This window comes from Streptomyces sp. NPDC056169, assembly GCF_042268445.1.
GTDB lineage: Bacteria > Actinomycetota > Actinomycetes > Streptomycetales > Streptomycetaceae > Streptomyces.
Genome location: NZ_JBHJUO010000020.1, coordinates 1 through 57671 on the forward strand (window position 1 = coordinate 1; position 57671 = coordinate 57671).

Below are 57671 nucleotides of genomic sequence, written 5' to 3' on the forward strand. Positions count from 1 at the left end.
TCGCCCACCCCCCCACCGTGACCCCCTGGCCACCCCTCCCCCCCCCCATGCCGGTCCCCCCGGGGGCCCCCCCCCCAATCCGGGGGGGGGCTACACCACCAGAGGTGGTGACGCCGCGTCAGGCGAGTCAGGTCAGCGGGTCGGCATCACTTGCCGAGCCACGCGTTGTGGATCGTCAGCTTCGACGTGTTGCCCTGCTTGTCCGCGACCTCGGCGCGGAGGGAGATCCCCGCGTCCTTCGCCGGGTTCTTCACGGAGACCTTGCCGTTCGTGACCTTCACGAGCTGCCAGGTCGTCCCGCCGTCGTAACTCACGGACACGGCGAGCGACTTGAGGTTGGTGCCGGCCGCCGAACCCTGCACGGTGACCGGGACCAGGACCGACGCGCCGGCCGGGGCGCGCGAGGCGAGGTCGACGGGGGCCGCGAAGCGGACCGTGGACACGGGCAGCGCCGTGGTGGCCGTCACCTGCTGCGAGCGGAACGTGAAGTCGGCGTCGACGCGAGTGGAGACCGCGGCGACGTTCGCCGCGCGCTCCACGGAGGTCGTCAGCCGGTACTGGGCATCGGAGGCGCCGACCGTGAAGGGCATCTCGCCCGTCAGCGGGTCGTCGTTCTCGGCGACCTTGACGCCGTCGCGGTACAGCGTCGTCGTGGCCGAGGTGTGCTTCGTACGGCCCGCGTGGCCCTCGCCGTCGGCGAACAGCGGAAGGGAACCGACGATCTGCTGCTCGCCCGTGGCCAGGTCGGGCGTCGTGCGGAAGACACCCATGTTCTCGCCCAGGAGCGGGCCGAAGACGCCCGTGTTGAACGTCTCCCGGTACGTCTTGCCGGCCGCGTACTTCTTCGGCCGGACCATCTCGTACCCGCCCTCGAAGGCCGGGTAGCCCCACTCGTTGGGCTCGCCGAACTGGTTGAACCTGGTCAGCCAGGAGACGCCGTCACCGGTGGAGACGAGGAAGGTACGGATCCCCGGCGCCGCCTGGTAAGGGGAGAACGAGTTGCCCTCCGGAGCACCGGGCACCACGGGGTGGGGGAAGACGAGCGTGGTCTTCCCGGGAGCGGAAGCGCCGAGACCGACCTTCAGGGTGGCCAGCTCGTTCGCCTTCACGTGCTTGGTGTAGCCCGTCGCGACCTTGCTCGTCTTGCCGCCGAACCCCACCGCGTACTGGGTGGTGGCGTCCTTGGCGAAGTGGGCGTCCCACGTCTGCAGGAGCGAGCCGTCGGTGACGGCCGGACCCAGGTGGGCGGTGCGGAAGCCCGTGAAGTTGTCGAGGACCCAGCCGTTGCCGACGCTGCCGCGGTCGGTGGCGACCTCGTAGTACGTGCCCGCGTTGTCGGCCTTGGTCAGGCCGGGCACGGTCAGCTCCACCGGCTTGGTAATGCGTGCGTCGGCGACCAGCGCGGTCTCTCCGGTGATCTCCAGCTTCGGCTGCGCGATCCAGTCGGTGCCCTTGGCGTAGTCCGACGGGTCCTGGTAGACGGCCGTGTTGAAGGTGTACGTGCCCTTGGGCACCCGGATCGTGTGCGTACCCGGCTCGTTGTCGACGCGGGTCGTGAACCCCTCGGCGCCGCCGTCGATGCCGGTGAGGCTGCTGGAGAAGTTCGTGGCGTCCGCGCCGTCGCGGCCGATGGTCCTGAGGGTGATGTCGTAGGACTCCGCCTCACGGACGACGACCGCGGCCGTGCGGACGGACTGGCCCGCCCCGGTGGCGGTGACGTAGCCGGAGAAGGTGCCGTCGACGCCACCGACCCGGGTGTCGGCGATCAGGTCGACCTCGACCCGGCCGCCGGCGGGCACGGTCACCTGGTTCGCGCCGAGCGTGAAGAATCCGGCCGGGGCCGGCTTGCCCGTCGGGTCAAGGGTGGTCACCGACAGGTCGAGGGTGACGTCGCTGGTCCCGAGGTTGCGGTAACCGACCTTCTGCGTCTGGGGCTTGTCGTCGGCGTGCGGCCACTGCGCCTTCTCGTAGGTCAGCGAGACCGGGTCGGCGATGACGCTCTGGGCCAGTGCCCTGTCGACCTGGACGCGGCCCGAACCCTGCTGGAAGGCGGTGTAGTCGCCCCCCTTGGTGGACGCGACCAGCGCGCCCTTGAGCTCGGTCGACTTCCAGTCCGGATGCCGCTGCTTCAGGATCGCCGCCGCGCCCGCCACGTGCGGGGTGGCCATCGAGGTGCCGTCGATCGACAGGTAGCCCGGGGCCGGGTGCGGTGTGCCGGGGCGCGTGTCGATCAGGCTGCCCGGAGCGGCGGCCGCGGTGATGGCGACGCCGGGCGCGGTCACGTCCGGCTTGACGGCACCGTCGCCGGCGCGCGGGCCGATGCTGGAGAAGGGCGCCAGCTTGTCGTCCTTGTCGACCGCGCCGACGGTCAGCGCGGCGTCCGCGCTGCCCGGGGAGCCGACGGTCTCGTCGCCGTACTCGCCGTCGTTGCCCGCCGCGACGGCGAACAGGATCCCCTTCTCGGCGGTCAGCCTGTTCACCGTGGCTTCCACCGGGTCGACGCCGGGGCTGTCACCACTGCCGAGGCTGAGGTTGACGACGTCCGCGCCTTCGGTGGCGGCCCACTCCATGCCCGCGATGACGGCCGAGTCGTCCCCGTAGCCCTCGTCGTCGAGGACCTTCCCGCTGATCACCTTGGCGCCGGGAGCGACGCCCTTGTACGCTCCACCGGACTTCGCGCCGGTGCCGGCGGCGATCGACGCGACGTGGGTGCCGTGTCCGACGCGGTCCACGGCGTCGGGCGAGGCGGAGAAGTTCTTCTCGCCGACGACCTGGGTCTTGAGGTCGTCGTGGGTCTTGTCGACACCGGTGTCGAGGACGGCGATCTTGACGCCCGTCCCGTCGTAACCGGACTCCCACGCCTTGTCGGCGCCGATCTGCCGGACGCTGCGGTCCAGGCTCGCCTTGCGCACCCCGTCCAGCCACACCTTGCCGATGCCGGCCGCCGCGGTGGTGGCGCGCGCGCCGCTCTTCTGCTGGCTGGTCAGGGCGTCCCACACCTTGGCCACGTCGTCCTGCGACGTACGGATGGCATCGGCGTTGAGGGACGGGAACGTGCGTCGAAGCTGGGTTTCACCGGCGGAACGCACCTCGGCCCGTGCGGCGCCGGCGCCCCCGTCGTACTGGACGATCAGCTTGAGCCCGTCGCGGTGGCTCTTGCGCAGCCGCGGGTCGCTGAGCTCGTTGATGTCGAACAGCCGCTGGTCCAGCGTGCCGTCGGCTATCAGGCGCTGCGCGTCGCTGGGCACCAGCAGGTACTGGTCCTTGATGCGCTGCACCTGTACGGGTATGTGCTCACGGCCCTTGGCGGCCTCGAAGCCCAGGACCTGGCCCTTGGCACCGACCACGACATGGTCGCCCGTGACGAGCTGGATCCGCTGGCTGCCGTCGAAGCGGGTGGTGTTCGGTGCGGGCGTCGTGTTCGCCGCGATCGCCGTCGTGGGGCCGGTCATGCCTGCCACGAGAGCCACCGATGTGGCCGCTGCGATGCTGAAGGCGCGTGCTCTCTGCACGTGTGCGCGCAAGTCTCCCCCAGGAGCTTGGAAGGAAATGGAGGGGTCATGTCCAGCGGTGGGCACGAGGCCACTCGCCGCTGGTCAGCGCAGTATGTGAGGCGAGAGAGACGTGAGGGATCGAGCCGCGCGAGTTCAAGCCATCCTGGCGACCGCGAGTTCGATGGGGCGACGATGGGAGTGTGACGAGTGTGTGACACCGGCGCGATGCTTGTGCGACACCGGCGCCCTGCGGCCCCGCCGGATCGCGGTCCAGGGCAGGCCCCGCCCGGGCTTCGGGGACCGACACCCCTGCGGCCGGAGCGCGTTCCTCCCATTGGCCCGTATCCGCACCTTGAGGAGACCCTCCCGCGCGGTGTCGCGTGGGAGGGCCCTTCGTGGTCGTCCGGTGTCAGCGGTGTCAGCGGTGGCTGTCGGGCGTGGGCGCCGCAGCTCGGCCGCGGTCGGCGTGCGGTACGCGTAAGACGCGGAACTGCCGTCCGGTGGGCAGCGGGAGGGGGGCCGCCACGGCATGCGTCACGGTGGTACGAGGGGGCGGAGGACTGGCGAACTGATAAACGGACGGATCGTTCATGGGAGTACTACTGCCTGTAGGAGGTGCCGGATACTCCCCGCTCCGGCGACCGTCACCCGTTCGCCACACCTAGCGAGGACTGGCCCTGGACGTCCGGGGAAGCGGGGAGAGCCGGCCGCGCAGCCTCGCCAGCTCGACCGCCGTGGCCGGCGACCCGTTCGTGTGGTGCCGTTCCACGTACCTCGCGTAGGCGTGGCGCGCGGCGTGGACGTTCCCGGTGTCCAGTTCGAGATGGGCGGGTTGAAGCAGGCTGACGCCGATCGTGCGGTGCTCCGTCACGGGTCGGGCGCGCAGTGAGGCCCGCAGGTGAGAGAGCGCCAGCTCGGGTCGGCCGAGTACGCGGTGCACCTGCGCGCTCTGGTAGAGCAGCGCCGGCTCGGGGTAGCGGTCGGGCCTGTCCTCGGCCGCCGCAAGGGCGAACTGCTCCTGTGCACCGTCCAGTTCGCGCCGCGCCTTGGTCGCGTCGTTGAGCCGCGCGGTGGAGACCGCCTGCTGGGCGAGCGCGAAGGCGCGCACCGCGGGGCCGGCGGAGGCCGGGAGGCAGAGTGTCGCCGCCTCCGCCAGCTGCGCGGCGTACCGGTGGTGCCCGAGGGCCCCGGCCTGGGTGCTCTGGTCGCGCAGTGCCATCGCCTGGGCGGTGGAATCGGATGCCTCGGTGGCCAGCAGATAGGCGAGCCGGTAGTGGTGCTGGGCGTGGCCGTGGGCGTTGTCGTCGGTGTGGGTGCGGCCGACGAGACGGAGCAGTTGGGAGGTTGCGGAGAGCAGGGCCCGGTGGTGCTCGTTCGTCGAGGGCTGCCGGAGCCAGGGCATGACCTGATGGCGCAGGTAGACGGTGAGCAGGCTGCGGGCCGCCGCGCCGCCGAAGGCGTCGTAGTGCTGGGCTCCGTACCGGGTGACCGCGTCGACCGCCTCGATGTGCCGTGATCCGACCCGCTCGGTGCGGCCGGGGAGGGGCGTCGGGGCGGGCCCGCTGGGGTGGCCGGGGAGCCGGCCGAGCTCGTACAGCCGGGGCGGAATCGATTCTTCACCCTTCGTGTACGGAAGGGTCTCGAGGTGCAGCAGGGCGACGGCGTCGTAGGGAGAGCCGTCGTCCAGTGCCTCCCGGTCCTCGGCGTCGGCCCCGTCGCCGGCCGGGAGGCCGAGCTCGTGCGGGAGGACGGCGCGGCCGAGCCGGCGCGAGAAAGCCGCCTCCAGGAGTTGCGGTCCCGGCGGCCGGGGCTGGGTTCCCGTCAGCCAGTGGGCCACGGTGGTCCGGTCGTAGCCGACGCTCAGTCCGCTCTCACCGGCGATGCCGCGCAGAGCCGCGGCCAGAGCGGGACCGTTCCAGCCGGCCTGGCCCATCATGCGGCGCAGTGCGAGGTTCGGTCTGCGGCTTCTTCCCATGGGGTGCTCCCGGCTCCGTGTGGTGCGAGGGCGCTTTCGCGCGGTGGGGATGTCCTACACGAGGTCCGGGATGCCGAGAATTCCTTTCAACGCTTTCAACGCATTCCACCCTTTCAACGGTTCGACCCGTCACCATCCGGGGCCTCTCAACATCTGCGGCCTTTCAACCGATGCGACGAGGAATTCGCCGATCTCTCCGATCGTGGACTGCTGCAATGGCCTGACGCAGCAGACCACCAGGGCCGCCATCAGGCCCGGAACGGGGGAGCGGAGTGAAGTTCGCATTCGAGGAAACCGTGGGCATCAGCGCGATGGGCTGCTACCTGCCCCGATTGCGGGTGGACTTGCGCCAGTGGTGCGAGTGGACCTCCGGCGACTGGGGAAAGGTCGCCGCCGTCACCGGCCGGGCCTTCCGGATGGCCGGTCCGGACGAGGACGTCTACACCATGGCGGCCACCGCCGTCCTCCGGCTGATCCTGGACAACGGCATCGACCCGCGGCGCGTCGGCTTCCTGGCGCTGGGCACCGAGTCGAGCACCGACAACGCCTTCGGGGCCGTCACCGTGCGCGGGATGATCGACCGGGAACTGCGCAGACGGCGGATGCCCGCCCTGCCCCGGGACGTGGAGGTCCCCGAGTACAAGCACGCCTGCCTGAGCGGGATGTACGCGCTTCAGGGCGCGGCCCGCTTCGCGTCGCTCGACCGCGAGGGCCGGCAGGCCGTCGTCGTGGCCTCCGACATCGCCGAGTACGAGCGCGGGAGCTCGGGCGAACAGACCCAGGGCGCGGGCGCCGTGGCGATGCTGGTGGAACGGTCCCCCGCGCTGCTGGCGATCGACCTCGGCGGGGCGGCCGGAGCGTCCGCCTACCGGGGTCCGGACTTCCGCAAGCCGGCCGCCCGCCACCGTATCGACGGCTACGCCGCCGGGACGCGGCGGCTCAGCGACTTCCCCGTCTTCAGCGGCCGGTACTCCGCCACCGCCTACCTGGACGCGGTCACCAGCGCCGTCGAGACGCTCTGGGCCGCCGACGCGGCGGCCCCCGCCGATCAACTCGAACGCGTCCAAGGCCTGTTCATGCACCGCCCGTACCGAAGGATGCCTGTCCAGGCGCTCTCCTTCCTCCAGGTCCGCGCCATGGCCGCCTCCCCGGCGCGACACCCCGAACTGGAACGCCTCTGCCGGGGCTGCGACACCGCCCTCGACGACGTCCTGGCGGAACTGCGCGTCGAACCGGACCTCTACGGCTCCGTCCTCGCCGGGCAGCGGGCCCCCGCGCCGTGGCCCGCCACCGTCGCCGTCAGCGCCCACCTGCGCGCGCAGCAGGCCTTCCGCGCGTTCGCGCAGCGCGTCCTCGGGTCCGGCGCCGACCTCCTGGAGGAGGTCGGCAACCTCTACTCGGCCTCACTGCCCGCCTGGCTGGCCGCCGGAGTCGAGGACGCCGCCCGGCAGGGCGTCGAACTCGCCGGCGCGCCCCTCCTCGCGGTCGGCTACGGCAGCGGCGACGCCGCGCTCGCCCTGCCCCTCACCGCTGTCGACGGATGGCAGGCCGCAGCGGCACGCATCGGCTTCCGGCGCTCCCTGGACAACCCCGTCGACCTCGACCGCGAGCAGTACGAGGCGCTGCACGACCGGCGGGAGGTCCCCGGCCTCGCCCTGCATCCGTGCGAGCAGTTCACGGTGGACCGGACCGGCACCGAGTACGGGCGGGACTTCCAGGACCTCGCCGTGGACTACTACGCCTACGAGTACTGAGACGGCCATGAACACACCGAACGGAATCGTCACCGAAGAGACGCCGTCATGCGACGCCCGCGCAGACGCCGGCGCTGACCCCCGCGCCGACACCCCTGCCGAGGCCCGTGCCGACCCTCGCGCCGACACCCTCGCCGACGAGATCGTCCGGGGCGCCCGGAGCCTGCACGCCCTGCCGGCCGACCTGAGCGCGGACGAGACCGCGCTCGTGCGGCGTACCGCCCTGGCCCGCCGACACGGCGTGGCGCTGCCGGCGATCGGCGACTACAGCATGGGCCTGGCCCGGGCCCGCTGCGAGAACGTCATCGGCGCCGTCCAGGTGCCGCTGGGCGTCGCGGGACCCCTGCTCGTCCACGGCGAGCGGGTACGGGGCGAGGAGGTGTACGTGCCGCTGGCCACCACCGAGGGCGCCCTGATTGCCTCGGTGGCGCGCGGCTGCAGGGCGCTGGGAGCAGCGGGCGGGGTCACCGTCCGGGCGGAGGACGTCGGCATCACCCGGGCACCGGTGTTCGCGACCTCCGGCATCGAGGAGAGCCACCGCCTCGTCGCCTGGGTGGGACGTCACCTGGAGGAGATACGGGCCCTGGCCGCCACGTGCAGCCCCCGTCTGCACCTGGAGGAGGTCCGGCCGCAGGCCGTCGGAACCTCCGTCTATCTGCGGTTCAGGTTCACCACCGGTGACGCCATGGGGATGAACATGGCGACCATCGCCTGCGAGCGAATCGTCCGCGAGCTGATCGAACCGGCCACCGGGGCACGCTGCGTCGCCCTGTCGGGCAACTACTGCACGGACAAGAAACCCGCCGCCGTGAATCTCCTGGAGGGCCGCGGCAAGCGCGTCTTCGCCGAGGCCCGACTGGACGCGGAGGTGCTCGCACGCGTCCTCCACACCGACCAGGAGCGCTTGTGCGAGGTGCAGTACCGCAAGAACCTGCTGGGCTCGGCCGTGGCCGGCGCGCTCGGCGGCTTCAACGCCCACTACGCCAACATGGTCGCGGCGTTCTTCCTCGCCACCGGCCAGGACATCGCCCAGGTCGCCGAGGCCTGCCAGGGCATCACCTGCGTCGAACCCCACGGCGACGGCGTCTACGTCTCCGTCTTCCTGCCCGACGCACCGCTCGCCGCGGTCGGCGGCGGCACCGGCCTCGACACCCAGCGGGAGGCCCTGGCGCTGCTCGGCATCCACCCCGGCACCGACACGGTCGCGAGGACCGACGCGAGCACCGAGGCGGTCGCGAGCACCGAGGACGGCCACGACGCCCTGCGCCTCGCAGAGATCCTCGGCGCCGTGGTCCTCGCGGGCGAACTGAACCTCCTCGCCGCCCTGTCGAGCGGCGCGCTCGCCTCCGCGCACCAGCGGCTCGGCCGACCGGTGGCACGGTGACCACCGCGCCGGCCGTGCTCGCCCGGGCACCCGGCAAGCTCATCCTCGCCGGTGAACACGCAGCCGTGAGGGGCGGCCCGGTACTGGCCGCCGCCCTCGGACTGCACTGCACCGCCGTCGTCCGCCCCCGCGGGGACGGAGCCGTGGAACTGCTGCTGCCCGACGTCGGCGTACGCCGCACCACCGACTGGCAGACCCTCGGTGCCTACACCGCCCAGGCACGGCGGCGTTGGTCGGCCTTCGCCGCCGCACCGGGAGGTCCGGCCTTCGCGGTCGTACGGGGCGACGACCCGGCACACGTCGTGGCCGCGACCCTCGGCGAGACACTCCCGCACCTGCGCCGAGCACCTTCCGGCATCACCCTCACCGTGAGGTCCCGCATCCCGGTCGGGGCGGGCTTCGGCAGCTCGGCCGCCACCGCCGTCGCCACCTGCGCGGCCGTACTCGCCCACCACCACGGGGCACCCGATCCGGAGACGGTCGCCGCGGTGGCCGCCCGTACCGAGCGCCTGCAACACGGCACCCCCTCCGGCATCGACACCGCGACCGTGCAGCACGGCGGCACCCGTTGGCTGCCCCCCGGCACCCACAGGACCGGCCGGGCGGCCCGGCCGCCCATCGACGAGACGGCGCTGGGCATGTTCGAACTGCATCACACAGGACCGGCCGGAGAACCCACCGGCCAGGTCGTCGTCGCCGTCCACGACCGCCTGACCCCCCAGGCGCTGGCCCAGGCCGAGCAGGCCACCACGGCCCTGCGCACCGCACTGGCCTGCCCACGGCCCGCCCGGTCGGAGGTCATCGCCGCGATCCGCGACAGCGCGCGCTTCCTCACCCGGCTCACGGTCGTCCCGGAACCCGTCGCGACGGTCATCCGGACCGTGGAGGAGCACGGGGGAGCCGCCAAGATCTGCGGCGCCGGATCACTCACAGGACCCGGAGCCGGCGCCCTGCTCGTCGTCCGCCCCGACGGCGGCCGGGCGACCGACCTGGGTCTTGACCGCTTCACACCCGTGGCCGCGCCGCTGGGCGTCGCCGGACTGCATTGGGAAGAGCTATGAACAATCCCGTCACCGCCGTGGCGCCGGCCAACATCGCCCTCATCAAGTACTGGGGCATGACCGACCCGGCCGACGTGCTGCCCGCCAACCCCTCCCTCTCCATGACCCTGAGCCGGTGCGTGTCCCACTGCACCGCCGAGGAACTGGACGCGGAGGGAGAGGACGAACTGTGGTGGCGCACCGCGGACGGCAGCACCGTACCCGCCCCCGCGCCGGTCGCCGACGGCATCCGCCGCCACCTGCGACGGCTGCGCGACGGCGATCGTCCGGCCCTGCGCATCATCACCGGCAACACCTTTCCCACGGCCGCCGGCATCGCCTCGTCCGCCTCGGGATTCACCGCGCTCACCCTGGCCGTCACCACCCTGCTCGGCCAGCGGCCCGACCCCGCCGACCTGTCCGTACTCTCACGGCTCTCCGGCTCCGGCTCCGCCGCCCGCTCCGCCTTCGGCGGCTATGTCCGATGGCCCGGCACACCCGAGGACCCGAGCAGCGCCGCCGCCCAGGTCCTCGACGCCGACACGTTCCCCCTGTGCGACGTGATCGCCGTCGTCGACAACCAGCCCAAGGAGGTCAGCTCCCGCGAGGGCCACCGACGGGCCGTCACCAGCCCGTACTTCGCCCGCCGCCTGGAGACTCTCCCCGCGCGCACCGCCACCGTCGAACACGCCCTGCGGACTGGGGACTTCACCGCCCTCGCCGCGGCGGTGGAGGAGGAGGCGGTCGATCTTCACCTGATCGCGATGTCCGCCGCCCCTCCGGTCTTCTACTGGCAGCCCCCCACCGTCGCCCTCCTCGCCCTGGCGCGAGAACTGCGTGCCGACGGCCTCGACGTCTGCGCGACCGTCGACGCCGGCCCGAACGTGCATCTGCTGACCACCCCCGCCCACCGCGACCAGGTCCTGGACGCCGTCACCGCGACGCCGGGCGTCCTCACCACGATCCCCGACGAAACCGGCACCGGTCCCTACCTCACCGACGACCACCTCACCCACTGACCGGAGGGGCGGCCGTCCCGGTCCGTCCCGCCGCGGCGGTGACCGGCCTCAGTGCTCGCAGAGGGAGAACTCCCGTTCGTAGAGCTGCTCGTTGTGTTCGTCGACGAAGAACTTGCGTTCCTGCATGAGCTGTTCGCGAAACGTCTCGGCCTGATCGAGCGTCATGGTCGAGGTCTCGGACCATGGTTGCTGCGGCGGGACGTCGGACGTGGAGACGATCCTTTCCGACGGGTCGACGAGGAAGAACGCGAGAATCTTGCGATGTCCCGGGCGGGTGGGGTTCGTGAGGCGGAACGAGCCGACGCGGTGCTGCAGGATGTTCGGGAACGCCAGGCAGCGGCCCGCCGGGGTCGATGCCGATCCCAGCACCTGGTTCAGTGCGTCTTCGTTCTCCAGGCCGTAGACCTCGCGCATACCGTTGTCGTCGTTCTGTTCATAGTTCGGGTCGTCGACGGCCGCCCGGAAACTCAGCCGGCTTTCGGTGATGTTCTCGCTGTCCCAGTAGTAGATGCCGGTCGAGACGATCCGCTCGTTCACCATCCCCTCGACATGCCAGGAACCGCCGGCGTACTCGGGCTTGTCGGGCGTGAGATGGATGGTGGCGAGCTTGACGATGACCTGGAGGCGGCGGCCGCGCAGGTCGACTCGGGCCGCTGCGGCGGGCAACTCGGGCGGGGTGAAGGCCGGGGCGTCCGGGATGACCGGGCGGCGGTTCTCCCACCAGTCTTCCTGGGCGTCCTCCCATGCTTGGTAGGCCTCGTCATAGGCCTCCGCGTCGCTGTAGGAGGACTTGTTCGGATACTCCGGTTCCGAGTCGTACCACCCGTAGGGATCGGCCTCGATCCGCAGGGGCCGCGGATGGCGCAGATCGGTGAGCACGTTGTCCAGCAGCGGGCGCATGCGCGCGAACAAGTCCGGCAGGACGGAGGCCAGTTCCTGATGAGCCTCGGGGTGGACGTTGTTGACGTACGAGCGGAAATCGACATCGCCGTCGTCACTGACGTCGACATCTGTGGGCAGCCACTGGAACTTCTCCGAGTATTCGTGCGCGGAGTAGCGGTCCGTCGGATTCCGCCAAGCCTCCTCGGGCGCGCCGCTCACCTCTCTCACCAGGCAGAACAGGGAGGGATGCACCAGATCCAGTACCTGACCGTGGGATCCGGGATGCCAGTCCTGCTCTGCTGCGGGGACCTGCTCCAGAACCCGCACCGCCTCGCGCAGCCGGGACCCGAGCTTGTCGTCGATCAGGGTGTCCGACTGCCACACCCCGTCGACGGCTGACACCTCGATTCCGGTGTCTCCGTCCCGCAGCGTGGCGTAATGCGCGAGTTCGGCCAGCACGTAACGAACCTGCGCCTCGGTGAGGCCCTGAGCGACCGCTTCCCGCGTCCACCTGGCGACGATGTCGGCATCGTTCACCTTGTCGAACCACTCCGGCTTCGCCCGGATGTGCGCGCTGCACTGCATCATCTGAAGTTCACGCAGCGTTCGGGGTGTCGCGAACGACAGGGAACGGGAAGCACGAAAGGGCAGCGGAAAAGCAGACAGGCCGGTCAATTCTCTTGGTCCTCCGAGTCGGTGTGCGGTGCCCGGAAGAATACGTCAGCGGACTGACACCGCAGCCGCGGTCCTCGGTGCCCGGTTCGCACCCCTCCGGGGCCGGGTCACCCGCAGGCAGCGGCCAGAGCCGCGGTGAACTCCTCGGCCAGTTCGATGATCACGGGGAGGTCGAAGGCCAGCGCGTTGTACTGCAGCCAGCACCGCAGGACGCCGTCCGGCTGCTCGACCACGGTCAGCTCGGGCACGCTCCGGTCACCGCCCGGCACCGTCCAGCGTACGGTGTTCCCGCGCGGCAGCTCCCAGGGCTCGCAGGCCAGGCCGGGCAGCTGCGCGGGCGCGGCCCACGCCTCGTAACGGAGCCAGGCCGCGAACGGTACGGACGGACTGAACTCGGCGAACGGGTACAGCTGGTGGTCCAGCGCCTCGCTGTAGACGACCCGCAGCCGGTCCACCAGCTCGGCGAAACCGGGTGTCCCGCTCGCGTCCACCCGCAGCAGCAGCGACTGGACGAAGCAGCCCACCGTCCGTTCGGCGTCCGGGCGAGGGCGGCCGGGCACCGGGGTCATCACCACCAGATCGGGACGGCCGCTGCGGCCCGCCAGCAACGCGGTCCAGGCCGCGGTGACGGCCAGGAAGGGTGTGGCACCGAGCTCGGCCGCCCGGGCCCGCAGAGCATGGGCCAACGGCGCCGGCACCTCGAACTCGTGCGACTCGGTGAGCACTTCGTCCACCGCCCGGAGGCCGGGGAACGGCTCGACGGCTTCCGGCGCTCCGGCCAGCGCGGTTCCGAAGTGGGCCCGGGAGGCCGGCCAGTGCGCGTTCGCCCAGTCCACCAACTCCCGGTATCCCGGGCCCGAACGGGCAGGCGGTGCCGACCGGCCCCGTCGCAGCGCGGAGTAGACGACGCCGAGGTCGGTCAGCAGCACACCGACCGACCAGCCGTCGGACACCATGTGGTGCGTCGCGACCAGCACCACGTGGTCGGTCTCCGACCGGCTGATCACCAGGAGGCGCGTCATCGGGTCACGGGCCAGGTCGGAGTGACGGTCGCGTTCGGCCAGCAGCAGGGCGTCCACCTCGGCGTCCGTGGCCCCCGGGGCCCGGGTCAGCGTGATACGCACCCGGGGCTCCTCGTCCAGCACCGCCCGCACGACCCCGTCCGCCACCGCTTCGAACCGGGTCCGCAGCGCCGGATGGCGCCGGACCACCTCGGTGAGTGCCAGGCCCAGGGTCTCTGGTTCGAGCCGGTCGACTACCCGGAACAGCGCCGTCACCACGCCGGCGTCCCGCCCGGGGGCTTCGGTCATCCAGCGGAAGAAGTTCTCCTGCTGCGAGGTGAGGGCGACGGCGTGCGGCTGCGCACGGAGCGCGGCCAGGTAGGGCGTCACGGTCTCCGTCCCGGCCGACGCTCCGGCAGGAGCATCGGCATCGGCATCGGCGGTGGTCAGCCGCCGGTCGGGGTGGTCCACCCACGCCGCCTGGGCCCGCAGCGAGGGCCGCTCGAAGACCACGGCGGTGCCCGCCCGGATGCCGAACTCGCCGCTGATGCCGGTGGCGAGCTGGACCGCCCGGAACGAGTCGCCGCCGAGCGCGAAGAACTCGGCGGCCACGTCGGTGACCGGTCGGCCGAGCAGACGCCGCCAGAGTCCGGCCAACCGCAGTTCCGTCGGCGTGGCCGGAGCTACCGCAGGACCGGTGGCGGTGGAATCCACGGACACGTCGAACAGCGGGCGGAGCCGGTGCTTGACCACCTTGCCGCTCGGGTTCCTGGGCAGGTCGCCCGCGAGCAGGATCCGGACCGGCAGCTCGGGCCGGCTCAACCGGGCGCTCAGGAACAGCCGCAGCTCGTCCAGGTCCAGACCGCCGGGCCGGGCCACCACGACCGCCACCGGGACGGCGCCCATCACGGGGTGCGGCAGGCCCAGCGCGGCGGCGTCGGCGACCGCGGGATGCCCGTGCAGCACCTCCTCGATCCGCAGCGTGGAGACCTTCAGCGCACCGCTCTTGATGACGTCGCTCTCCCGGTCGACCAGGTAGAGGTAGCCGTCCGGGTCGAGGCGTCCGACATCGCCCATCCGTACCCAGCCGTCCCGGAACACCTGGGCGCTCTGCCCGGCGGCGCCCAGGTAGCCACGGGGCGGTCCGGGCTGGCGCAGCCAGACCTCGCCGACCTGCCCGGCGGGCAGCGGCAGCCCGTCCGCGTCGAGGATCCGGATGTCACGGGGGTCCGCCGGTCGGCCCAGCGAGCCGGGGCGGCGCGTGTCGACGACGGTCGAGATCTGCGCGGGCGAGGCCTCGGCGGAGGTGTACGTGTTGACCAGCGTCGCCGCCGGCAGTGCCGCGGCCAGCGCGGCCGCCACCGGCACGGGCAGCGCGGCGGCGGAGGAGTTGACCAGGCGCAGACTGCTCAGGTCGTACCGCCCGGCAGTGCCCGCGTTGACCAGCTCGATCGCCATCGAGGGCACCAGGAAGGCGGTGCCGATGCCGAACTTCTCGACCGCGACGCCGAACTGGTCCGCGTCGAAGCGCGGCAGGCTGAGGGTGGTCGGCGCGGCGGTCAGTGCGGTGAGCAGCATCACCTGGGCCGCGTTGGTCCCGATCGGGAAGGCGTGCAGGGCGTGCCGCGAGTGCGCGTAGGCGCGGCGGCGGGGGTGCGGTGCCAGGCCGGCGGTCAGGTTTCCGTGCGCGGCGACCACGCCCTTCGGCGCGCCGGTGGTGCCGGAGGTGCCGATCACCTGGGCCGGGTCGGCCGGGACGACCCGGTGCGGCGGGCCGGCCGGCGGCTCGGGGTGCGCCGCCAGCAGGGCGTCCAGACGCAGCTCCACCAGTCCCGGGACTCCGGGCAGCCCACCGTCCGTCAGGACCGTGCCGGCTTCGGCCAGCGCGGCCAGGGCGGCGGCATCGGTCTCGGACAGGTCCTCGCGGACCGGGACGGGCACCCCGCCCGCGTACTGGACGGCGAGGAAACCGACGGCGTACCGCTCCCAGCGCGTGTTGGAGAACCGCAGCACCACCCTGTCGCGCGGTCCGATCCCGGCGGCGGCAAGACCGACGGCAGCGCGCAGCGCCTCCTCGCGCCAACGGCGGTAGCTGAGCTCCCCGCCGCCGACGACCTGGAGCGCCGTGTGGTCCGGGTGTTCGGTGGCCCGCGCGTCGAGGAGCTCCGGGACGGTCGTCGCGGCGGGCGGTGCGGTGGTGGCGATGGCGTTCTCCGGTGCGAGTAGGTGGGAGGTCGGCTGTCATGCCGTCGAGTACGGGAGCGTCTGCTGGTGGACCGGGGTGCGGGGGAGGCGGGAGCGGGCCGCGACGGACGGGCCGGGTCGGACGATCCGACGCGGCCCGTCTGCCGTCCGCCTGTCATGTCCTTCACTCCGCCGGAGCCGTACCGGGATCCGGACGCGGAGTCAGCCCAGCCGGTCGGCGGCCTCCTCCTCGCTGAGGGCCTCGATCTCGGCGATCAGCAGTGCCTCGACCCGGGCCGCCAGGGCGGCCGGCGTGGGGGACTCGAACACGTCGCGGATCGAGATGTCGAGGCCGACGTCGGCCCGGATGCGGGCGGCGACCCTCGTGACCAGGAGTGAGTCCCCGCCGAGGGCGAGGAAGTCGTCCAGTACGCCGACCTTCGGTACGCCGAGCACCTCCTGCCAGAGGTCGACGACCAGGGCCTCGGCCTCGGTGCGGGGCGCCAGATACGCCTCGGCCGTGCCCGCCGGCTCCGCGTCGGGCAGAGCCGCGGTGTCGAGCTTGCCGTTGGCGGTGAGCGGGAGGGTGTCGAGCAGCACCACGGCGTCCGGCACCATGAAGGCCGGCAGCCGCAGCGCCATGTGCTCGCGCAGTTCGCCCGCCCGCGGAGCGGCTGCGGACGGCTGCCCGGCGGTCGGCCGCAGGACGGCGTAGGCGATCAGCCTGCGGCCGTCGCGGACCAGCACGGCGGCACGGCCGACAGCCGGGTGGGCGGTGAGGGCGGCCTCGATCTCGGCGGGCTCGATCCGGTATCCGCGGATCTTCACCTGGTCGTCGGCGCGGCCGAGGAAGTCCAGCTGCCCGTCGGTGCGCCACCGGACGCGGTCGCCCGTACGGTACATCCGGCCGTCCGCGGCGTCGGCGAACGGATCCGGGAGGAAAGCCTCCGCCGTCAGCTCGGGCCGGGCCAGGTAGCCACGCGCGAGGCCGTCGCCGCCGATGTACAGCTCGCCCTCGGATCCGGCGGGCAGCAGACCGCCGCGTTCGTCCAGGACGTAGAGCCGCACTCCCGGCAGCGGACGGCCGAGCGGCGGGCGCTGCTCGGCCGCCGGCCCGCTGACGGGGCGGCCGCCGAGATCGCCCGCGGTGACGATGACGGTGGCCTCGGTCGGGCCGTACGTGTTGACCAGCCGGACGGTGTCGCCGTGCCGCTCCCGCCACTGGGCGAGGGTGCCGGCACGCGCCTCGGAACCGCCGAGGACCACCAGGCGCAGCGCCGGCGGCCACGGGGCCCGGTCGCCGAGCGAGACCAGTTCCTGCCAGTACGCGGTGGGCAGGTCGAGTACGGTGACGGACCGTCCGGCCTCGCTGTGCAGCAGGTCGGGGAGCGTCCGGCCGCCGCCGGGCAGCAGGACGACGCAGGCGCCCGCGGTGAGGGCGGGCCAGATCTCCTCGGCGTGGGTGTCGAAGCCGATGGAGGCGAACTGGACGATCCGGTCGCCCGGTTGGAGCCGGTAGCCGTCCGGTCCTGCCATCCACCGGACGCGCTCGGCGAGAGCGGCGTGCTCGACGGCGACGCCCTTGGGGGTGCCCGTGGAGCCCGAGGTGTAGAGGACGTACGCGAGGCCGCCGGGGTCGGTCCCGGGCAGCGCGGCCTGTGCGGGGCCTGTGCTCCCGGTCTCGACGCCAATGGCTTCCACCCGTCCGGCGGCGGCGTCCGGATCGCCGACGGCCGACACCGGGACCCCCAGCTCCGGGACCCCGAGCTCCGGGACCTCCAGCACCGGGACCCCCAGCACCGGGACCCCCAGCTCCGGACGCTCGCCTCCGGTGAGCAGCAGGGCGGCGTCCGCCTCGCCGAGCATCAGCCGCTGGCGCTCGGCCGGGTGGGCGGGGTCGAGCGGCAGGTAGCCGGCACCGGCCTTCCAGATCGCCAGGAGGGCGGTGACCAGTGCGAAGGAGGGCTCGATCCGGACGCCCACCGCACGGCCGGCCACCGGACCCAGCCGCCTGGCCAACTCGTCCGAAGCCCGGTCGAGTTCGGCGTACGTGCGGACGCTTCCCGCGCACTCGAGAGCGGGAGCGTCGGGGCGGGCTGCGACCTGGTCGGCGAAACCGCGCAGGATCGGGCGGGCGTCCTCGGCGACGGCGGGTCCGGCGCCGAGGGCGAGCAGCGCGGCGCGCTCCTCACCGGGCAGCAGCCAGTCACCGTGCAGCGGGACCTCCACGTCCACGACGGCCCGGGCGAGCAGATCGCGCACCCGGCGCGCCAGGGCCTCGACCGTGGCGCGCTCGAAGAGCTCCCGGTCGAAGCAGAACGAGAGCGTCATCCCGCCGTCCGGGGTGCGCCAACTGTCCAGCAGCAGATCGGTCTTGGACCGGTCGAAGCCGGAGTCCATGCTCGCTGTCCGGACCCCTGCGGGCAGCGCGGTCCGCTCGTCGGCACCGGCCAGCTGGTACTGGCTCTGGTGGACGAACACCGCCTGGTAGAGAGGGCCGACGCCCGGCAGCACGGGCAGCCCCAGTTCGGCGGCCACCCGCTCGACCGGGACGTCCTGATGGGTCAGCGCGGCCATCGTGGCGGAGCGCACCCGGCGCAGCACGGTGCGGAAGTTGGGCTCGCCGGTGAGGTCCGCGCGGATCACCCCGGTGCGCGAGAAGTAGCCGAGCAGCGCTTCGTGGGCGGTCTCGTTGCGGCCGGCCAGCGGGGTGCCGACGGCGAAGTCGTAGCTGCCGCTCCAGCGGGCCAGTACGCACTGGTAGGCGGCGAGCAGCACCATGAACGGGGTGCAGCGCTCCTCGCGGGCCAGGGCGTCGAGTCCGGCGACGAGGTCGGGACCGAGGGCGAGGTCGGCGAAGCCGGCCGGGTGGGCGGGCTCGGCGGGCCTGGGACGGTCCAGTGGCATCCGCAGCGCGCTGACGCCGGCCAGTCGTCCGCTCCAGTACCGGAACGCCTCCTCGGCCGCACCACCGTCCAGCCTGGTCCGCTCGGCGAGCGCGAAGTCGCCGAACTGAAGCGCTAGGTCGGGCAGTTCGACTGCTCCCTCGCCGATCTCCTCGCGGTACAGCGCGAGCAGTTCGCGCCAGAGCACGGTGAACGACCAGCCGTCGGACACGATGTGGTGGACCACCACGCTCAGGGCGTGCTCGTGCTCACCGGCGCTGACCAGGACGGCCCGTAGCGGCGGGCGCGCACCCAGGTCGAAGGGGGCGTTGACGAAGGGGGCGCAGGCCGCGGTGAAGGACTCCTCCGCGGCGTCCGCTATCGGGACCAGGGTGAGTTCGATGTCCCGTACGGGCTCCACGAGTTGGACGGGCTGCTCGCCGTCCATGGCGAACCGGGTGCGCAGCACCCCGTGCCGAGCGGTGAGCCGGGTGAGCGCCGTGCCGAGCGCCCGCGGGTCGATCGGGCCGCTCCAGCGCCGGTTGAGGTACATGTTGAACCCGGCGTCCTCCGGGTTCAGCTGCTGGAGCAGCCAGAGGCGGCGCTGCTCATCGGTCAGCGGATGACGGGCGATCGGGGTCGGGGAGGTCATGCGTTCCTCTCGCTCTTCGCGCGGGCCTTGAGGGTCTCCAGGCCGATCAGATCGTCGGGCTCGGCGTCCGGGACGTCCCTGTCGAACCCGGCCAGGACGGGAATGCAGAAGCTGATCAGGACCAGCGCGGCCATGGCGAGGCCGAACACCAGGTAGAGCAGGCCGATGCCGCGCCCCTCGCCGGTGCCGATCAGGGCGCCGACGCTGGAGGCCAGCGCGCCGCCCTCGTCCATCAGGGGCTGGAGCAGCTCGGGGCCCGCCGGGGCGACCAGGGCGAAGCCGATCGGGAGGGTGGACCAGGCGACCATGGTGTTCACCGCGATCACCCGGCCGTGGAAGCGCATCGGCACCTTGGTCTGGACGACCGTCGCGTAGATGCCGTTGAGCAGCGCCAGCCCGTACGTCATGCCGAACGCACCGGCGGCGACCACGGCAACCGAGGGCCGCAGGCCGGTGACGACGCACGCGGCGGCGAGGCCCAGGGTGGCGACCAGGACGCCACGCAGGCGCATCCGGCGCGGGCCTCCCCAGACCAGCAGGGTGAGGCCGCCGAGTACGGCGCCCAGGCCGGCCGCGGTGGAGACCCAGCCCGCCGCGGCGGTGGTGGAGAAGGAGAGCACCAGCGGGGTGACGAGCAGGAAGAGCGGGGAGAGGAAGACGTTCAGCGCCGCGAACCAGAACAGCATGGCCCTGAAGTGGCGGCTTCCGAGTGCCCGTTGGAAGCCCGCCCGGATCTCGGCGCCGACGCTCTCGCGGCGGACGGCGGCCATCGCGTCGGGGAAGCGCACCGCCAGGGTGACGCCGGTGGCGACCAGGTAGCTGACGACGTCGAAGACCAGGATGCCGCCGAGACCGATCACGTGCAGGATGCCGACCGCGATCAGCGGGACGAGGAACTGGGCCAGGCCGAAGGCCATCTGGACCACACCGTTGGCGCGGCCGAGGAAGCGCTTGGGCACCAGCTGCGGCACCGCCGAACCCCAGGCGACGCGCTGGAAGGCGAGCGCGGCGGAGAGCAGGGAGATCATCACGTAGCAGTGCCAGATCTCCAGCGAGTCGCTGAAGTACAGCACCAGAAGGGCCGCCTGAGTCAGGCCGGCCGCGACGTCGCCCCACAGCATCACGCGGCGGCGGTCGCCGCGGTCGACGACGGCGCCGGCCAGCGGGGCGACCACGATGCCGGGCACCAGGCCGAAGGCGGCGAGCAGGCCGAGCTGGAGCAGCGAGCCGGTCTGCAGATAGATCCAGATCGGCAGGGCGAACTCGGTGAGCGCCGAGCCGATCATCGAGAGCTGCTGGCCGGTGGCGACGGCCAGGAAGCGGCCCATCGTCGGGCGGACGGGGCGGCGCTTGCGGGCCGTGGGGGCCGTCTCCGGAGCCCCTGACTCCTCCGGTCCCGCCGGCTGCCCGGGTTCCGACCCGACGCCCGGCCCCGGTTCCGGCTCCGTCCCGGTGGCGTCGCGGGACACACCGGCCAGCCACCAGGTGGCATCGTCGGTGCGCTCGTGGCGCGCCTCCTCGCCGGCGGCGATCGAGCGGTGCACCCCGGTCACGATGCCGGCCAGCTCCTCGGCGCGGTACTTGAGGAAGAAGTGCCCGGCCTCGTCCAGGACGACCACCGCGGCGGTCCCGGTGATCCGGTGCCACTCGCGGAACCGCTCCTCGTAGAACTCGGTCGCCGGATCGCGGTCGCCGCAGACGGCGATCACCGGCGCCGTGAGGGTGCCGCCCTCGCTCTCGTACAGCTCGCCGAAGTAGCGCTCGGCGCCGATGGTGCCGACCCGGCGGTTGCGCACGATCAGCCGCAGCTGGTCCTCGTCGACCTCGTCCACGTCCAGGCCCGCCGCGGCCAGGGCGTTGATCATGCCCTGGTCGCTGCGGAGACGGGCGGTCAGCTCGGCGAAGCGCTCGGCGAGGGCCGCGCCGCGGCCCTTCGGGCGGGCGAACGGGAAGATGCCTCCGAGGTGGACGGCGTCGATCTCCCGGCCGGCCGCCTCCACCAGGCGGGCGATCTCCACGGTCAGCCGGACGCCGACGCCGCAGTGCCCGTACAGCACCAGGGGTCCGGCGACGTTCGCGACGATCTCCTCGGCGCAGAGCCGGGCGACCTCGTCGATGTTCATCGCCTCCTCGCCCAGCTCGTGGCCGGGGACGGCGATGGAGTGCAGGGCCCAGTCCGCCGGCAGGGCGTCGGCGAGCGGCTTGTAGATCAGTGCGCTGCCGCCGCCGTAGGGGGCGCAGACCACACTGGCCGCCACCTCGCGGCGCTCGGGGGTGAGCAGGTGCAGCAGCCGGCGCGGGCCGCGGTCGCCCTCGGGGGTGGCCACCAGTTCGGCGAGCCGGCGGACCGTCGGGTGCTTGAAGAGGTCCATCACGCCGACCGGGGTGGCCAGGTCGGGGAAGGCCCGACGCATCTGGGCGACCACCTGAGTGGCGAGCAGGGAGTGGCCCCCGAGTTCGAAGAAGTCGTCCAGCGCGCCGACGCGGGGGAGCTCCAGGAGGTCCGCCCACATGGCGGCGATCACCTGCTCGGTCTCGCCCTCGGGGTCGACGTGGGCGCCTGCGGCCGGGCCGTCCGCGGGCGCGGGCAGTGCCTTCCGGTCGACCTTGCCGTGGGCGAGCAGCGGCAGCCGCTCCAGGACCACGTAGCGGGCCGGGACCATGTAGTCGGGCAGGACCTCGCCCAGGGTGGCGCGCAGTTCTGCGGCGGTCGGCGGTTCGCCGCCGGCGGGGCGCTCCAGGTAGGCGACGAGGTTCTGCTTGACGCCCTCGCCCCGGGCGAGGACCACCGCCTGGGTGATGCCGGGCAGGGCGGTCAGCGCTGCCTCGATCTCACCGGGCTCGACCCGGTAGCCGCGGACCTTGATCTGGTCGTCGCCGCGGCCGAGGTAGTCCAGGGTCCCGTCGGTCCGCCAGCGCGCCAGGTCGCCGGTGCGGTACATCCGCGGGCCGCCGTTCCCCGGGACGTCCCGGTCGGTGTCGACCGGGACAGCCGGCACGGCTGAGGAAGGGCCCGCGCCGGCCGGGTCGACGAACGGGTCGACGAACGGGTCGACGAACGGGTCGACGAACGGGTCGGCGAACGGGTCGACGAACGGGTCGGCGGCCGGGTCGGCGTACGGGTCGGGCAGGAACCGCTCGCCGGTCAGGTCCGGGCGCCCGAGGTAGCCGCGGGCCAGCCGGTCCCCGCCCACGTACAACTCGCCGGTGACACCCGGCGGAACGGGGTTGCGGGCCTCGTCCAGCACGTAGCAGCGCCCGCCGGCCAGCGGGCTGCCGATCGGGGTGTTGCCCGGCACGTCCAGGCCGGCGTCGGCGGTGACCTCGTGGACGGTGATCCCCACCGTCGCCTCGGTCGGCCCGTAGTGGTTGAACACGGCGCACCGGCCGAGCGCGGCGATGCCCGCCGCCCAGGACCAGCTGCTGGCCTCGCCGCCGAGGACCAGAGTACGGCGCGGCAGCAGCTGCTCAAGCGGTGCGTCGGCGGTCAGCGCGGCCAGGTGGGAGGGCGTCATCTTCAGGTGGTCGATGCCGGCCCGCGCGATCTCCGCGGCCAGTTCCACCCCCGCGATCCGGCGCGGCAGGAGGTGGACCCGCCCGCCGGTCGTGAGCGCCAGGTAGAGCATCGTCATGCTGAAGTCGAAGGAGAGCGACTGCAGCAGCCCGAAGGAGGCCCCGGGCTCGATCCGCAGCCGCTCGCGCGCGCCCGCGAGGTAGTTGAGGATCTGGCGGTGCTGCACGGCGACGCCCTTGGGCGTGCCGGTGGAGCCCGACGTGTAGATCACGTACGCGAGGTGGTCGGCGCCGGAGACCTCCTCCAGGGGCGCCCCGTCCCCGTCCGCCGCGTCCCGCTCCGTCGCTTCCGTACCGTCGTCGGTCAGCAGGTCGACCGCCGGGTGGTCGCCGAACCGCTGCCGCAGCACGGTGTCGGTGATCAGGACCTTGGCTCCGGCGTCGGCGACCAGGTGGGCGAGCCGGGCGGGGGGCTGTTCCGGGTCGAGCGGCAGGTAGCCGCCGCCGGCCTTGAGTACGGCGACCAGGGCGACCGCCAGCTCGGCGGACTGCTCCAGGCAGACGGCCACCCGGTCGTCCGCACCCACGCCCAGCGCCCGGAGGCGCCGGGCCATGGCGTCGGCGCGGCGATCGAGGTCGCCGTAGGTCAGCGTGCGGTCCTCGAAGACCAGCGCCGGGGCCTCGGGCGTCCGGGCCGCCGCCTCGGCCAGCGCCCGGGTGAGCGTGGCGGGACCGCCGTCCGGCAGCGCGGGACCGGCGGCCCAGGTCTCCAGTACGGCCGTCCGCTCGGCCGCGCTCAGCAGCGGCAGCCGGTCGACCGGCAGTGCCGGGTCGGCGACGCCGGCCGCGGTGAGCAGCTCGAACCGCTCGGCGAAGCGCTCGACGGTCGCGGCGTCGAAGAGGTCGGTGCGGTACGTGAACAGACCGTAGAGGCCGCCGTCCGGCTCCTCGCGCATGTAGAGGGCGAGGTCGGCGTGGGTGGTGGTGGCTTCGTAGCCGAAGCCCTCGGTGTCCAGGCCCGCGGTGGGCGTGGTGGCGCGGTCGCCGTAGTTCTGGAAGGCGAAGGTGGTCTGGAAGACGGCGGCGCGGCTGACGTCGCGTTCCACCGCGAGATCGTTGACCATCTGCTCGAAGGGGACCTCCTGGTGCGCGTACGCGTCGAGCGTGGTCTCGCGGACCCGGCTGATCAGCCGGCCGAAGTCGAGGTCGGCGGAGAGCCGGGCGCGGATCGGCAGCATGTTGACGAACGCGCCGACGACGCCTTCGAGTTCCTGGTGGAGACGGCCGGCGACGGCGGAGCCGACGGCGAAGTCGCGCTGGCCGGCGTGCCGGCCCAGGAGGGCCTGGAACGCGGCCATCAGCACCATGTACGTGGAGGCGCCGTGGGCCCGTGCCACCTCGCCGATCCGGCCGGAGAGTTCGGAGCCCCAGCGGAACTCGGTCGCGGCCCCGTCGAAGGTGAACAGGGGCGGGCGGGGCCGGTCGGAGGGCAGCTCCAGGGCCGGGACTCCGTCGAGTTCGGTGCGCCAGTGTTCACGCGAGGCGGCGAGCTGCCCGTTCTCCAGACGGTCCCGCTGCCAGGCGGCGTAGTCTCCGAACTGGACGGCGAGGGCCGGCAGTTCGCCGGGGGCGCCGTGGGCGTGGTGGGCGTAGAGCAGGTCGAACTCGCGGTTGAGGAGGTCGATCGACCAGCCGTCGCAGATGATGTGGTGCATCACCAGGGCGAGGACGTGGTCGTCCTCGGCGATCCGGACCACCAGGGCGCGCAGCAGCGGGCCGGTCTCCAGGTCGAAGGGTTCGGCGATCAGCGCGCCGAGTTCGGCGGTGGCGCGCGCCTCCGGGTCCGGGTCCGTGCCGGCGTCCAGGTGCCGGGCCGCGAACAGCGCGGGCTCGGTGATCCGGACCTCGGCGGTGCCGGCCTCGGTGGTCCGGAAGGTCATCCGCAGGCTCTCGTGCCGGGCCACCAGGTCGGTCAGGGCGGCGTCCAGCGCGGCGCGGTCGAGGGGCCCTCGGAGCCGGCGGGCCGGAGCGAGCGTGTAGGCGGTGGAGCCGGGAGCGAACTGGTCCATGAACCAGAGCCGTTCCTGGCCGCTGGAGAGCGGCGGTGCGGTGTCCGCCGGGCGGGGGTCCACCACCCGGGCGGGGGCTGCGGCGCCCCGCAGCCGCTGGCTGAGCAGGGCACGCTTGGCTGCGGACCAGCCGGCGGGCAGGTCCTGGGTATCCGTCATCGGGTTCCTGTTCGGACGTTCGGCGGGGGAATCAGGGGGTGCGGACGCGACGGGGCCGGGCACGGCCGAAGGGCTACGGGGGGCGTCGGCGGCCGACGACGACGCGGCGAGGTGTCAAACCCCGCGAGTCCGGCCTCGAGGTGTCAGACCCCGCGAGTCCGGCCTGATCGGCGAGACACCCCGTGGCGGCTGTGCCCGGCAGAGCGGGCGAAGGGGCGGCCTACTGGCGGTCGCGGACGGCGGCGGCGATGCCGGCCGGGGTCGGGACGTCGAAGAAGATGTCGAAGTCCACTTCCACGCCGAGCGCGTCGCGGATCCGAGCGGCGATCTGAACCACCGTCAGTGAATGCCCGCCGAGGTCGAACAGGTCGTCCTCGGGGCCGACATCAGGCAGGTTCAGCACCTCGGCCCAGATCCGGCGGACCGTCGCGGTCGTCTCGTCGCCGGTATCGGCATCGGCATGGGTGCCGGGTTCGGCAGGGGTATCGGCGGCCTGTGGCGCCGGAGCCTCGCGTGGCGGTACCGGCAGGGCCCGCCGGTCCAGCTTGCCGTTCGGGGTGAGCGGCAGACGCTCCATGGTGAGCCAGCGTTGCGGCGCCATCGCGGCCGGCAGCGTGCGCATCAGGTGGTCGCGCAGCTCGGCGGGGGCGGGCGATGAGCCGCCGGCGGCCGGGACCAGATAGCCGGCCAGGAACGGCTCACCGTCCTCCTCGGTGCGGACGGCGACGGCGGCCTGGGCGAGGGCAGGGTGCTCAAGGAGGGCGGACTCGATCTCGCCGAGTTCGATCCGGTGGCCGCGGATCTTGACCTGGTCGTCGATCCGGCCGAGGAAGTCGAGTTCGCCGTCGGGCGTCCACACGGCCTGGTCTCCGGTGCGGTAGAGCCGGGTGTCGGGCGGGCCGAACGGGTTCGGTACGAAGCGCTCGGCGGTGAGTTCGGGGCGGTCGAGGTAGCCGTGGGCGACGCCGTCCCCGCCGATCAGCAGCTCTCCGGGGATGCCGAGAGGGGTGGGACGCAGCTGCTCGTCGACGACATAGACCTGGGTGTTGGCGATGGGGCGGCCGATCCGTACCCGCGCGGGCTCGGCGGGGAGCTCGGCGCAGGTGGACCAGATGGTGGTCTCCGTGGGCCCGTACACATTGAACAGCCGGGCGGTGCGCGCGCGCAGTTCGCGGGCGAGCGGGAGCGGAAGCGCCTCGCCGCCGGCCAGGCCCGTGACAGTGGTGAGCGCGTCGACGCCGGTCCCCGCCGTGAGCATGACCCGCCATCCGGACGGAGTGGCCTGGACGTGGGTGACGCCCTCGGTGCCGATCAGCGCGAGCAGTCCGGGGCCGTCGACGGCGAGGCCGTCCGGGGCCAGGACCAGACGGCCACCGGTGATCAGCGGCAGGTAGAGCTCCAGAGCGGAGATGTCGAACGAGAGCGAGGTCAGGCCGAGCCAGGCGTGCCGAGGGCCGGAGTCGAGCCGGTCGGCGAAGGAGGTGAGCAGGTTGACCAACGCCCGGTGGCCGACCTCGACGCCCTTGGGGCGGCCCGTGGAGCCGGAGGTGTAGAGGACGTACGCGACGTCGTCCGGACCGGGGGCGACGTCGGGCGCGGTGTCGGGGGCAGCCTCGGGCGCGGCCTCGGCCGGGTCCTGCGGCGCCGACGGCGCGGGGAGCCGCAGGACCGCGGGGGCGGCATCGGCGACCAGGGGGGAGGGCTCGCGGTCGGCGAGCACCAGAACGGCGCCGGAGTCGCGCAGGACGAGGGCGAGGCGCTCGGCCGGATAGCCGGGGTCCAGCGGCAGGTAGGCCGCGCCGGTGGCGAGGGTGGCGAGCAGCGCGGCGGGCAGGTCGGCGGTGCGATCCAGGTGGAGGGCGACGAGGTCGCCGGGCCGGACGCCGCCGGCCCGCAGTACTGCGGCCAACTGCTCGGCACGGACGAGCAGTTCGCGGTAGGTGAGGTGGCGACCGGTCGCGCTGACCGCGATCGCGTCGGGGGTGGCGGCGGCCTGGGCGCGCACCAGGTCGAGCACGGTCCGGTCGGCCGGATAGGGCCGGTCGGTGGCGTTCGGTGCGGTGGTGACGGCCCGGAGTTCGGCGGCGTCCAGGAGCGGCAGGTCCAGCAGCCGGGCGCCGGGTGTGGCGACCGCGCCGGCGAGCAGGGTGCTGTAGTGCCCGGCGATCCGGCGGGCGGCGTCCGGGTCGAGCACGGCCGGGTCGTATTGGAGGCTGAAGTCGATGCCGCCGCCCGGGTTGCCCGTGGTGCCGGGGGAGTCGGGGGCCTCGACGATCTGGAGGTGGAGGGTGTTGCGGGCGGTCCGGTTGTACACGGCCCAGGCGATCCGGGCGCCGGTGCCCGCGAAGTCCGGGTCGGGGCCGCGCCGGCGGTAGCCGAGCGAGACCGCGGTCAGGCCGACGCGGGGGCTCAGCCCGGTGACCGCGCTGCCGAAGGGCACGCTGCGGTACGGGTAGCCGGCCCGCAGCTCGGCCCGGACGGCGGCGGCGAAGTCGGTGAAGGTCTGCGACGCATCGGCCGCGGGCGCGTGGACGGGCAGCTCATTGACGAACAGCCCTATTTCCTCGCCCAGTTCGGGCGTCCGCGTGGAGAGCGGTACGGACACCGGCACCGCTTCGCCGCCGTAGCGGCGCAGCAGCCCGTGCATGGCCGCCAGCAGGAACTCGAAGACGGTGGTGCCTCCGAGGGCTGCCGCGGCGGCCAACTCGCCTGCCTCGACGCCGTCGAGGCGCCACTCGACCGACTCGCCTGCACCGGCGACGGTCGGCGTGCGCGGCGCGCCGGGCAGCACCGGTTCGGTGGCGGCGGCCCAGCGCGGCCCGTACCATTCGGCAGCCCGCCGTACGGTGTCCGGTTCGGCTCTCGGCGCGACCGGCGCGTCCGCCGCGTCCGCCGCGTCCTGCGGGGTGGTCACGGGCAGGGGCGCCGAGCCGTAGGCGGCCGCGAGCTGCCGTACCAGGACGTCCTTGGAGTTGCCGTCGAAGACCGAGTGGTGGGCGGTGACCAGCAGCTCGGCGCTCCCGTCCGCCCGCCGGTGCAGGGTGAAGCGGCTGAGCGGTCCGGTCTCCAGGGGGAACGGACGAGCGGCCTCCTCCTCCAGCCGCCGCTCCAGGTCGGCCTCGTCCACGGGCGCTTCGAGCTGCACCAGTTCGGGCCGCTGCGCCGCGGGTTCCTGCCAGACCTGGCCGTCACGCTCCACCAGGCGAGCGGCAAGGGCCGGATGGCGCCTGGTCACGGCGGCCACCGCGTGGCTCAGCGCCGCTGTGTCGACCCGGTCGAAGGAGATCCGCACCGGCATGTGGAACGCCTCGCGGGCCAGGCCGAGTCGATCGGTCAGCCAGACCCCTTGCTGAGCCGGGGTGGCCGGAACGCGGTCGGCCAGGGAGAGGACTTCGGACATCGGCGGCTCACTTAGGACGTCGGAGCGGAGTGGTGGAGCAGCACGGGTGAACGTGCGGAGGCGGCGCGGGGACCGGGCTGCCGCACGTCGGCGCTTCGGGCGCCAACAGCTGTCTGCGGTAGCCGGGTTCGACAACGGCACCGGCCGCCGTGTGACGTCGGTCCACCCCCCGGGGACCGGCCGACGGCCGTGTGCGGTCAGGACGGCCGGACTTTCAGGTTGCCCCGGGGCGTCTGGTGTTTCCGCCCCACCCGATGAAAGTCATTGGTCCAGACCTGTCGAGAGATTCGCACAACGCCAAAGCACCGTCAAGAGCCGTCCACTGCCCGGAATCGACCTCCATGTCCGCGCCGAGGTCTACCGACTTGCCCCCAAACATCCTGTGTATGATGCGCCCCTGACAGTGCGTCAATTCCCGGACGTCCACGGCTGAATCGGGCCGCCGCCGGGCCGGGAGTACTGGAGGGGAGAGCCCCGCTTTGCGGACGCAGAGCGCCTGGAGTTCGCACCGTGACCGGGGGCGGGCACCAGGAGGATCCGGGGGCCCGCACCCGTGCGCCGAACACCGCAACGCGTGAGGCTGAAGGGGTCGTCATCGACTCGCACTTGGGGTAACTCGTGGACATCTCCACCTCGACATCGTCGCGCAGCGGAACCCGGCACCTTCGCGGTCGCCGGGCGCAAGTGGCCGCCGTCTGCTGCGTCCTGCTGCTGGGCGCACCCGCCGTCGCCACCGCCGCCGCTCCGCCCGCCGCGGATGCCCGGGTCCAGCAGCATGAGCAGCGTGGCCGAGGCACGCTGGTGTCCGCCGAGAAGCTGTACACGCTCGCGACCCCGCAGGCCGTGTCCACCGAGCTGGGCGCCGCCGGCTTCGACGACGACACCGTCCGGCACGGCGTGGTCGCGTACCGGCTGATCTACCGGACCGTGGACGCGTATGGACAACCCACCACCGCGAGCGGGCTGTTCGTGCTGCCGCTCACGAGCGAGGGGCGGCTGCGGACGGTCTCCTTCGCGCACGGCACCGGCAGCCACAAGGACGATTCCCCGTCCATGCAGCGTGCCAGGTTCGTGTCCGCGCCGGTGATCGCGCACGCGGCGGCCGGTGCCGCGGCCGTCGCGCCCGACTACCTGGGGATGGGCAAGGGGCCGGGCTTGCACCCCTGGATGGACATCGACTCCGAGACCACGGCGTCCCTCGACATGCTGCGGGCGGCCCGCGCCTTCGCGCCCCGGACCGGACACGTGCTGGAGCGCGAGGTCATGGTCACCGGCTTCTCGCAGGGCGCCTCGGCGGCGTTGGGTCTCGGCCGTGCTCTGCAGGCAGGTGAGGACCGCTGGTTCGGATTGGGCGCGCTGGCACCGGTCAGCGGCGCGTACGACTTCGGCGGCGCGGAGTTGCCCGCGCTGCTCGCGGGCCGGCTGGAGCCCAAGTCCAGTGTGCTGTACGCGGCGTACACCCTCGTCGCGTTCAACCGGCTCCACCACCTCTACGACAGTCCCGGCGAGGTCTTCCGGGCCCCCTACGACAGCACCGTCGAGGCGCTCTTCGACGGCGCCCACACGGGGGAGCAGCTGATGCGGGGCACCCCGGGGGCGCTGGACGAGCTGCTGACCGAGCACGGCCGCACGTTGCTGGCGCAACCGACGGGGCCGCTGGCGGAGGCGCTGCGCGCGACCGACGCCGTATGCACCGACTGGACCCCTCGCGCCCCGGTGCGGCTCTACATGGCGAGGGGAGACGAGCAGGCCGTCACCGACAACACCGAGCACTGCCGGACGGCTCTGCTCAGGAACGGCGTGGACGTCCCGGTCGTCGATCTGGGCGACGTCGACTACCACGGATCCCGTCACCTGGGGTCCAACGTGGCAGCCACGTCGTCGATCGTGCGCTGGTTCGGTGAGCTCCGCCGGCGCTGACGGGAACGCCCCGGTTCCGCGTCCTCCGATCCCCCTGTCAGGGTCGGGGCGCCCGGGCGCCGGCGCCCCGTGGCTCATGGCGATACGGAGAGATCTCTGCCTCAGGTCGTACCGCATCGAGACTTCAGGCAGACGCGCGCAGGGTGCCGCGGCGGCCACGGTAGGCGCATGACGAGCGAGAGTAAGACGAGCGAGAGCATGACGAGCGAGGGCAAGACGACATCTGTGGCCGTGTCCAGGTCCTTACCGCCGGCCGTGAGTGCCGTAGGCGCCGCCGCCACTCTCGCGGCCTGCGCCGTCCAGCCGTACCTGCCCGGCGGACGGGACTACATCAGTTCCCTGGGCATCGTCCCGGACTGGGCGCCCTGGGCCGCCGGCGTACTGGGACTGGGCGCGGCGCTCGCCATCTCGCGTGGGGTGGGGCGGCGGTCGGTCATGGCCGTGGGCTGGATCGCGTCCGCGCTGCTGCTGTGGGCCGCGGTCGGAGTCGTCTTCGACGGCTTTCGCGCCTTCTTCTGGGTCACCGGCATCCCTGCCGGCGACTTCGCACAGGTCGACTGGCCCGGTTTCCTGACACGAGCGGTGGCGTTCGTCGCGGCCGTCGCGCTGGCGAGGACCGTACTGGCGTACCAACGAGCGACGGGGGCCGGCTGTGCCAGGTGCGGCCGCACGGCCGGCGGGGAGGTGTGGCAGCCGGCCTGGCCGGGATACGCGGCCTGCGCGCTGGCGTGCGTGTATCCGGCGGTGAAGTTCTCCTGGTGGCTGGGCGGTGGGTTCGGCCGCCCCGCGGACTTCGAGGAGACCGGCGCCCCGGTCATGTCGGCGCTGCTGCTGGCCGGGAGTGTGCTGCTCGCCCTGGCGTTGGTACGGCCGTGGGGCCGCGGGCTCCCGCGATGGATGCCGCTGCTCGCTGGATGGAGCCTGGCCTCCGTGCACATCTTGCAGGGTCTGATCCCGGTCTTCGCCGGCGTCAACCGTCTGCTCGGCGGACCCGAGCTACCGTTCGGGTCCGCCGATGACAACTTCCTTGTCATCACAGCGGTGTACGGCAGCTGGTCGTTGTTCGGTCTGTCGCTCGCCGGGGCCGTTCTCTCGTACGGGCGCCGCACCAGGAGGGAGTGCGCACAGTGCGGGTACTGATACCGCGTCCCGCGCCGAGGGACATCCTGCTCGCGGCCGTCGTCGCGGTGCCGGTCGGCGCGTGGTCTCTGACACTGCTGTGGCTGGCGGTACCGAGGAACCGACTGCTGCCGTTCGCGGTCGCGGTACTCGTCGGACATGCCGCCCTGGCCTGGCGGCGCGTCGCGCCGACGCTGTCGTTCGCCGTGGTCACCGCGGCGGGAACCGCGCAACTCGCCGGAGCCGGAGGGCTGCCACTACTGCCCTCGCTGCTGGTGTTCCCGATCGCGCTGTACGCGTACACGGCCCACGGCGGAGACCGGTCCCGGCTCGTCGCCCTGACCGTCGGCGCGACGGCAGCTGTCACGGCCGCGGTCTGGTCCGCCGCCGGAGGCCCCGGACGCATGCCCGTACCGGTGGCGTACTTGGCCGGCCTGCTCCTGGCCGTGGTAGCGGTCGCGGTCAGCCTCGGCGCGTACCGCCGTATGCAACTGGCCTATATGGGGGAACTGTTGGCCCGCGCCGCACGCGCCGAGGCCGACCGCGAGGAACGGGCCCGCAGCGCCGTGGCGAGTGAACGGGCGCGTGTTTCCAGGGAGATGCACGACGTCATCGCCCACTCCCTGTCGGTGATCGTCAGCCAGGCGCAGGGAGGCCGCTATGCGGCGCGCACCAGGCCCGAGCGCGCCGCCGAGGTGCTCGGCCGGATCGAGGAGACCGGGCGGCAGGCGCTGACCGACATGCGAGGACTGCTCGGGGTACTGCGCGCCGGTGCTCCCGAGGTCACCGAGGCCTGGGATCCGCAACCCGGGCCGGCGGAACTGCCGGTGCTGCTGGACCGGGTCAGGGCAGCGGGGCTGACCGTGGATCACCTGGTCGTCGGGGAGCCGTACCCGATGAGCGCGGCGGCCGGGCTGGTCGTGCACCGCCTGGTTCAGGAGGCTCTCACGAACACCCTGAAGCATGCGGGCCGCGGAGCCCGGGCCCGGATACGGTTCGACTGGTCGGGCGGGGCGCTCGTGGTCGAGGTGAGCGACGACGGGCGCGGGCCCGGTGTGAGCGACGGGGCGGGGCAGGGGCTGATCGGGATGCGCGAGCGGATGGCGGTGGTCGGTGGCACGGTGCACACCGGTCCGGCGGGCGAGGACGGCCGCGGCTATCTGGTCCGGGCACGGCTGCCACGGACAACGGGAGGAGAGACGCGATGACGATCCGGGTGGTCTTCGTGGACGACCAGGTGATGGTGCGGGACGGCTTCGTCATGGTCGTCGAGTCGCAGGAGGACATGGAAGTCGTCGGCGAGGCCGGTGACGGCGCCGAGGCGCTGGAACTGCTCGCCCGCCGCCGTGCTGATGGACGTACGCATGCCGCGACTCGACGGGGTGGAGGCGACCCGACGGCTGCTGGCCCGCCCCGACGCGCCGAAGGTGATCGTCCTGACCACCTTCGACCTCGACGAGCACGCCTTCGCCGCACTCCAGGCCGGGGCGAGCGGCTTTCTGGTGAAGGACGCGCCGGCGGAGGACCTGCTCGCGGCGATCCGTACCGTGCACCGCGGCGATGCGGTGATCGCCCCCTCCACCACGCGCCGCCTGCTCGACCACGTGGCCGCCGACCTCCCGGTGCGCCACGGCGCGGAGGGCCCGGTCGCGTCGCTCACGGACCGGGAGCGCGATGTCCTGCTGCTGATCGCGCGCGGCGACTCCAACGCTACGATCGCCCGACAACTGTTCCTCTCCGAAGGGACGGTGAAGACACACGTCGGACGCATCCTCGCCAAACTGGGGCTGCGGGATCGGGTACAGGCGGTGATCTACGCCTACGAGCACCGCTTGATCCGGATCGGATCCTGACGGCACGGCGGCCGGCACCCGCTCCCGCCTCCTCTCTACTCCTCGACGCTGATCGCCCGGACGGGGCAGGCGCGGGCGGCCTCGCGGACCAGTGGGCCGCCGCCTCCCTCCTGGCCGGGGACGACCGTCCCGAACCCGTCGTCGTCCTGGGTGAAGAAGTCCGGGGAGGTCAGGGCGCACTGCCCGGCGCCGATACAGACGTCCCCGTCGATGGAGATGCGCATCCGTGCGGGCCCTTTCACCATGTGACGGGGAGTTCGAGCATCCCCTGGATCGTGTCGCCCGGCTTGAACGGGATCTCCTCGGCGGGGACGGCGAGCCGCAGCCCCGGCAGCCGGCGGAGCAGCGTCCCGAGCGCGATCTCCATTTCCGCGCGCGCCAGGTTCTGCCCCAGGCACTGGTGGATGCCGAAGCCGAAGGCCAGGTGGTGCCGTGCCGAGCGCGACCAGTCCAGGCTGTCGGGATCGGCGTAGGCGGCGGCGTCCCGGTTGATGACGGAGGTCGAGAAGACCACCCCCTCGCCCGCGCGGATCACCGTGCCGCCGATCTCCACGTCCTCACGGGCGACCCGCAGAATCCCGTCCGCGATCGACAGGAACCGCAGCAGCTCCTCGACGGCCGTCGGCACGAGTCCGGGGTCGGCCCGGAGCTCAGCCATCCGCTCGGGGTGGCGCAGGAGCGTGTACGTACCGAGGGAGATCATGTTCGCGGTGGTCTCGTGCCCCGCGATCAGCAGGATCGTGGCGAGCTGCACCAGCTCCTCGCGGTCGGGCCCGCCTTCCTCGAACTGCCGTGCCACCAGGTCGTCGAGCACGCCCTCGCCGGGCTTCTTCCGCTTGCGTTCGATCAGGTCGCCCAGATAGCCCTCGAGCAGGGAGAGCGCGTCCTCGGTGTCCGCGCCCGTCGGGCCGCGCAGCAGCCGCGCGGACTGCTCCTCGAAGAAGTCGTGGTCCTCGTACGGGACGCCGAGCAGGTCGCAGATCACGATCGAGGGCACCGGCAGCGCGAACGCGCTCACCAGTTCGGCCGGCGGGCCCGCGGCCTCCATCGCGTCGAGCAGACCGTCCACGGTCTCCTGGATGCGCGGGCGCAGCCGCTCGGCGCGCTTGAGCGTGAAACTCGGGATCAGCATCCGGCGCTGGACGTTGTGCTCGGGATCGTCCCAGCCGAGCAGGGCGGGGCGCCGGCGCCGGCGCAGGGCCTGGGCCCGCTCGGTCGGGAGCGGGAAGTCGGTCCGGGTGGAGTCGGTGGACAGACGCGCGTCCGAGAGCAGCGTCCGGGCGGCCGAGTGCCCACTGACGAGCCACACGGAGCGCCCGTCCCACAGGGTCACTCGCGACAGAGGGCGCTCCTCTCGCAACGGGTCGTAGGCGGTGGGTGGGTGGTAGGGGCAGGTCCGGTTCTGGGGGAACGCCACGGCTTCCGTCATGGGGGCCTCGCAAGGGGCGAATCGGGTGGCTTGGACGTTGGTGCCGTCTCCACTACATGCCTCAGGCACCTATCTGGTCTACGCACAGTTCGGCCAATCCACCGGAACGGGCTCATCCATTCGGCCGCCACCCCGGAGGAAGCGTTTCCCGACAGGGAACGTCCCGCCGTCAGCGGGCTTCCTGGGCGACCGGCTCTTCGCCGCCCTGGTCGAGGCGGAAGGGCGGGTAGGCGTCCGTCATGAGGCTCGCGTAGGCGGCGACGCGGAACACCCAGCGGTTCAGCCCGATGATCAGGGCGAACAGATCGCGCGGATACCGCTCGGTGAAGGTCACGGCGAAGCCCGCGATCAGCGCCAGGAGCGTGATCAGGCCGCCGCTCCACCAGCCCGTGGCGCGCATCCCGCCGGTGAAGAAGGCGATCACGAGGTAGTGGGGGATGGCCAGCAGCCACCACTTGACCAGGACCATCGAGCGGGACAGCCGCTCCGGGTAGACGATGTCGAGCCGGGCCGGGTAGTCGGGCTCGGGCCCGAGGCTGAAGGGCGGGTAACGGTCGGTGCCGAGTGCGCCGTACGAGTAGTACGAGACGCGCCAGGACCAGCGGAGCACGCCGAGGTTGAAGTCGAACAGACCCCGGGGGAACCGCTCGGTGAAGAGGATGGCGAAGAACGCGATCACGCTGACGACGAGGAAGGCGATCCAGAGGAAGAACAACACGATCCAGTGCGGGATCGCCAGGAACCACTTGACCAGCCACAGCCAGCGGGAGAGCGGCTTGTCGAGTACGGCCGTCACCGTCACCGGAGGGTAGGAACCGCGCTGGGTTTCCATGATCGTCACTTCCTTGCCGGGTCGTGCCGCGCGGACGTGAGTCGGACGCCTCCCACTTCTCAGGATCGCCCGTTTTCGCCGCCTCGGCCCTCCGGGACCGGGACGGAGGGCCGCCGGCGCCGTTCCGCGCGTACGGGCGGCCACGTCATCCGGGCGCCGACCGCCCGGAGCCGGTCCACGCCTCGGTGCGATGGCGTACGACGGTCGTGAGGGCCGCGAGCCGGGTCGACACCGCGGGCGCCTGCGGCACCGGGCCTTCGATGCGCCGGGCAGCCTCCGGGAGCGCGGTGATGTCGGTCTCGCAGCGGGTACGGGAGGCCGTCAGGGTCGTGGGCGGTTCCGTGCGGAGCCCGCCGCGCATCACGGTCCGCAGCAGCGGTTCCGTGCCCTCGGGCGGCTCCTCGTTCCGCAGGCCGATGACGTCGTCGAGGCCGGGAGCACGGAAGACCTGCTTCGGGCCCGGAGCGGTCACCTTCGCCGCCGAGAGTTTCATGACGGGCCGGCCGTCGTACTCGACCAGCTTGTAGGCCGCGTCCAGGTACGGGGCGTCGGCGGCCGTGCCGACCTTCGTTCCCACGGCGTACGCGTCGATCGGTGCCCCTTCCCGTACGAGCCGGTCGACGCCGTACTCGTCCAGACCGCCGCTCGCGATGATCCGCACGTCCCGCAGCCCCGCCGCGTCGAGCGCGGCACGGGCCCGGTGGGCCTGGGCGCCCAGGTCGCCGCTGTCGAGACGGATCCCGCACTCCGGGCCGAGCCCGAGGTCCGCGAGCACGCGTGCGGCCGTCGCGACGCCGCGATCGGTGTCGTAGGTGTCGACGAGGAAGGTCACCGGGCCCGGATGGGTACGGGCGAAGGCGCGGAACGCCTGCTCCTCGGAGTCGAAGGCCTCGACGTACGAGTGGGCCATCGTGCCCGCCACCGGGATGCCGTACCGGCGCGCGGCGGCGACGTTGCTCGTACCGGCGAACCCCACCAGCGCGCACACGCGGGCCGCCTGGATGCCCGCCTCCGGACCGTGGGAGCGGCGCAGGGAGAAGTCCACCAGGGGCCGGCCGGCGCCGGCGAGCACGCACCGCGCCGCCTTCGACGCGACCGCCGTCTGATGACAGACGAGGGACAGCAGGTACGTCTCCACGAGCTGGGCCTGCGGCAGCGGTGCGGTGACCTCCAGGAGCGGCTCTCCGGCGAACACGAGCCGGCCCTCGGGCACGGCACGGACCTGGCCGTCGAAGGACAGACCGCGCAGCGGTGCGAGGTCCTCCACGGGCCGCCGCAGCACCTCCGCGAACTCCTCGACGTCGGAGCCGCTCACCCGGAAGCGGGAGAGGTAGTCCAGGGCAGGTTCGAGTCCCGCGGCGACGAGGAAGCCGCGCCCCGGCGGGAGGTCGCGCACGAAGAGACTGAAAGTCGCCGGTGCGCGCATGTCCTCCCGCAGGTACGAGAGCGCCATCGTGACCTCGTACAGGTCGGTGGTCGTCACCTGGGACATGCTTCGAGCATGCGCGGCGGATCCGCGACCCGCATCGGGAACGCCGACTCCACGACGGCCGGGAGCTTCACAGAGTCCCGGCCACGCCACCGGCACTCAGCCGGACGCGTCGTGGCCCGGGATGCCCGCCCTGCGCAGGGCCGACCGCCACGCCAAGGCGACCGCGGCTTCGGCCAGGCCCATGAGGACGAGCCACAGCCCGAGCAACCTGGTCAGGGCCCGGGCCGACTCCGCCGGAAGCGCCAGGACCACGATCCCCGCGACGATGCCGAGGGCCGCGAGGGCCATGACGATGCCGCGGTGCGGCATGTTCTTGGTGGCGATGGCGGAGTACAGGGTGACGACGCCGGACACCAGCCAGACGGAGCCGACGATCAGCGAGAGCGCGGCGATCGTCTGGAGCGGGTTCCTCAGGCACAGCACCCCGCCCAGGACACACAGGACGGCCACGATCAGGCCGGGCACGCGGTCGCCGCTGTCGCGGCCGAACACGGACACGAACCGGAACACGCCGATCACCAGCAGGTAGAGCCCGATGAGTACGGCCAGGATGTGCAGGGTCACGTCCGGCCAGACGAGCACGAGGATGCCCGGTACGAGTGTCGCCATCGCCGCGCCGAGGAGCCAGATCCAGGAACGGCCGAGTCGTGCGAGCTGGTCCGCCGGGTCGACCGCGGGACCGGTGAGCGCCTCGCCGGTCGTGTCCTCCGGTCCGGCACCGGGCGTGCTGCCCTGTGGCGTGGTCATGTGTCCTCCTCCTCCCGCTCGCCCGTCGTAAGAGGCGGGCCGCGCGAGGCTCCGATACAAGTCTGCACCCTTCGCGTGCCCGCCGCCTCACCTCGTGAGGAACGGGCAGGACGGGGCGCTGCCGCCGGGTTCGGCCGACGAGCACCGGGGGTCGACCGAACCTAGCGTGGAGGGTGGGAACCGATCGGACGGAGGATCGCGAGCATGAGCGACGCCATTGACAAGGCCAAGGGCAGGCTCAAAGAGATCGCCGGAAAGATCACCGGCCACGAGCGCCTTGAGGCCGAGGGCAGGACGGACCAGACGAAGGCCAAGCTCCGTCAGAAGGTGAACAGTGTTCGCCACCGGGCCGAAGGAATCATGGACTCGTTCAAGCGCGATCGCTCGTAGGACAGCACCGTTGTCGATCGGCATCGTCTTCCCCGCGAAGGCCCCGCCCGCAGGCCCGGTCGTCCCCGGCAGGAGAAGGGCCGGCCCCTGAGCGGGCACGAACGCACGCGCCAAGGGTGACAGTCACCCGTTTCCGCCGGTCAGGCCCTTTCACATAGTCAGACTCTCGGGAGGGAACGCGCCGGCGGAGCGCGGGCGAGGCGGGGGCGGCGAGACGGGGTGGGCGTGACCGAACGCGGGACGACTGGTCGTGCCGCTCCGGAGGGGACGGGGCCGGGCGTGACGGACCACGGCGTGTCGCGCGCACGCGGGGTGACGGAGGACCGGCCTGGCCGGCGACAGGGTGCCGAGGAGCCCGGCGGGCAGCAGCCGGACGACCGGCCGGGCCGGGAGCGGCGGATCGAAGGGCCCGGCGAGCAGCGCCGGGCCGACGGGCCGGCGACGCGTGTCGTGCCGCGGCACGTGGCCTGTGTGATGGACGGCAACGGCCGCTGGGCGCAGCAGCGTTCGCTGCCCCGCACGGCGGGCCACCGGGCCGCGGAGACCACCGTCATCGACATCATCGAGGCGGCCCGGGCGGCCGGCGTCGAGTGGCTCAGCCTGTATGCCTTCTCCACCGAGAACTGGAACCGCCCCGGCAGCGAGGTCGACTACCTGATGCGTCTGGTCCGCCGGGTCGTGCGCAAGCACGCGCCGCTGCTGCTCGCCCGCGGCATCCGCTGCCGCTTCCTCGGGGTCGCCGACTCGCGCATCCCCCGTGAGCTGGCCCGGGACTTCGACGACCTGACGACGCTGACGGCCGACAACCGGGGGATGACGCTCACGGTCGCCTTCGACCACGGCGGGCGCCGGGACATCGTCGAGGCCGCCAGGTCGCTGATCCGCAGCGGGACGCCCGCCGGCGAGGTGACCGAGCGGCTCTTCGCGGACCACCTGCCGTTCCCCGACACCCCCGACGTGGACCTCGTCATCCGTACCTCCGGCGAGCAGCGCATCTCCAACTTCATGCTCTGGCAGGTCGCCTACGCCGAGTGGATCTTCCCCGAGGCGCTCTGGCCGGACTTCCGGGCCCCCGACTTCCTCGCCTGCCTGCACACCTATCGGCGCCGCGACCGCCGCTTCGGCGGAGTGCCGCCCCGGACCAACGGAGACCCATCATGACGACCGCAACCACGGGAACGGGCGACGAAGCACCCCTGTTCGGCACGGAATCGCAGTTCCATGCCTTCTTCGACGACCCGCGCTGGGCGCTGGCGTTGATCCGGGCCACCGTACTGGAGGCCGCTCACCCGCAGATCGGTGCCGCACTCGTCGACAACTCCACCTTCGTCGCCCACCCCTGGCGCCGACTCCGCAACACCTTCCTCAGCATGCGGCGCATGTTCGACGCCGACCCGGAGGTACGCGAACGGGAGGCCGCCCGGCTCAACCGGCTGCACACCCGGATGAACGGCTCCGACTCCCGCGGCCGCGCCTACGACGCCATGGACCGCGCGACCCGCGCCTGGGTGATCGCCACCCTCTTCGAGAGCGCCGTCACCATGTGCCGGCTGAGCGGGCAGCCGCTCGACCAGGACACCATGGAACGCATGTACGCCGAGTACCGCGCGTTCCTCGCCGCGCTCGACGGCGACGCCGACGAACTCCCCGAGGACCTCCACGACTTCTGGCGGTACTTCGACAGGGTCGTCGAGAACGAACTGGAGAACACCGAGGCGGCCCGCGTCATCCTCTACCGGCTCTTCGACCACCTGCCCGCCCCGGCGCTGCTCGACGGCGCGCCGACGCTGTGGGCGGCCGGCCGGGCCGTCGCCGGTCCGCTCCTCGGCGCGATCACCGTCGCCTCGCTCCCCGAGCCGTACCGGCGCCGGGCCGGCCTGCCGGAGATGCCCGGAGCCCCGACCCTCATGCAGGGCGCCTACTTCGCCGCCGGGCTCGCCCGCTTCCTGCCCGCGGGCTGGATCAACGCCGAGAGCATCATCGACGTCCTCTCACTCCCGCCCGGCAGCGACGACCCCCGCGCCCGGACCGTGACCGCCCTGCGCGCCCGCATGAAGCGGGCATCGGCCCTGCTCCGCCTCCTCGCACCGCTGGGCGGCGACGCCGACCCGGCCCCGGGCCCGGCAGCATCGGAGGCCACGGGCGAGGGCCGACGCTCGGCGGAGGACTTCTTCCGCCGGGTGCTGGACCAGACCGGCGACGGCTACCTCGACTGGCCCGACCTCGCCGCCATGGCCCGCGAACTCTCCACCCGCCTCGACCTGGACGAACCCGAGGAGACCCGGCTCTACGACGCCTTCGCCGCATGGTGGCGCGAGCTCCAGGCCGCCCTCGACACGGACGGCGACGGCCGCATCAGCCCCGACGAGTACGCCGCCTCCGTCCCCTCCCTCGCCGGACCCGCGCTCATCCGCGTCGCCGAGGTCCTCTTCGACGCCACCGACAAGGACGGCAGCGGAACCATCGACGCGGACGAGTACCGGACCCTCTTCCGCACCGCCTTCCACCGCGACCTCACGGCCACCGACGGCGCCTACGGCCGGAGCGCCTTCGTGGGCGACTTCCTCTCCTTCATGTCGGGCCGCCGGACGAGCACCCCGTACGACCCCCTCCTGGCCGACGCCTGACCGATGTCTGACCGACGCCTGAGGCGCTTCGTAGGGATCGTCAGGAGTGCCTGGGGGTCAGAGCTGTCGAGGGCGGTCGGTCATCCAGCGGGCGGCGAGGAGGCCCGAGATCGCGGTGAGCACGGCGGCGGCGAGGACCGTGGCGTCCAGGCCCAGCGCGTCGGCGAGGACACCCGCCAGCAGGGCGCCGGCCGCGTAGCCGATGTCGCGCCAGAACCGGTACGTGCCCAGGGCGTGGGCCCGCCAGGAGGGGTGGGCGTGGTCGGAGACGGAGGCGATGAGCGCCGGATAGACCAGCGCGGTGCCGAGGCCCAGGCCGACGGCGGAGAGGACCCCGGCGAGGAGCGGGCGGTCGAGGAGCACGAGGGTGAGCAGGAGCGCCGCCGCCTGGACGAGCATGCCCGTCACGACGAGCGGCTTGCGGCCGATCCGGTCGGCGAGGTGGCCGGCCGGGATCTGGCCGATGCCCCACAGCAGCGGGTAGAGCCCCTTGATCAGGCCGATCGCAGCGACGCCGAGGCCGTGGTCGGCGAAGAGGAGCGGGAAGACGCCCCAGGTCAGGCCGTCGTTGAGATTGTTGACCAGGCCTGCCTGGCCGGCACCGCGCAGGGACCGGTCGCGCCATGACGTACGGGCGAAGGTCTCCGTGAAGGACGGCCTGCCGTCCTTGCCGCCCTCGGGCGCCGGGTGGCGGGCGAGTTCGAGGGCGAGGTGGGCGGCGGTGTCCTTGGCCAGGAGGGACAGGCCGAGACCGGCGGCGAGGAAGACGACGCCGATGAGCTCGGGGGCGGGGCGCAGCCCGTACCGGGTGGCGAGGTAGCCGGTGAGCAGGGCCGTGGCGCCGACCGCGACGTAGCCGGCGGCCTCGTTGAGGCCGGTGGCGAGTCCCCGGCGGGCGGGCCCCACCAGGTCGATCTTCATGTTGACGGTCATCGACCACGTCAGGCCCTGGTTGACGCCGAGCAGGACGTTCGCGGCGACGATCCACCACCACGAAGGCGCCCAGGCGAGGAGGAACGGCACGGGTGCGCCGATCAGCCAGCCGGCCAGCAGGAGCTGCCTGCGCCGGAAACGGGCGGTGAGCACACCGGCTGCGAGGTTCGTCAGGGCCTTGGCGAGGCCGAAGGCGACGATGAACGAGAAGACGGCCAGGTTCCCGGTGAGGCCGAAGACCTCGGTGCCGATCAGGGGGACCGTCGTCCGCTCCAGACCGACGAGCGCCCCGACCGCCGCCGTGACGACGACGAGCAGGCCGAACTGCGCCCTGTTCTCCCGAAGGCCCAGCCGCACGGTGTCCTGCGGGGGCTGCGCCGTCGTGGTCCCTTGTGTCATCCCGATGTTCCATCCGTTCTCATATCCACAGGTCACCATACCCCCATGGGTATTTTCATCTATGCCCCCGTGAAGGGTTCGGGCTGTGACGTGCGATACCCCAGGGGGTATTTGACTTCCCCTGGTGCCCCTGCCTACAGTCGGCGGCATAAGTACCCCGGGGGGTATCCGAAAGAGTGATCTTCCATGCGTGAAGTGGATCTGGACGTCTTCGCGACCGACCTGGCGGAGGGAGCCTTCGCCGTCGACGTACGCGAACCGGACGACTCCGGACGGGCCCGCACCGGCCGCCCGATCGTGTGCGGAACGGACGCCCGGGCCGCCTGAACGGCCGGCCGCCCACCCCCACCTCGCTTCATCCCGTCTCGCGGGGCTCCGCTCCGCGCCCTGCTCTCCGTCGAAAGGTTCGCCGTGTTCTTCGCCCAGTACTACCTCGACTGCCTGTCCCAGGCGTCGTACATGATCGCCGACGAGACGACCGGGCAGGCTGTCGTCGTCGACCCGCGCCGGGACGTCTCGGAGTACCTCGCCGATGCGCGGGCACACGGTTTCACCGTGGTCGGCGTGATCAACACCCACTTCCACGCGGACTTCGTCGCCGGACACCTGGAGATGGCCGACGAGACGGGCGCGTGGATCGGCTACGGCTCGCGGGCGGAGACCGAGTACCCGGTCCGGCACCTCGCCGAGGGCGAGCGGATCACGCTGGGCGAGGTGGTGCTGGAGGTCATGGAGACCCCCGGGCACACCCCGGAGTCGATCAGCGTCCTCGTCTACGAGCGCGCCGGCGACACCGTTCCGTACGGTGTCCTGACGGGTGACGCGCTGTTCATCGGCGACGTGGGCCGCCCCGACCTGCTCGCCTCGGTGGGCGTGACGGCCGAGGAACTGGGCGGCATGCTCCACGACAGTGTCCAGAACAAGCTGATGGGCCTCGCGGACGAGGTCCGGGTCTTCCCCGCGCACGGCGCCGGGTCGGCCTGCGGCAAGAACCTGTCCACCGAGAAGCACTCCACCATCGGTGAGCAGCGCGCGACCAACTACGCCTGCGCCCCGATGAGTCGGGAGGCCTTCGTCGCGCTGGTCACCGCGGGCCAGTCCGCGGCTCCGGGCTACTTCGCCTACGACGCCGACCTCAACCGCAAGGAGCGCCCGCTGTACGACGGGGCCTCGGCCTCCCGTCCGCTGTCCCTGGAGGAGTTCGCCGGGCTACGGGCCGGTGGCGCGGTGGTGGTCGACGCGCGTGACCCGCAGGAGTTCGCGGCCGGTCACCTGTCCGGCGCGGTGAACGTGCCGGCCGACGGCCGGTTCGCCGAGCAGGCCGGCACCGTCCTGGACCCGGCGGAGGAACTGGTGGTGATGGCGCCGCAGAACCGTGAGGTGGAGGTCGTCACCCGTCTCGCCCGCATCGGCTTCGACCGCGTCGTGGGCTACGTCCGCAACCCCGAGGACGCCCTGCGGGTGATGGAGGCCGAGGTCGCCCCGGCCGGCCGCCTCACCGCCGCGCACCTGAAGACCGCCCTCGCCGGGGCCAACCCGCCGCTCGTGGTGGACGTCCGTACCTGCGGCGAGCGCGAGGCCAACGGCTTCATCCCCGAGGCCCTGCACATCCCACTGAGCGAACTGCCCTCCCGGGTAGGCGAACTTCCCACCGACCGGCCCCTGGTCCTGCACTGCGCGGGCGGCCACCGCTCCTCCATCGCCGCCAGCCTCCTCCGTCACCGCGGCATCGAGGACGTCTCCGACATCCTGGGCGGTTACGCGGCCTGGGCCCTGGCGACCGGGTCCGTCAAGGTCTGAGCGCGCCCGCCCGTCCACGAACCGCCGGCCGTCACGACCGTCCACGAACCGCCGGCCGTCACGGCCCTTTGCATACCCCCACCCGTATACACCTTCCGGAGTCCCGCATGAGCGCCGAGCGCACCGTCCAGTCGATCACCCCCGCCGTCCTGCACCGTCTCGTCCAGGAGGGCCACGCCCCGCGCCTGCTCGATGTGCGCACCCCGGGCGAGTTCCGCACCTCCCACATCCCCGGCTCGTACAACGTGCCTCTGAGCACCTTGCGCGAGCACCGCGCGGAGCTGCGTTCGCACCTGGACGAGGAGGTCGTGCTCGTCTGCCGCTCCGGGCAGCGCGCGAAGGAGGCCGAGCAGGCCCTCGCTCAGGCCGGTCTGCCCAACCTCCGCGTCCTGGAGGGTGGCATCACCGCCTGGGAGGCGGCGAGCGCGCCCGTGAAGCGGGGACCCCAGCGGTGGGACATGGAGCGCCAGGTCCGCCTTGTCGCGGGCTCGGTCGTGCTGGCCACCGGCCTCATCGGCATCGCGGTCCCCGGCGTCCACCTCGTCGGGACGGCGATCGGCGCCGGCCTGACCTACGCCGCGCTGAGCAACTCCTGTGCCATGGGCGTGCTGCTCTCCAAGCTCCCCTACAACCGCGGCCCGCGCACCGACATCCGTACCGTCATCACGGAGCTGCGGAGCGCGTCGTGACCGCCCTGATCATCGCGGCCTCCCTCCTCATCGGCGTCAGCCTCGGCATCCTCGGCGGCGGAGGCTCCATCCTCACCGTCCCGATCCTGGTCTACCTCGCCGGGCAGGAGACCAAGGAGGCCATCGCCACCTCCCTGTTCGTCGTCGGCGTCACCAGCCTCGCCGCCCTGATCCCGCACGCCCGCGCCCACCGGGTCCGCTGGAAGACCGGACTGCTCTTCGGCGCCTTCAGCATGGCCGGCGCCTACGCCGGGGGCCGCCTCGCCGAGTACATCCCCGGCACCGTCCTGCTCGTCGCGTTCGCCCTGATGATGCTGGCCACGGCCTTCGCCATGCTCCGCAAGCCCCGCGACGGACGCGAACGCGCCCGACCCGCCCGGCCCGCCGGCAAGGATCTGCCGCTGAAGCACATCGCCGTCGAGGGCCTCGTCGTCGGTACGGTGACCGGCCTGGTCGGCTCCGGCGGCGGATTCCTCGTCGTCCCGGCCCTGGCCATCCTCGGCGGACTGCCGATGGGCATCGCGGTCGGCACCTCGCTCCTGGTCATCGCGATGAAGTCCTTCGCCGGCCTCGCCGGTCACCTCTCCGGCGTCTCCATCGACTGGGGCATCGCCGCGACCGTGACCGCGGCGGCCGTGATCGGCAGCCTGGTCGGCGCCCGCCTCGCGGGTCGCATCCCGCAGGACGCGCTGCGCAAGGCGTTCGGCTGGTTCGTCGTGGTCATGGGCGTCTTCGTCCTCGCCCAGCAGCTCGACACCGTGGTGTGGACCCACCCCGCCACCTGGGCCGTGCTCGGAGCCGTGGGGACCGTCGCGGTCGCCGCCCGGATGCGGCGGCGCTCACGGGCGCCGCACCGGGAACCGATAGCCGGTGCCCGTGCCCGTGCCCGTGCCGGTCAGGGCGCATCATCGAAGTGACGTAAGGACGCATGCCTCCAGGGGCGTGCAGGGTGGGGGTGAAGGAGGAGGAGTCCTGTGCAGGTGGACGAAGAAGCGATGAAGCCGGTCCTGAACCGTCTGCGACGGGCGCAGGGACAGCTGGCCGCCGTGATCGCGATGGTCGAGTCCGGCGGGGAGTGCGAGGACGTCGTCACTCAGCTCGCGGCCGTCTCCAAGGCCCTGGACCGGGCCGGGTTCAAGATCGTGGCGAGCGGAATGCGGCAGTGTCTCAGCGACGACTCCGGCACCCCGCCCATGACACAGGAGGAGCTGGAGAAGCTCTTCCTCACCCTCGCGTGACCCGTTCCGTCCCACCGGACGGAGCTTTCCCGCACACGGCACCGGCGACCTGGACCGAGGTGAACCCGTCGCCGGCGCCGGCGAGTTGTCGTCGTCAGTCGGCGAAACGGAGAACGTAGCGCCTCTGCCAGGGGGTTTCGACGGCGCGGGGGTCGTAGTTCCGGCGCACGAAGTCCACTGCCCGGTCGGCGGGTACGCCGTCCAGGACGGCGAGACAGGCCAGGGCCGTGCCGGTTCGGCCACGGCCACCGCCACAGGCGATCTCGACGCGCTCGGTGTCGGCACGAGCCCATGCCTCGCCAAGGACGGCTCGGGCCTGGACGTGGCTGCTGGGCAGCCAGAAGTCCGGCCAGCGCAGCCACCGGACGTCCCAGGGGGCCTCGGGAGGCTGCCTGCCGAGCAGATGGACGGCGTAGGCAGGCGCCGGACCCGCCGGAACCGGACGGCGCAACGCGCGGCCACGGACCAGGCGCCCAGAGGGAAGCCGTAGGACACCGGTGTCAGTAGCCTTCCAGGTCTCGGTCACCCCCTCACCGTAGTCGCCGTGAGCCCGACGCCGCTCCGCCCCGGGCTGCGCGCGGCATGCGCGATGCCGCGGACGGGATCAGACTGGACAGAGTGAGCAGCCGGACAGAACCTGGTCCGCAGCCGTTCCCCGCGCAGCAGAAGGGCGGGCGGCTCCCGAACCAGACAGTTGCACTCGCGGCGATGATGTTCGCGGTGGCGATGACCTTCATCGACCAGACCATCGTCTCCATCGCCGCCCCCGACATCGTGCGCGAGCTGGGACTCTCCAGCTCGGGCATGCAGTGGGTGGTCAACGCCTACCTCCTCGCCCTCGCCGCGTTCTTCGCCCTCGGCGGCCGCCTGGCCGACCTGTACGGGCCACGCCGCATCGTCGTCATCGGCACCCTCGTCTTCGTCGTCGCGTCGGTCCTCTGCGGTTGCGTCCCCTCCGGCGACTACGCCCAGCCCTGGCTCATCACCTTCCGGGCCGTGCAGGGTCTCGGCGCGGCGCTGCTCTTCCCGGCCGCGCTGGCCGTGGTCGTGGCGGTGTTCCCCGTCGAACGGCGGGGCAGGGCCCTCGCCCTGTTCTTCGGGATCTCCGGAGCGCTGACCGCCGTCGGGCCGCTGCTCGGCGGCTGGCTCACGGCCTCGTGGACCTGGCGCGCCGTCTTCTGGGTCAACGTGCCGGTCGCGATCATCGCCCTGATCCTCACCGCCCTCGCGCACATCGCGGACAGCCGGCGCCCCGGAACCCTCGACGTGCCCGGCGCGGCCCTCGTCGCCGCCGGCATGGGCCTGAGCGTCCTCGGCTTCCAACAGGCGTGGTCATGGGGATGGGCGAGCTGGGCGACCTGGCTGTGCGTCGTCGGCGGCATCGCGATCCTGTACGTGTTCGTACGGTACGAGCGCGGCCTCCGCCACCCACTGATCGACCTGCGGGTCTTCCAGGACAAGGCGTTCAGGGTGGACACGGCCGTACTGTTCTTCGCGATGCTCGCCTTCGTGCCGGTGTTCTTCTTCTCCTCCGTCTACGCTCAGGTGTCCCTCAGCGCCTCTCCCAACCAGGCGGCGCTCTTCCTCCTGTACTTCTTCGTCGGCTTCGCCCTCGCCTCCCAGTGGGGCGGCCGGATCCTCGACAAACGGGGTGCGCGCCCCGCGCTGAAAGCGGGATCGATCCTCGGCGCGGTCGGCTTCGCCCTGTGGGCCGGCAAACTGACGACCCTGTCCATGCACGACCAATGGCCCTACGTGGCCCTCGCCGGCGCGGGAATCGGCTTCATCCTGGCCCCGGCGTCGACGGACGCGGTCAACCGCGCCATCGGCACCTCCTACGGCGAGGTCACCGGCATCACCCAGACCGTCCGCAACTACGCGGCGAGCGTCGGCCTGGCGGTGTTCGGCACCCTGTTGTCCCGGGCCATGACGGAGAACGTGACGGACACGCTCCGGGCGCGGGGCATCTCACCCGCCATCGCGGACCAGGTCGCCCGCGGCATCACCGACTCCGTCTCCGGCCACGGCGACGCCACCCCGCCGACCGGCACCGGCCAGGTCGCCGAGGCCACCCGCGACGCCATGTCGTCGATTCAGATGGACTTCGCCCAGGCCAACCAATGGGTCTTCTACGGCATGGCCGTCGCCCTCGCTCTTGGCTTCCTGTGCGCCCTGCGCCACCCGGGCGACCGCGCCGTCCCGAAGGCCCCGGACCCGAAACCTCCGGAGTGATGGCTCCACCTGAATGTGGAGAAAGTAAGGAATCCGCGCGCGCGGTGTGAGAGATTCGAGAGGCCCTGCTTCATTTCTGTCGGGAATTTCCTCATGAGTCTGTGGCCAACGGCTCGCCGTATCGCTCGAACTCGTCGGTAACTCATCGCAGATCCCGAGTCTTCCGCCCGCGCACCGCCTTGACCTGCTCAAATGCCGTGTCGCCGTGGCGGCTTAGGGGTCCGTTCATGAGTGCGTGCGGGCGGGGTATGGTCGAACTCGTTCGGATGTTCGGGTGCCGTCGCCCATCAAGTGCGGTGCGTGCCATCGGCTTTGAAAGCAGCTGAGGTGAAACGCCGGGAATTCCGATACGGAGAGGAAGAATGGGGCACACTCGGACCCCACGTACACAGACGACCGAAAGATGCTCGATCGAGGCGAGGCAAACCGATGGATGCTCCGAACCCTACGTCCGCCGGTGGCGACACGTCCGGCGACAGTCGGAGCGCCGGCTGGTTCGGAACGGACCCGCAGCATCACCGGAACGGGCAGCACGGCGGCCGAAGGGACGGTCACCAGGACGCCGAGGACGGCATGTCCGCCCGCCCCTTCACCCGAATACGCCTCGTGGGCAGCGGCGCCGACCGGAGCCGCACGGCACCCGAGTCACCCGCACAGGTGCCGGCTCAACGGCAGGGGGCGCCCCAGGCCGCCACCCCGACTCCGGCCCCGTCTCCGGCCCCGGCTCCACCTCCGACCCCGGCCCCGGCCCCGTCCCCGGCCCCGGAGGACACCTCCGACGCAGGGCTCCTGCGGCGCACCATGGCCGAGATCGAGCCGATCGCCGACAAGGTCACCTCGCACTTCTACGCCCTGCTGTTCCTCCGCCATCCCGACCTGCGGGCGCTCTTCCCCGCTGCCATGGACACCCAGCGCGACCGCCTCTTCAAGGCGCTGCTCACTGCCGCGACCCACGCGGACGACGCCGCGACCCTGGCCGCGTACCTGTCCCACCTGGGCCGCGGACACCGCAAGTACGGCACCCTTCCCGAGCACTATCCAGCCGTCGGCGAATGCCTCATCGGCGCGCTCTCCCGCTACGCCCCGCGGAGCTGGGGGCCCAGGACCGAGTCCGCCTGGGTGGCCGCCTACACCACGATCTCCCAGATCATGATCGACGCGGCGGCCGAGGACGCGCTGCGCGCCCCCGCCTCGTGGGCGGCGGAGGTGGTCGCCCATGACATGCGTACGCCCGACGTCGCCGTCGTGACGGTCCGGCCCGACCAGCCGTACCCCTTCCTCGCCGGGCAGTACACCGCTCTGGAGACCCCCTGGTGGCCGCGCGTCTGGCGGCACTACTCCTTCGCCGGGGCACCCCGCTCCGACGGCCTGCTCTCCTTCCACGTGAAGGCCGTGCCGGCGGGTTGGGTCTCCAACGCCCTCGTGCACCGCGCCCGCCCGGGGCACGTCATCCGGCTCGGTCCCCCCGCCGGATCCATGACCGTGGACCACACCACCGACAACGGGCTCCTGTGCCTCGGCGGCGGCACCGGCATCGCGCCCATCAAGGCCCTGGTCGAGGACGTGGCCCAGCACGGCCGCCGGCGCTCCGTCCAGGTGTTCTACGGAGCCCGCCGGGACCTCGACCTGTACGACATCGAGACCATGCTCCGGATGCAGCAGTCGCACCCCTGGCTCTCCGTCCGTCCGGTCGTCGACGAGGGCCCCCGCGGCGGCCTGGGCGCCCGGCTCCCGGAAGCCGTGTACGAGTACGGCCCGTGGCACACCTACGACGCGTACCTGTCGGGACCGCCCGGCATGATTCGCCGCGGCGTCGACACACTGGTGGACATCGGGATACCCGCCCACCGCATACGGCACGACTCCATCGAAGAACTGGTCGGGGCAAGGAATTGAGTGCATTCGAACGCGAACAGGGCGCGCTCCGGCAGGCGCCGCCGGTACGCACCACGCGCCCGGGGAGCGACGGCGAACATCGGGTCCAACAGCGCATGGGCACCACCGAACGCGCCGACAGGTTCTACGCCGACCAGGTCCTCGACCGGCTCAACACCCGGATGCGGGAGTTCGCGGCACGGCAGGAGATGTTCTTCCTGGCGACCGCCGACCGGCACGGCGAATGCGACAACACCTTCCGGGCCGGGCCGCCCGGATTTCTCCACGTCCTCGACGACCGGACCCTCGCCTACCCCGAGTACCGGGGCAACGGCGTCCAGGCCAGCCTCGGCAACATCGAGGAGAACCCCCACGTCGGCATCCTGATGATGGACTTCCTCCAGGACCGCATCGGCCTCCACGTGAACGGCACGGCGCGGGTCGTGGCCGACGACGAGATGCGCGGTACGCACGTCGGTCTCGCGTACGACCCCGTACCGGGCCGCCGGGCGCAGGTCTGGGTGGAGGTCGCCGTCGAGGAGGCGTACATCCACTGCGCCAAGCACATTCCCCACCTGCGGAAGGCGCCCCCACGCGACGCGGGCCGCGCGTGGGGGACGGACGACGTCAAGCGCAAGGGCGGCGACTTCTTCGGAGCCGCCGCCGAAGCGGCCGGGCGTGGCCCGTTCCTGCCCCCGCCCCACGCGGACGCGGCCGGCTGGCGCGCGGAGGCCGAAAGGGTACTGGAACGGGCCGAGCGGCCTCAGGCCGCGGCGAAGGAACCGACGTTCAGCGGCTGGTTCAGCAGAAGCGTCTCCGCCTGACCGGGACCCGCCGGCCGCCGAGCGGCTCATGAGGCACCGGGTCGGAACGGTCCACGGTCAGCCGACGAGGGCGACCGGGGCGTCCCAGGCGTTGCGGTCGACGGTGATGGTGTGACCGCCGCGGGTCTCCTTGCTGTTGGCCTTGTACTGGTGGCCGCGGCTGTGGTCGGTGTACAGCTTCGGGTCCCAGGGCCAGTCCTTGGTGGTGGTTTCCTGGCCGTTCCACAGGGCGTACCAGAGGTTGCCCGGCAGGTCCGTGCGGTTCGTGGCGGTGGCGATCGCCTTGGCGCTGGAGCTGCTGAAGCCGTAGAGGCCGGCGCGGTAGGTCTTGGCCCGCAGCGTCTTGGTGAAGGACCGCACGTAAGTGAGGGTGGCGTCGTTGCACGCCTTGTCGGCGATGTCGTACGACTCCATGTTGAGGTAGATCGGGCTGCCGGCCTTCATGCCGAGGGCGGAGGCCTTGGCGATCGCGTCGTTGGCGTTGGCGGCCCCGACCGAGGCCGCGGTGGCCGCGGTGAACCTCTCCTTGTTCCGGCTCTGCTGGCAGGGCGGCTGGGCGCCGACGTAGAGGGGGATGACCCGCCAGCCGAGCGTGTCGACCGACTTCACCCAGGACTTGGTCAGGTTGGGCTGGGCGCAGCCGCGGTTCTTGCCGCCGACGTAGACGGCGACGCCGCCGTAGTAGGCGTCCTTCTTCCACGCCTTCATCGCGGTGAGCGAGGGCGCCGTGCAGGCGTCGAACGCCCGGCCGGTGTAGGTCTTCTGCGCCGGCCACGCGGAGGCGGCCATCGAGGTCTGCGCCGCGATCCCGGCGCCGGCCACGACGACGACGGCGGTCGTGGCCAGGGCTATGTAGCGGCCCTTCTTGGACAACCGGTGCTTCGGCATTTCCCCACCCCATACATATGACGCTCTACGGATTCCCGCTCCGTCCACCGAAGCGCGATCACGATACCCGGTGGCACGGGGACTCCCACGGCCGGCCGGGACGACCGGAGGGGCCCGGCCCCGGCTGCCCGGAGCCCCTCCGCCGTGCTCAGCCCCGCAGCAGGCCCAGGACCTTGGCCCCGAGCTCCAGGGCCTCGCCGGGGGAGTCGACCGACCGCTGGAGGTCGACGAAGCAGCCGTCGGCGCCGGTGTCCCGCACGCCCGCGAGCACGGCGGCGATCGCGTCCGCCGTGTCGCCGGGAGCGGGGTTGTGCCGGATCTGCCGGCGCAGCGTCCCCGGGTCGCGGCCCGCCTCCTCGGCGGCTCGCCGCGCCACGTCCCACAGGCCCTCGGCCGCCCCCGGCGGCAGGACGGCGCCGACCCAGCCGGCCGCCCGGCGGCCGACCCGGCGCAGGGCGGCCGGGCCGAAGCCGCCGAGATAGACGGGCGGTCCCGCGGGCTGGACGGGGCGGAGGCCGACGTACGAGACGGGGATCGTCCAGTGAGGCCCCTCGTGGCCGAACTCCTCCTGGGTCCAGAAGCCGTGGAGGACGTCGAGCAGCTCGTCGAGGAGGGCGCCCCGCCGGCCGAAGTCGGCGCCGACGGCGGTGTACTCGTCCCGCAGCCAGCCGATACCGAGTCCGACGTCGAGGCGCCCGCCGCTGACCTGGTCGAGCGAGGTGAGGGAGCGGGCGAGCAGGACCGGCGGGTACCAGGGGCCGTTGAGGGTGCTCATGCCGAGCCGGGCGCGGGAAGTTGCGCCGGCGGCGACGGTGAGCACGGTCAACGGGTCGAGGAAGGTCTTGTACTGGTGCGGGTACGGGTTCTCCGGGGTGTGCCCCGGATACAGGTTGCTGGGGGCGACCGGGGTCAGGGCGCGGTCGCCGACCCAGAACGAGTCGAACCCGGCGTCCTCGGCGTCCCGCGCGAAGGCCGCGATGCGGTCGGCGCGGGCGTGGGTGCCGTACTGGGGCAGTGCGATGCCTATCTCCATGACCTCATCCTGGACAGCGGGACGGCCCGCGACACGAAGGGGTCGAGGTGTGACCCGAGACACGTCCCTGTCTTGGGGCGGGTGGGGGAGGCGAGGTCCGTCTTCGGCGTTCTACGCGAGGGGCGTATTCGCTGCGGGCCAGTGCCGACGATCGGGAATCAACCTGCGCAGGATCCACAAGCAGGCGCGCAGCTTCCGGTCGCCGGGGGAGCGGATTTCGGAGATGAGCGCGGCGGTGCTCCTGCCGATCGACCGCGACGCTTCCTCGGTCGAATCCGGGTCCAGGAGTCTGTCGCAGTTGAACCAGGCCAAGCTCCGTGCGACCCGGATCCCGTAATTGGTCAACAGTTCGTCACTTCGGGTGAACAGCTTGTCCAATGAGCTGAGTCCATGGAAGTACCTGGCCGCGAGGTCGTCCTGGACCCCGTCGATACAGGACGCCAGCACGTCGTTCATGCGGTGGAAGTCCGCGATGCGGCCGCGGTCGCCCGTGGACGTCGCCATGCGCCGCAATGCCTCCGGCAAGTCGTACGACATGTGCGCCATCATGGAGAAGAGCACGTCTTCCAGCATGTAGGAGCGCCGGACACTCGAAGCGGCGAAGACGTCCCGCCATGGCTGAGGGACGGAGTCCGGCAGATCACCGGGCCGAACCTCGTCCGCGGAGCCACCAGATCGTGCTGCCAGCCATGCGTCGATGCTGTCCATCGCGCTGAAGTAGGCCGCTGCGAGCGTCTCGCACAGCTCGGCGACCCACGGCGGGTCGTGGAACTCGGGGGTGCCCTTCTCCAGGCCGGTGGCGAGCGCCGTCGTGAGGCGGTAGTAGGTGTAGGCGAACGCGGCCCGGCGATCGCGTGCGGTGTCGTACTGCCTGACCCGGTCGGCAAGCAGTCCGGCGACCAGGGTGACCCTTTCGGCGGGGAGTGTGAACTCGGCGTTCATCGGGAGGAGGTTCCTGCCGTCCGCTAAGCCGGCGCGCTGATTCGGCGGGTGTCCTCGGTCGCCCTGCCCCAGTCGCACAGCAGTTCAGCGAAGATGCTCTGGCGGTCGGGGGCGACCTGATAGTCCCCGGTCCAGAGGGCTCCGAGCAACGGCATGCGGTAGGTCGCGGCCATCCCTTCGTCGCGGATCACCGCGGAGTAGGTGAAGGTCCGCGTGAACAGGCGCGGCAGAGGGCCGAGCCTCTCGTGCCCGTTCACAGTGACTCCGGTTCCGTCGCGGTGCAGTACGTACTGCTCTTTGAGGAGGTACAGGGTCACGCCGAACTTGGAGATCCTGACCACGTTGTCGGCCTGACCGAACTCGCCCTCGTCCGGCTTCGCCACGATGTTCGAGTCCTGACGTGGCGCACCGGTGAGCAGCTCGATGACGTGCATGGCGGCCACGAGCAGCTTGTTCGTGAACCCGATGCGGCTGCGCGAGAGGCGACGCCAAGAGGTGACGCGGAAGGTGGCCGTTCCCTGCCAGGTACCGGTCCCGATGTCGAGGTAGTAGACGCGATTGGGCGCGTTCGTGAGGTGTCGAGGGATGCCCTCGGGCTCCATTGTCACACTGTGTAGCATATCATTACACTCTGTGAGTGCCAGTCCTGGATGGCTGGTCGAGACCGGGTTCGGGACTGCCTCGCTCGCGCGGTCATGGGGCCTTGAGGCTCCGACCGCTTGTCGGTCGGCCGGGAAAAACCCTTGGACGGTGCGCGTGTCCGCGCGGAACACTGCCAGCCCTGTCCAGTTCGACACGACAAAGCAGGGTTGGGATGGGAACGCCTGAATCGCGCAAGAGTTCGCCAGGCAGGGGCCCCGTGCTCCTCGCACTTCGTTACTACGGAAAGGAGTTGGTCCGGCTCAAGCGGCAGACGGTGCCCGCGATGCTGCTTCCGGCGCTGGGCAACATCGGCATCTTCTACATCGCGCCGCTCGTCGTCGCGAAGCTCGTCGGTCGCATCGCGGGGGGCGCCGACGGCGGCATCGCCCCGATGCTTCCCTACGTCCTCGTCTTCGCCGGCGTGCTGCTTCTCGCCGAGACGCTGTGGCGCCTCGGACTGCACTGCCTGAACCGCCTCGACGCCCTCGGCATCGAGCACCTGTACGTCATCGGCATGGACGAGCTGTTCGCCAAGGACGCCGCCTTCTTCCACGACAACTTCGCCGGCTCGCTGACCAAGCGGGTCCTCAGTTTCGCCTCCCGCTTCGAGGAGTTCGTCGACACCCTCACCTTCTCGGTCATGGGCAAGCTGGTCCCCCTCGTGTTCGCGTCGGTGGTGCTGTGGACGTACGAACCCCTGCTCGTCGTCGGGCTCCTGGTGATGATCGCCGTGACGGCCCTGTGCGTACGGCCCCTGATCCGTCGCCGGCAGGCGCTCGTCGACCAGCGCGAGGAGGCCATCGCCCGGGTATCAGGCCACGTCGCCGACTCCCTGATGAACAGGGACACCGTCCGGTCCTTCGCCGCCGAACACCGCGAGGCCGCCGAACACCGCTCCCGTGTCGCCGAATCGCGGCGGCTCAGCCTGCGTTCGTGGGACTACGGCAACCTGCGCATCGACACCATGGTCGCGCCGATGTCCGTACTGACCAACGTCCTCGGACTGCTGCTCGCCCTCTCGCTCGGGGCGGGGGAGCACGGCGTCGAGGCGGTCGTCGTCGCCTTCACCTACTACTCCAACGCCACCCGGATCATGTTCGAGTTCAACCAGATCTACCGCCGCCTGGAAAGCTCGATGACCGAGGCCGCGCAGTTCACCGAACTGCTGCTGACCCCGCCGACCGTCACGGACCCGGCCGTGCCGGAGCCGCTCCTCGTCAAGGGCGCCGACGTGCGCTTCGAGAAGGTCGACTTCGCCCACGCGGGCGCGAAGCCGCTCTTCGAGCGCCTCGACCTGGCCGTGCCCAGCGGGGCGAAGGTCGGCTTCGTCGGCAGGTCCGGCGGCGGCAAGACGACGCTGACCCGGCTGCTGCTGCGGATGACGGACATCGACGGCGGCCGGATCACGATCGGCGGACAGGACATCAGCAGGCTGCGGCAGGCCGAACTGCGCAGCCTGATCGCCTACGTGCCGCAGGACCCGGCGATGTTCCACCGCACCCTGCGGGAGAACATCGCGTTCGCCCGGCCGGACGCCACCGACGCCGAGATCCGTCGTGCGGCCGAGGCGGCCCACGTCACGGAGTTCGTCCATGCGCTTCCCGACGGCTTCGACACGATGGTGGGCGAGCGCGGGGTGAAGCTGTCCGGCGGCCAGCGCCAGAGGGTCGCCCTCGCGCGGGCGATTCTGCGTGACGCGCCGATCCTGCTGCTCGACGAGGCGACCAGCGCCCTGGACTCCGAGAGCGAGGTCCTGGTCCAGGACGCGCTCTGGCGCCTCATGGACGGGAGGACCGCGCTCGTGGTCGCCCACCGGCTGAGCACGGTCGCGACCATGGACCAGCTCGTCGTCCTCGACCGCGGACGGATCGCCGAGCAGGGCACGCATCACGAGCTGCTCGCCGCGGAGGGCGCGTACGCGAAGTTGTGGCAGCACCAGTCGGGCGGCTTCCTCGACGACGACCCTGCGGGGGTCGGCCTGGCGTAGGAGGCGCCCGGAGTAGGACAGGGCGGATAGTCTCCCGGGCCTGCGAGGGGCCTGACCCGGCGTCCGCGCGGGGCCGGGGTGAGCCGCGTCTCAGCGGGCCCTGCCGGTCTTGCTATGCAACTCGTTGCATAGCAAGATCGGGCGCATGGCGCTCGACCACGCGATCCTCGTGTCCCTGCTCGAGAAGCCCGGATCCGGCTACGAGCTGGCCCGGCGCTTCGAGCGGTCCATCGGATACTTCTGGACCGCCACCCACCAGCAGATCTACCGCGTGCTCAAGCGCATGGAGAGCGACGGCTGGGTGGACGTCCGGGACGTGCCGCAGCAGGGGCGCCCGGACAAGAAGGAGTACTCCGTCGCCGGGCCCGGACGGGACGCGCTCTCCACGTGGCTGCACGAACCCATCGAGCCCGAGAGCGTGCGGCACGACCTCGCGGTGAAGATCCGGGGTGCCGCCTTCGACGATCCGGCCGCGCTGATCAGCGAGGTCCAGCGGCACCGACAGGCCCACACGGAGCGGCTCGCCCACTATCTCGCGGGCGAGGCACGGGACTTCGGGGAGCCGCCGGAGAGCGGCCCGCTCGACGCCGAGCGGGAGCTCCAGCACGTCGTGCTGCGCGGCGGCGTCGCGTACGAGCGGATGATGATCGGCTGGCTCGACGACGTCCTCGCCACGCTGGGCCGGTTCCGCACAGGGCAGTGAACCGAGCCGCACGACCAGGTCTGTGTGACCTCCTTTGTGTGACCTCCCTCGTACGACCACACCCAGCACCACCACACCCCGCACCACCACCCTCATCCCGAGCCGGAAAGGCGGACCTCATGGCCGACCCGCTGCTGTTCAACCCGCACACCTACGACCCCGCGCACTTCGACCCGGAGACCCGCCGGCTCCTGCGCGCCACCGTCGACTGGTTCGAGGCGCGGGGCAAGCGCCGGATCATCGAGGACTACCGGACCCGGGCCTGGCTCGGCGACTTCCTCGCCTTCGCCGCCGAGGAAGGGCTCTTCGCGACCTTCCTGACGCCGTCCTCCGCCGCCGGTGAGCGCGACGGCGACAAGCGCTGGGACACCGCCCGCATCGCCGCCCTCAACGAGATCCTCGGTTTCTACGGCCTCGACTACTGGTACGCCTGGCAGGTCACCATCCTCGGTCTCGGCCCGGTCTGGCAGAGCGACAACGCTGCCGCCCGGGACCGCGCAGCCGAACTCCTCTCCCAGGGCGAGGTGTTCGCCTTCGGGCTCTCCGAGAAGTCCCACGGCGCCGACATCTACTCCACCGACATGCTCCTGGAGCCCGACGGCCAGGGCGGCTTCCGCGCCACCGGCTCCAAGTACTACATCGGCAACGGCAACGCGGCCGGGCTCGTCTCCGTCTTCGGCCGCCGGACCGACGTCGAGGGTCCCGACGCGTACGTCTTCTTCGCCGCCGACAGCCGCCACCCGGCGTACCACCTCGTCAAGAACGTCGTCGACTCCTCCAAGTACGTCAGCGAGTTCCGTCTGGAGGAGTACCCGGTCGCCGCCGAGGACGTCCTGCACACCGGTCGCGCCGCCTTCGACGCCGCCCTCAACACCGTCAACGTCGGCAAGTTCAACCTGTGCACCGCATCGATCGGCATCTGCGAGCACGCGATGTACGAGGCCGTCACGCACGCGCAGAACCGCATGCTGTACGGTCGGCCGGTCACCGC

The 57671-nt window shown here is 72.1% G+C and carries 39 protein-coding genes and 1 pseudogene (1 of these 40 running past the window's edge); 22 read left to right on the forward strand and 18 right to left on the reverse strand.

Going from position 1 to position 57671, the window contains the following annotated elements:
- Nucleotides 1-146: 146 nt before the first annotated feature.
- Both ACFC0G_RS30070 and ACFC0G_RS30075 read right to left on the reverse strand, forming a co-directional pair.
- Nucleotides 147-3452: a S8 family serine peptidase gene (locus ACFC0G_RS30070; RefSeq protein ID WP_376409028.1), complete on the reverse strand. Its 3306-nt coding sequence runs from the start codon at nucleotides 3450-3452 to the stop codon at nucleotides 147-149.
- A 703-nt stretch (nucleotides 3453-4155) separates the two neighbouring features.
- Nucleotides 4156-5469, reverse strand: coding sequence for a hypothetical protein (locus ACFC0G_RS30075; RefSeq protein WP_376409030.1), 1314 nt, complete (start codon nucleotides 5467-5469; stop codon nucleotides 4156-4158).
- 272 nt (nucleotides 5470-5741) lie between these two features.
- Here ACFC0G_RS30075 and ACFC0G_RS30080 point away from each other — a divergent pair, with 272 nt between their 5' ends.
- From ACFC0G_RS30080 to mvaD, 4 genes are read left to right on the forward strand one after another with little or no spacing between them, the layout of a single operon-like run.
- Complete coding sequence (locus ACFC0G_RS30080) at nucleotides 5742-7223, forward strand: hypothetical protein (protein ID WP_376409032.1); 1482 nt, start codon at nucleotides 5742-5744, stop codon at nucleotides 7221-7223.
- Between the two features lie 7 nt (nucleotides 7224-7230).
- Entirely contained in the window at nucleotides 7231-8607 is a 1377-nt protein-coding gene (locus ACFC0G_RS30085; protein ID WP_376409035.1) for a hydroxymethylglutaryl-CoA reductase, read from the forward strand.
- Nucleotides 8604-9668, forward strand: a complete 1065-nt coding sequence (locus tag ACFC0G_RS30090) for a mevalonate kinase (protein ID WP_376409037.1) — start codon at nucleotides 8604-8606, stop codon at nucleotides 9666-9668. The genes ACFC0G_RS30085 and ACFC0G_RS30090 overlap by 4 nt, the downstream gene beginning before the upstream one ends.
- Nucleotides 9665-10666, forward strand: a complete 1002-nt coding sequence (mvaD, locus tag ACFC0G_RS30095; protein ID WP_376409039.1) for a diphosphomevalonate decarboxylase — start codon at nucleotides 9665-9667, stop codon at nucleotides 10664-10666. The genes ACFC0G_RS30090 and mvaD overlap by 4 nt, the downstream gene beginning before the upstream one ends.
- Nucleotides 10667-10714: 48 nt before the next feature.
- On the opposite strand, the gene ACFC0G_RS30100 is transcribed toward mvaD, so the two are convergent.
- From ACFC0G_RS30100 to ACFC0G_RS30120, 5 genes are all read right to left on the reverse strand, one after another.
- On the reverse strand, nucleotides 10715-12223 hold the full coding sequence (locus ACFC0G_RS30100) for a DUF4246 domain-containing protein (protein ID WP_376409041.1): 1509 nt from the start codon (nucleotides 12221-12223) through the stop codon (nucleotides 10715-10717).
- Nucleotides 12224-12330: 107 nt separating this feature from the next.
- The gene (locus ACFC0G_RS30105) at nucleotides 12331-15429 is read right to left on the reverse strand and encodes an AMP-binding protein (protein ID WP_376409399.1); all 3099 of its coding nucleotides are present in this window, start codon (nucleotides 15427-15429) and stop codon (nucleotides 12331-12333) included.
- 201 nt (nucleotides 15430-15630) lie between these two features.
- Nucleotides 15631-18945 carry an amino acid adenylation domain-containing protein gene (locus ACFC0G_RS30110; RefSeq protein ID WP_376409044.1) on the reverse strand — a complete coding sequence of 1105 codons (3315 nt, stop codon included), beginning with the start codon at nucleotides 18943-18945 and terminating at the stop codon, nucleotides 15631-15633.
- On the reverse strand, nucleotides 18942-24686 hold the full coding sequence (locus ACFC0G_RS30115) for an amino acid adenylation domain-containing protein (RefSeq protein ID WP_376409046.1): 5745 nt from the start codon (nucleotides 24684-24686) through the stop codon (nucleotides 18942-18944). The genes ACFC0G_RS30110 and ACFC0G_RS30115 overlap by 4 nt, the downstream gene beginning before the upstream one ends.
- Nucleotides 24687-24906: 220 nt before the next feature.
- Nucleotides 24907-28086, reverse strand: a complete 3180-nt coding sequence (locus ACFC0G_RS30120; protein ID WP_376409049.1) for an amino acid adenylation domain-containing protein — start codon at nucleotides 28084-28086, stop codon at nucleotides 24907-24909.
- A 684-nt stretch (nucleotides 28087-28770) separates the two neighbouring features.
- On the opposite strand from ACFC0G_RS30120, the gene ACFC0G_RS30125 reads away from it, so the two are divergent.
- The 4 genes and pseudogenes from ACFC0G_RS30125 (at nucleotide 28771) to ACFC0G_RS30140 (ending at nucleotide 32978) form a co-directional block, all read left to right on the forward strand.
- Entirely contained in the window at nucleotides 28771-30006 is a 1236-nt protein-coding gene (locus ACFC0G_RS30125) for a lipase (RefSeq protein ID WP_376409052.1), read from the forward strand.
- Nucleotides 30007-30174: 168 nt separating this feature from the next.
- On the forward strand, nucleotides 30175-31146 hold the full coding sequence (locus ACFC0G_RS30130) for a hypothetical protein (RefSeq protein ID WP_376409054.1): 972 nt from the start codon (nucleotides 30175-30177) through the stop codon (nucleotides 31144-31146).
- Nucleotides 31134-32333 carry a sensor histidine kinase gene (locus tag ACFC0G_RS30135; RefSeq protein WP_376409057.1) on the forward strand — a complete coding sequence of 400 codons (1200 nt, stop codon included), beginning with the start codon at nucleotides 31134-31136 and terminating at the stop codon, nucleotides 32331-32333. The genes ACFC0G_RS30130 and ACFC0G_RS30135 overlap by 13 nt, the downstream gene beginning before the upstream one ends.
- A pseudogene (locus tag ACFC0G_RS30140) lies at nucleotides 32330-32978 on the forward strand (response regulator). Before ACFC0G_RS30135 ends, ACFC0G_RS30140 begins: the two are co-directional and overlap by 4 nt.
- A gap of 35 nt (nucleotides 32979-33013) precedes the next feature.
- Here the strand turns inward: ACFC0G_RS30140 and ACFC0G_RS30145 are convergent.
- From ACFC0G_RS30145 to ACFC0G_RS30165, 5 genes are all read right to left on the reverse strand, one after another.
- Complete coding sequence (locus ACFC0G_RS30145; protein ID WP_376409060.1) at nucleotides 33014-33202, reverse strand: ferredoxin; 189 nt, start codon at nucleotides 33200-33202, stop codon at nucleotides 33014-33016.
- A gap of 14 nt (nucleotides 33203-33216) precedes the next feature.
- Nucleotides 33217-34407 carry a cytochrome P450 gene (locus ACFC0G_RS30150; protein ID WP_376409063.1) on the reverse strand — a complete coding sequence of 397 codons (1191 nt, stop codon included), beginning with the start codon at nucleotides 34405-34407 and terminating at the stop codon, nucleotides 33217-33219.
- Nucleotides 34408-34576: 169 nt separating this feature from the next.
- Complete coding sequence (locus tag ACFC0G_RS30155; protein ID WP_376409066.1) at nucleotides 34577-35239, reverse strand: DUF4389 domain-containing protein; 663 nt, start codon at nucleotides 35237-35239, stop codon at nucleotides 34577-34579.
- A gap of 145 nt (nucleotides 35240-35384) precedes the next feature.
- Complete coding sequence (locus tag ACFC0G_RS30160; protein ID WP_376409069.1) at nucleotides 35385-36731, reverse strand: nicotinate phosphoribosyltransferase; 1347 nt, start codon at nucleotides 36729-36731, stop codon at nucleotides 35385-35387.
- A 96-nt stretch (nucleotides 36732-36827) separates the two neighbouring features.
- Entirely contained in the window at nucleotides 36828-37478 is a 651-nt protein-coding gene (locus tag ACFC0G_RS30165; protein WP_376409072.1) for an HdeD family acid-resistance protein, read from the reverse strand.
- 204 nt (nucleotides 37479-37682) lie between these two features.
- Between ACFC0G_RS30165 and ACFC0G_RS30170 the strand changes: the two genes are divergently transcribed.
- The 3 genes from ACFC0G_RS30170 to ACFC0G_RS30180 all read left to right on the forward strand — a co-directional run bounded on the left by ACFC0G_RS30170 (nucleotide 37683) and on the right by ACFC0G_RS30180 (nucleotide 40495).
- Nucleotides 37683-37868 carry a CsbD family protein gene (locus ACFC0G_RS30170; protein ID WP_376409075.1) on the forward strand — a complete coding sequence of 62 codons (186 nt, stop codon included), beginning with the start codon at nucleotides 37683-37685 and terminating at the stop codon, nucleotides 37866-37868.
- A 474-nt stretch (nucleotides 37869-38342) separates the two neighbouring features.
- Complete coding sequence (uppS, locus tag ACFC0G_RS30175) at nucleotides 38343-39029, forward strand: polyprenyl diphosphate synthase (protein ID WP_376409402.1); 687 nt, start codon at nucleotides 38343-38345, stop codon at nucleotides 39027-39029.
- A complete protein-coding gene (locus ACFC0G_RS30180; protein ID WP_376409078.1) occupies nucleotides 39026-40495 on the forward strand; it encodes an oxygenase MpaB family protein in 1470 nt (489 codons plus the stop codon). The genes uppS and ACFC0G_RS30180 overlap by 4 nt, the downstream gene beginning before the upstream one ends.
- A gap of 57 nt (nucleotides 40496-40552) precedes the next feature.
- Here ACFC0G_RS30180 and ACFC0G_RS30185 read toward each other — a convergent pair whose 3' ends face one another.
- Nucleotides 40553-41827 carry an MFS transporter gene (locus ACFC0G_RS30185; protein WP_376409081.1) on the reverse strand — a complete coding sequence of 425 codons (1275 nt, stop codon included), beginning with the start codon at nucleotides 41825-41827 and terminating at the stop codon, nucleotides 40553-40555.
- A 186-nt stretch (nucleotides 41828-42013) separates the two neighbouring features.
- Here ACFC0G_RS30185 and ACFC0G_RS30190 point away from each other — a divergent pair, with 186 nt between their 5' ends.
- From ACFC0G_RS30190 to ACFC0G_RS30210, 5 genes are all read left to right on the forward strand, one after another.
- Nucleotides 42014-42154 (forward strand): hypothetical protein, encoded by a 141-nt coding sequence (locus ACFC0G_RS30190; protein ID WP_376409084.1) that lies wholly within the window; start codon nucleotides 42014-42016, stop codon nucleotides 42152-42154.
- Nucleotides 42155-42238: 84 nt separating this feature from the next.
- On the forward strand, nucleotides 42239-43627 hold the full coding sequence (locus ACFC0G_RS30195) for a rhodanese-like domain-containing protein (protein WP_376409087.1): 1389 nt from the start codon (nucleotides 42239-42241) through the stop codon (nucleotides 43625-43627).
- A gap of 107 nt (nucleotides 43628-43734) precedes the next feature.
- Nucleotides 43735-44316 carry a rhodanese-like domain-containing protein gene (locus ACFC0G_RS30200; RefSeq protein ID WP_376409089.1) on the forward strand — a complete coding sequence of 194 codons (582 nt, stop codon included), beginning with the start codon at nucleotides 43735-43737 and terminating at the stop codon, nucleotides 44314-44316.
- Nucleotides 44313-45233, forward strand: coding sequence for a sulfite exporter TauE/SafE family protein (locus ACFC0G_RS30205; protein ID WP_376409092.1), 921 nt, complete (start codon nucleotides 44313-44315; stop codon nucleotides 45231-45233). Before ACFC0G_RS30200 ends, ACFC0G_RS30205 begins: the two co-directional genes overlap by 4 nt.
- Nucleotides 45234-45311: 78 nt before the next feature.
- A complete protein-coding gene (locus ACFC0G_RS30210; RefSeq protein WP_376409405.1) occupies nucleotides 45312-45554 on the forward strand; it encodes a metal-sensitive transcriptional regulator in 243 nt (80 codons plus the stop codon).
- A gap of 94 nt (nucleotides 45555-45648) precedes the next feature.
- Here ACFC0G_RS30210 and ACFC0G_RS30215 read toward each other — a convergent pair whose 3' ends face one another.
- The gene (locus ACFC0G_RS30215) at nucleotides 45649-46080 is read right to left on the reverse strand and encodes a protein phosphatase (RefSeq protein ID WP_376409095.1); all 432 of its coding nucleotides are present in this window, start codon (nucleotides 46078-46080) and stop codon (nucleotides 45649-45651) included.
- Nucleotides 46081-46262: 182 nt separating this feature from the next.
- On the opposite strand from ACFC0G_RS30215, the gene ACFC0G_RS30220 reads away from it, so the two are divergent.
- The 3 genes from ACFC0G_RS30220 (at nucleotide 46263) to ACFC0G_RS30230 (ending at nucleotide 50485) form a co-directional block, all read left to right on the forward strand.
- A complete protein-coding gene (locus tag ACFC0G_RS30220; protein WP_376409408.1) occupies nucleotides 46263-47786 on the forward strand; it encodes an MFS transporter in 1524 nt (507 codons plus the stop codon).
- Between the two features lie 429 nt (nucleotides 47787-48215).
- Complete coding sequence (locus tag ACFC0G_RS30225; protein ID WP_376409098.1) at nucleotides 48216-49682, forward strand: globin domain-containing protein; 1467 nt, start codon at nucleotides 48216-48218, stop codon at nucleotides 49680-49682.
- A gap of 95 nt (nucleotides 49683-49777) precedes the next feature.
- Nucleotides 49778-50485 (forward strand): pyridoxamine 5'-phosphate oxidase family protein, encoded by a 708-nt coding sequence (locus ACFC0G_RS30230; RefSeq protein ID WP_376409101.1) that lies wholly within the window; start codon nucleotides 49778-49780, stop codon nucleotides 50483-50485.
- A 57-nt stretch (nucleotides 50486-50542) separates the two neighbouring features.
- On the opposite strand, the gene ACFC0G_RS30235 is transcribed toward ACFC0G_RS30230, so the two are convergent.
- The 4 genes from ACFC0G_RS30235 to ACFC0G_RS30250 all read right to left on the reverse strand — a co-directional run bounded on the left by ACFC0G_RS30235 (nucleotide 50543) and on the right by ACFC0G_RS30250 (nucleotide 53950).
- Nucleotides 50543-51373, reverse strand: a complete 831-nt coding sequence (locus ACFC0G_RS30235; RefSeq protein ID WP_376409104.1) for a glycoside hydrolase domain-containing protein — start codon at nucleotides 51371-51373, stop codon at nucleotides 50543-50545.
- A gap of 148 nt (nucleotides 51374-51521) precedes the next feature.
- Entirely contained in the window at nucleotides 51522-52406 is an 885-nt protein-coding gene (locus ACFC0G_RS30240; protein ID WP_376409107.1) for a TIGR03619 family F420-dependent LLM class oxidoreductase, read from the reverse strand.
- A gap of 111 nt (nucleotides 52407-52517) precedes the next feature.
- The gene (locus tag ACFC0G_RS30245) at nucleotides 52518-53348 is read right to left on the reverse strand and encodes a DUF5995 family protein (protein WP_376409110.1); all 831 of its coding nucleotides are present in this window, start codon (nucleotides 53346-53348) and stop codon (nucleotides 52518-52520) included.
- Nucleotides 53349-53371: 23 nt separating this feature from the next.
- Nucleotides 53372-53950, reverse strand: a complete 579-nt coding sequence (locus ACFC0G_RS30250; RefSeq protein ID WP_376409112.1) for a hypothetical protein — start codon at nucleotides 53948-53950, stop codon at nucleotides 53372-53374.
- A gap of 257 nt (nucleotides 53951-54207) precedes the next feature.
- Between ACFC0G_RS30250 and ACFC0G_RS30255 the strand changes: the two genes are divergently transcribed.
- The 3 genes from ACFC0G_RS30255 to ACFC0G_RS30265 form a co-directional block, all read left to right on the forward strand.
- Nucleotides 54208-55977, forward strand: coding sequence for an ABC transporter ATP-binding protein (locus ACFC0G_RS30255; RefSeq protein WP_376409115.1), 1770 nt, complete (start codon nucleotides 54208-54210; stop codon nucleotides 55975-55977).
- Between the two features lie 145 nt (nucleotides 55978-56122).
- Nucleotides 56123-56680, forward strand: coding sequence for a PadR family transcriptional regulator (locus tag ACFC0G_RS30260; RefSeq protein WP_376409118.1), 558 nt, complete (start codon nucleotides 56123-56125; stop codon nucleotides 56678-56680).
- A gap of 119 nt (nucleotides 56681-56799) precedes the next feature.
- Nucleotides 56800-57671, forward strand: the 5' portion of a protein-coding gene (locus tag ACFC0G_RS30265) for an acyl-CoA dehydrogenase family protein (RefSeq protein WP_376409121.1). Its footprint extends 853 nt past the window's final position; the window shows 872 of its 1725 coding nt (coding positions 1-872); its start codon is at nucleotides 56800-56802; its stop codon lies beyond the right edge, outside the window.

Excerpts from the sequence above, each read along its gene's own strand:
- ACFC0G_RS30070 (WP_376409028.1), bottom strand. The coding sequence starts at position 3,452 with ATGACCGGCCCCACGACGGCGATCGCGGCGAACACGACGCCCGCACCG.
- ACFC0G_RS30075 (WP_376409030.1), bottom strand. The coding sequence starts at position 5,469 with ATGGGAAGAAGCCGCAGACCGAACCTCGCACTGCGCCGCATGATGGGC.
- ACFC0G_RS30085 (WP_376409035.1), top strand. The coding sequence starts at position 7,231 with ATGAACACACCGAACGGAATCGTCACCGAAGAGACGCCGTCATGCGAC.
- mvaD (WP_376409039.1), top strand. The coding sequence starts at position 9,665 with ATGAACAATCCCGTCACCGCCGTGGCGCCGGCCAACATCGCCCTCATC.
- ACFC0G_RS30110 (WP_376409044.1), bottom strand. The coding sequence starts at position 18,945 with ATGACCTCCCCGACCCCGATCGCCCGTCATCCGCTGACCGATGAGCAG.
- ACFC0G_RS30115 (WP_376409046.1), bottom strand. The coding sequence starts at position 24,686 with ATGACGGATACCCAGGACCTGCCCGCCGGCTGGTCCGCAGCCAAGCGT.
- ACFC0G_RS30120 (WP_376409049.1), bottom strand. The coding sequence starts at position 28,086 with ATGTCCGAAGTCCTCTCCCTGGCCGACCGCGTTCCGGCCACCCCGGCT.
- ACFC0G_RS30130 (WP_376409054.1), top strand. The coding sequence starts at position 30,175 with ATGACGAGCGAGAGTAAGACGAGCGAGAGCATGACGAGCGAGGGCAAG.
- ACFC0G_RS30145 (WP_376409060.1), bottom strand. The coding sequence starts at position 33,202 with ATGCGCATCTCCATCGACGGGGACGTCTGTATCGGCGCCGGGCAGTGC.
- ACFC0G_RS30150 (WP_376409063.1), bottom strand. The coding sequence starts at position 34,407 with ATGACGGAAGCCGTGGCGTTCCCCCAGAACCGGACCTGCCCCTACCAC.
- ACFC0G_RS30155 (WP_376409066.1), bottom strand. The coding sequence starts at position 35,239 with ATGGAAACCCAGCGCGGTTCCTACCCTCCGGTGACGGTGACGGCCGTA.
- ACFC0G_RS30160 (WP_376409069.1), bottom strand. The coding sequence starts at position 36,731 with ATGTCCCAGGTGACGACCACCGACCTGTACGAGGTCACGATGGCGCTC.
- ACFC0G_RS30165 (WP_376409072.1), bottom strand. The coding sequence starts at position 37,478 with ATGACCACGCCACAGGGCAGCACGCCCGGTGCCGGACCGGAGGACACG.
- ACFC0G_RS30170 (WP_376409075.1), top strand. The coding sequence starts at position 37,683 with ATGAGCGACGCCATTGACAAGGCCAAGGGCAGGCTCAAAGAGATCGCC.
- uppS (WP_376409402.1), top strand. The coding sequence starts at position 38,343 with ATGGACGGCAACGGCCGCTGGGCGCAGCAGCGTTCGCTGCCCCGCACG.
- ACFC0G_RS30180 (WP_376409078.1), top strand. The coding sequence starts at position 39,026 with ATGACGACCGCAACCACGGGAACGGGCGACGAAGCACCCCTGTTCGGC.
- ACFC0G_RS30185 (WP_376409081.1), bottom strand. The coding sequence starts at position 41,827 with ATGACACAAGGGACCACGACGGCGCAGCCCCCGCAGGACACCGTGCGG.
- ACFC0G_RS30190 (WP_376409084.1), top strand. The coding sequence starts at position 42,014 with ATGCGTGAAGTGGATCTGGACGTCTTCGCGACCGACCTGGCGGAGGGA.
- ACFC0G_RS30200 (WP_376409089.1), top strand. The coding sequence starts at position 43,735 with ATGAGCGCCGAGCGCACCGTCCAGTCGATCACCCCCGCCGTCCTGCAC.
- ACFC0G_RS30210 (WP_376409405.1), top strand. The coding sequence starts at position 45,312 with ATGAAGCCGGTCCTGAACCGTCTGCGACGGGCGCAGGGACAGCTGGCC.
- ACFC0G_RS30220 (WP_376409408.1), top strand. The coding sequence starts at position 46,263 with ATGATGTTCGCGGTGGCGATGACCTTCATCGACCAGACCATCGTCTCC.
- ACFC0G_RS30225 (WP_376409098.1), top strand. The coding sequence starts at position 48,216 with ATGGATGCTCCGAACCCTACGTCCGCCGGTGGCGACACGTCCGGCGAC.
- ACFC0G_RS30230 (WP_376409101.1), top strand. The coding sequence starts at position 49,778 with ATGGGCACCACCGAACGCGCCGACAGGTTCTACGCCGACCAGGTCCTC.
- ACFC0G_RS30235 (WP_376409104.1), bottom strand. The coding sequence starts at position 51,373 with ATGCCGAAGCACCGGTTGTCCAAGAAGGGCCGCTACATAGCCCTGGCC.
- ACFC0G_RS30240 (WP_376409107.1), bottom strand. The coding sequence starts at position 52,406 with ATGGAGATAGGCATCGCACTGCCCCAGTACGGCACCCACGCCCGCGCC.
- ACFC0G_RS30245 (WP_376409110.1), bottom strand. The coding sequence starts at position 53,348 with ATGAACGCCGAGTTCACACTCCCCGCCGAAAGGGTCACCCTGGTCGCC.
- ACFC0G_RS30250 (WP_376409112.1), bottom strand. The coding sequence starts at position 53,950 with ATGGAGCCCGAGGGCATCCCTCGACACCTCACGAACGCGCCCAATCGC.
- ACFC0G_RS30260 (WP_376409118.1), top strand. The coding sequence starts at position 56,123 with ATGGCGCTCGACCACGCGATCCTCGTGTCCCTGCTCGAGAAGCCCGGA.